Origin of the sequence: Marinomonas sp. NPDC078689, from assembly GCF_044542435.1 — a bacterium.
GTDB lineage: Bacteria > Pseudomonadota > Gammaproteobacteria > Pseudomonadales > Marinomonadaceae > Marinomonas > Marinomonas arenicola.
Genome location: NZ_JBITUJ010000009.1, coordinates 27,140 through 84,810 on the forward strand (window position 1 = coordinate 27,140; position 57,671 = coordinate 84,810).

General features: G+C 47.0%; 49 protein-coding genes and 1 tRNA gene (1 of these 50 cut by a window edge). 21 read left to right on the top strand and 29 right to left on the bottom strand.

Going from position 1 to position 57,671, the window contains the following annotated elements:
- Positions 1-939: 939 nt before the first annotated feature.
- Positions 940-2,430, bottom strand: a complete 1,491-nt coding sequence (locus tag ACIGBN_RS14255; protein WP_396666191.1) for a cobyric acid synthase — start codon at positions 2,428-2,430, stop codon at positions 940-942.
- Positions 2,431-2,515: 85 nt separating this feature from the next.
- Here ACIGBN_RS14255 and cbiB point away from each other — a divergent pair, with 85 nt between their 5' ends.
- The 6 genes from cbiB to ACIGBN_RS14285 all read left to right on the top strand — a co-directional run bounded on the left by cbiB (position 2,516) and on the right by ACIGBN_RS14285 (position 6,714).
- Positions 2,516-3,469 (top strand): adenosylcobinamide-phosphate synthase CbiB, encoded by a 954-nt coding sequence (gene cbiB, locus ACIGBN_RS14260; protein WP_396666193.1) that lies wholly within the window; start codon positions 2,516-2,518, stop codon positions 3,467-3,469.
- Positions 3,454-4,512: an aminotransferase class I/II-fold pyridoxal phosphate-dependent enzyme gene (locus ACIGBN_RS14265; protein ID WP_396666195.1), complete on the top strand. Its 1,059-nt coding sequence runs from the start codon at positions 3,454-3,456 to the stop codon at positions 4,510-4,512. The genes cbiB and ACIGBN_RS14265 overlap by 16 nt, the downstream gene beginning before the upstream one ends.
- The gene (gene cobU, locus ACIGBN_RS14270) at positions 4,509-5,027 is read left to right on the top strand and encodes a bifunctional adenosylcobinamide kinase/adenosylcobinamide-phosphate guanylyltransferase (RefSeq protein ID WP_396666197.1); all 519 of its coding nucleotides are present in this window, start codon (positions 4,509-4,511) and stop codon (positions 5,025-5,027) included. Before ACIGBN_RS14265 ends, cobU begins: the two co-directional genes overlap by 4 nt.
- Before the next feature lie 165 nt (positions 5,028-5,192).
- On the top strand, positions 5,193-5,687 hold the full coding sequence (gpt, locus tag ACIGBN_RS14275) for a xanthine phosphoribosyltransferase (protein ID WP_133002627.1): 495 nt from the start codon (positions 5,193-5,195) through the stop codon (positions 5,685-5,687).
- A gap of 210 nt (positions 5,688-5,897) precedes the next feature.
- Complete coding sequence (locus ACIGBN_RS14280) at positions 5,898-6,371, top strand: DUF2914 domain-containing protein (protein ID WP_396666199.1); 474 nt, start codon at positions 5,898-5,900, stop codon at positions 6,369-6,371.
- A 10-nt stretch (positions 6,372-6,381) separates the two neighbouring features.
- On the top strand, positions 6,382-6,714 hold the full coding sequence (locus ACIGBN_RS14285) for a DUF1904 family protein (RefSeq protein ID WP_396666201.1): 333 nt from the start codon (positions 6,382-6,384) through the stop codon (positions 6,712-6,714).
- Between the two features lie 1,119 nt (positions 6,715-7,833).
- Here the strand turns inward: ACIGBN_RS14285 and astB are convergent.
- From astB to ACIGBN_RS14305, 4 genes are all read right to left on the bottom strand, one after another.
- Positions 7,834-9,180 (bottom strand): N-succinylarginine dihydrolase, encoded by a 1,347-nt coding sequence (gene astB, locus ACIGBN_RS14290; RefSeq protein ID WP_133002632.1) that lies wholly within the window; start codon positions 9,178-9,180, stop codon positions 7,834-7,836.
- A 108-nt stretch (positions 9,181-9,288) separates the two neighbouring features.
- On the bottom strand, positions 9,289-10,761 hold the full coding sequence (gene astD, locus ACIGBN_RS14295; RefSeq protein WP_396666203.1) for a succinylglutamate-semialdehyde dehydrogenase: 1,473 nt from the start codon (positions 10,759-10,761) through the stop codon (positions 9,289-9,291).
- 117 nt (positions 10,762-10,878) lie between these two features.
- The gene (gene astA, locus ACIGBN_RS14300; RefSeq protein WP_341563094.1) at positions 10,879-11,913 is read right to left on the bottom strand and encodes an arginine N-succinyltransferase; all 1,035 of its coding nucleotides are present in this window, start codon (positions 11,911-11,913) and stop codon (positions 10,879-10,881) included.
- 71 nt (positions 11,914-11,984) lie between these two features.
- The gene (locus tag ACIGBN_RS14305) at positions 11,985-12,998 is read right to left on the bottom strand and encodes an arginine N-succinyltransferase (protein WP_396666206.1); all 1,014 of its coding nucleotides are present in this window, start codon (positions 12,996-12,998) and stop codon (positions 11,985-11,987) included.
- A 173-nt stretch (positions 12,999-13,171) separates the two neighbouring features.
- Here ACIGBN_RS14305 and ACIGBN_RS14310 point away from each other — a divergent pair, with 173 nt between their 5' ends.
- Positions 13,172-13,393, top strand: a complete 222-nt coding sequence (locus ACIGBN_RS14310; RefSeq protein WP_396666208.1) for a DUF1653 domain-containing protein — start codon at positions 13,172-13,174, stop codon at positions 13,391-13,393.
- Positions 13,394-13,415: 22 nt separating this feature from the next.
- Here ACIGBN_RS14310 and ACIGBN_RS14315 read toward each other — a convergent pair whose 3' ends face one another.
- The 4 genes from ACIGBN_RS14315 to ACIGBN_RS14330 form a co-directional block, all read right to left on the bottom strand.
- Entirely contained in the window at positions 13,416-14,399 is a 984-nt protein-coding gene (locus ACIGBN_RS14315) for a LysR family transcriptional regulator (RefSeq protein ID WP_396666210.1), read from the bottom strand.
- A 67-nt stretch (positions 14,400-14,466) separates the two neighbouring features.
- Entirely contained in the window at positions 14,467-17,544 is a 3,078-nt protein-coding gene (locus tag ACIGBN_RS14320; RefSeq protein ID WP_396666212.1) for an efflux RND transporter permease subunit, read from the bottom strand.
- Positions 17,545-18,657, bottom strand: a complete 1,113-nt coding sequence (locus ACIGBN_RS14325) for an efflux RND transporter periplasmic adaptor subunit (protein ID WP_396666214.1) — start codon at positions 18,655-18,657, stop codon at positions 17,545-17,547. It lies immediately after the preceding gene.
- A gap of 228 nt (positions 18,658-18,885) precedes the next feature.
- Entirely contained in the window at positions 18,886-19,791 is a 906-nt protein-coding gene (locus ACIGBN_RS14330; RefSeq protein ID WP_396666216.1) for a LysR family transcriptional regulator, read from the bottom strand.
- A 184-nt stretch (positions 19,792-19,975) separates the two neighbouring features.
- Between ACIGBN_RS14330 and ACIGBN_RS14335 the strand changes: the two genes are divergently transcribed.
- Positions 19,976-21,466 carry a CoA-acylating methylmalonate-semialdehyde dehydrogenase gene (locus ACIGBN_RS14335; protein WP_396666218.1) on the top strand — a complete coding sequence of 497 codons (1,491 nt, stop codon included), beginning with the start codon at positions 19,976-19,978 and terminating at the stop codon, positions 21,464-21,466.
- 36 nt (positions 21,467-21,502) lie between these two features.
- Here ACIGBN_RS14335 and ACIGBN_RS14340 read toward each other — a convergent pair whose 3' ends face one another.
- Positions 21,503-22,582 carry a GGDEF domain-containing protein gene (locus ACIGBN_RS14340; protein ID WP_396666220.1) on the bottom strand — a complete coding sequence of 360 codons (1,080 nt, stop codon included), beginning with the start codon at positions 22,580-22,582 and terminating at the stop codon, positions 21,503-21,505.
- 265 nt (positions 22,583-22,847) lie between these two features.
- Between ACIGBN_RS14340 and ACIGBN_RS14345 the strand changes: the two genes are divergently transcribed.
- Together ACIGBN_RS14345 and ACIGBN_RS14350 are read left to right on the top strand one after the other, a co-directional pair.
- Complete coding sequence (locus ACIGBN_RS14345; protein ID WP_396666222.1) at positions 22,848-23,462, top strand: alpha/beta hydrolase; 615 nt, start codon at positions 22,848-22,850, stop codon at positions 23,460-23,462.
- 49 nt (positions 23,463-23,511) lie between these two features.
- On the top strand, positions 23,512-23,847 hold the full coding sequence (locus ACIGBN_RS14350) for a DUF1289 domain-containing protein (RefSeq protein WP_341563082.1): 336 nt from the start codon (positions 23,512-23,514) through the stop codon (positions 23,845-23,847).
- Here the strand turns inward: ACIGBN_RS14350 and radA are convergent.
- From radA to glnK, 4 genes are all read right to left on the bottom strand, one after another.
- Complete coding sequence (radA, locus tag ACIGBN_RS14355; RefSeq protein ID WP_133002645.1) at positions 23,844-25,232, bottom strand: DNA repair protein RadA; 1,389 nt, start codon at positions 25,230-25,232, stop codon at positions 23,844-23,846. The genes ACIGBN_RS14350 and radA overlap by 4 nt on opposite strands.
- Before the next feature lie 81 nt (positions 25,233-25,313).
- A complete protein-coding gene (locus ACIGBN_RS14360) occupies positions 25,314-26,852 on the bottom strand; it encodes a bifunctional GNAT family N-acetyltransferase/carbon-nitrogen hydrolase family protein (protein ID WP_133002646.1) in 1,539 nt (512 codons plus the stop codon).
- 206 nt (positions 26,853-27,058) lie between these two features.
- A complete protein-coding gene (locus ACIGBN_RS14365; RefSeq protein ID WP_133002647.1) occupies positions 27,059-28,324 on the bottom strand; it encodes an ammonium transporter in 1,266 nt (421 codons plus the stop codon).
- Positions 28,325-28,363: 39 nt separating this feature from the next.
- Entirely contained in the window at positions 28,364-28,702 is a 339-nt protein-coding gene (gene glnK / locus ACIGBN_RS14370) for a P-II family nitrogen regulator (protein ID WP_133002648.1), read from the bottom strand.
- Between the two features lie 492 nt (positions 28,703-29,194).
- Between glnK and ACIGBN_RS14375 the strand changes: the two genes are divergently transcribed.
- Complete coding sequence (locus tag ACIGBN_RS14375; RefSeq protein WP_396666226.1) at positions 29,195-29,530, top strand: accessory factor UbiK family protein; 336 nt, start codon at positions 29,195-29,197, stop codon at positions 29,528-29,530.
- 28 nt (positions 29,531-29,558) lie between these two features.
- Here ACIGBN_RS14375 and ACIGBN_RS14380 read toward each other — a convergent pair whose 3' ends face one another.
- A complete protein-coding gene (locus ACIGBN_RS14380) occupies positions 29,559-29,777 on the bottom strand; it encodes a TIGR02450 family Trp-rich protein (protein WP_396666228.1) in 219 nt (72 codons plus the stop codon).
- Positions 29,778-29,923: 146 nt separating this feature from the next.
- Between ACIGBN_RS14380 and ACIGBN_RS14385 the strand changes: the two genes are divergently transcribed.
- The 4 genes from ACIGBN_RS14385 to rep all read left to right on the top strand — a co-directional run bounded on the left by ACIGBN_RS14385 (position 29,924) and on the right by rep (position 35,676).
- Positions 29,924-31,438: a YifB family Mg chelatase-like AAA ATPase gene (locus ACIGBN_RS14385; protein ID WP_396666230.1), complete on the top strand. Its 1,515-nt coding sequence runs from the start codon at positions 29,924-29,926 to the stop codon at positions 31,436-31,438.
- A 123-nt stretch (positions 31,439-31,561) separates the two neighbouring features.
- A complete protein-coding gene (locus tag ACIGBN_RS14390; RefSeq protein WP_396666232.1) occupies positions 31,562-32,344 on the top strand; it encodes an autotransporter outer membrane beta-barrel domain-containing protein in 783 nt (260 codons plus the stop codon).
- Positions 32,345-32,533: 189 nt separating this feature from the next.
- A complete protein-coding gene (locus ACIGBN_RS14395) occupies positions 32,534-33,460 on the top strand; it encodes a bile acid:sodium symporter family protein (protein WP_396666234.1) in 927 nt (308 codons plus the stop codon).
- A 167-nt stretch (positions 33,461-33,627) separates the two neighbouring features.
- On the top strand, positions 33,628-35,676 hold the full coding sequence (gene rep / locus ACIGBN_RS14400; RefSeq protein WP_133002653.1) for a DNA helicase Rep: 2,049 nt from the start codon (positions 33,628-33,630) through the stop codon (positions 35,674-35,676).
- Positions 35,677-35,782: 106 nt separating this feature from the next.
- Here rep and ACIGBN_RS14405 read toward each other — a convergent pair whose 3' ends face one another.
- Positions 35,783-36,238, bottom strand: a complete 456-nt coding sequence (locus tag ACIGBN_RS14405; protein ID WP_396666236.1) for a c-type cytochrome — start codon at positions 36,236-36,238, stop codon at positions 35,783-35,785.
- A 272-nt stretch (positions 36,239-36,510) separates the two neighbouring features.
- Here ACIGBN_RS14405 and ACIGBN_RS14410 point away from each other — a divergent pair.
- Positions 36,511-36,587 (top strand) — tRNA-Arg (locus ACIGBN_RS14410).
- 177 nt (positions 36,588-36,764) lie between these two features.
- On the opposite strand, the gene ACIGBN_RS14415 is transcribed toward ACIGBN_RS14410, so the two are convergent.
- The 8 genes from ACIGBN_RS14415 to manD all read right to left on the bottom strand — a co-directional run bounded on the left by ACIGBN_RS14415 (position 36,765) and on the right by manD (position 45,380).
- Positions 36,765-37,454, bottom strand: coding sequence for a LysR substrate-binding domain-containing protein (locus ACIGBN_RS14415; protein ID WP_396666330.1), 690 nt, complete (start codon positions 37,452-37,454; stop codon positions 36,765-36,767).
- A gap of 112 nt (positions 37,455-37,566) precedes the next feature.
- Positions 37,567-38,748, bottom strand: a complete 1,182-nt coding sequence (uxuA, locus tag ACIGBN_RS14420; protein WP_396666238.1) for a mannonate dehydratase — start codon at positions 38,746-38,748, stop codon at positions 37,567-37,569.
- Between the two features lie 11 nt (positions 38,749-38,759).
- Positions 38,760-40,229: a mannitol dehydrogenase family protein gene (locus ACIGBN_RS14425; RefSeq protein WP_396666240.1), complete on the bottom strand. Its 1,470-nt coding sequence runs from the start codon at positions 40,227-40,229 to the stop codon at positions 38,760-38,762.
- Between the two features lie 25 nt (positions 40,230-40,254).
- A complete protein-coding gene (locus ACIGBN_RS14430; RefSeq protein ID WP_341567522.1) occupies positions 40,255-41,529 on the bottom strand; it encodes a TRAP transporter large permease in 1,275 nt (424 codons plus the stop codon).
- Positions 41,529-42,074, bottom strand: a complete 546-nt coding sequence (locus ACIGBN_RS14435) for a TRAP transporter small permease (RefSeq protein WP_396666243.1) — start codon at positions 42,072-42,074, stop codon at positions 41,529-41,531. The genes ACIGBN_RS14430 and ACIGBN_RS14435 overlap by 1 nt, the downstream gene beginning before the upstream one ends.
- Positions 42,075-42,139: 65 nt before the next feature.
- Complete coding sequence (locus ACIGBN_RS14440) at positions 42,140-43,096, bottom strand: TRAP transporter substrate-binding protein (protein ID WP_396666245.1); 957 nt, start codon at positions 43,094-43,096, stop codon at positions 42,140-42,142.
- Between the two features lie 44 nt (positions 43,097-43,140).
- Entirely contained in the window at positions 43,141-44,163 is a 1,023-nt protein-coding gene (locus tag ACIGBN_RS14445) for a Zn-dependent oxidoreductase (protein WP_396666247.1), read from the bottom strand.
- A 5-nt stretch (positions 44,164-44,168) separates the two neighbouring features.
- Positions 44,169-45,380 carry a D-mannonate dehydratase ManD gene (manD, locus tag ACIGBN_RS14450; RefSeq protein WP_396666249.1) on the bottom strand — a complete coding sequence of 404 codons (1,212 nt, stop codon included), beginning with the start codon at positions 45,378-45,380 and terminating at the stop codon, positions 44,169-44,171.
- Between the two features lie 209 nt (positions 45,381-45,589).
- Here manD and ACIGBN_RS14455 point away from each other — a divergent pair, with 209 nt between their 5' ends.
- A complete protein-coding gene (locus ACIGBN_RS14455) occupies positions 45,590-46,318 on the top strand; it encodes an FCD domain-containing protein (protein WP_133002679.1) in 729 nt (242 codons plus the stop codon).
- Positions 46,319-46,399: 81 nt separating this feature from the next.
- Here ACIGBN_RS14455 and ACIGBN_RS14460 read toward each other — a convergent pair whose 3' ends face one another.
- Complete coding sequence (locus ACIGBN_RS14460) at positions 46,400-49,459, bottom strand: response regulator (protein ID WP_396666252.1); 3,060 nt, start codon at positions 49,457-49,459, stop codon at positions 46,400-46,402.
- A 287-nt stretch (positions 49,460-49,746) separates the two neighbouring features.
- Between ACIGBN_RS14460 and ACIGBN_RS14465 the strand changes: the two genes are divergently transcribed.
- The 3 genes from ACIGBN_RS14465 to ppnN all read left to right on the top strand — a co-directional run bounded on the left by ACIGBN_RS14465 (position 49,747) and on the right by ppnN (position 53,173).
- Positions 49,747-50,412 (top strand): glutathione S-transferase, encoded by a 666-nt coding sequence (locus ACIGBN_RS14465; RefSeq protein ID WP_396666254.1) that lies wholly within the window; start codon positions 49,747-49,749, stop codon positions 50,410-50,412.
- Positions 50,413-50,432: 20 nt separating this feature from the next.
- Entirely contained in the window at positions 50,433-51,698 is a 1,266-nt protein-coding gene (gene zapE, locus ACIGBN_RS14470; protein ID WP_396666256.1) for a cell division protein ZapE, read from the top strand.
- 101 nt (positions 51,699-51,799) lie between these two features.
- The gene (gene ppnN / locus ACIGBN_RS14475; RefSeq protein ID WP_207923344.1) at positions 51,800-53,173 is read left to right on the top strand and encodes a nucleotide 5'-monophosphate nucleosidase PpnN; all 1,374 of its coding nucleotides are present in this window, start codon (positions 51,800-51,802) and stop codon (positions 53,171-53,173) included.
- 80 nt (positions 53,174-53,253) lie between these two features.
- Here the strand turns inward: ppnN and glsB are convergent, their stop codons facing one another.
- The 4 genes from glsB to ACIGBN_RS14495 all read right to left on the bottom strand — a co-directional run bounded on the left by glsB (position 53,254) and on the right by ACIGBN_RS14495 (position 57,408).
- Positions 53,254-54,165, bottom strand: coding sequence for a glutaminase B (gene glsB, locus ACIGBN_RS14480; protein ID WP_133002682.1), 912 nt, complete (start codon positions 54,163-54,165; stop codon positions 53,254-53,256).
- A gap of 112 nt (positions 54,166-54,277) precedes the next feature.
- Complete coding sequence (gene nudC / locus ACIGBN_RS14485) at positions 54,278-55,102, bottom strand: NAD(+) diphosphatase (RefSeq protein WP_133002683.1); 825 nt, start codon at positions 55,100-55,102, stop codon at positions 54,278-54,280.
- A 72-nt stretch (positions 55,103-55,174) separates the two neighbouring features.
- Positions 55,175-56,200 (bottom strand): L-threonine 3-dehydrogenase, encoded by a 1,026-nt coding sequence (tdh, locus tag ACIGBN_RS14490; RefSeq protein WP_133002684.1) that lies wholly within the window; start codon positions 56,198-56,200, stop codon positions 55,175-55,177.
- Between the two features lie 11 nt (positions 56,201-56,211).
- Positions 56,212-57,408 carry a glycine C-acetyltransferase gene (locus ACIGBN_RS14495; protein WP_396666260.1) on the bottom strand — a complete coding sequence of 399 codons (1,197 nt, stop codon included), beginning with the start codon at positions 57,406-57,408 and terminating at the stop codon, positions 56,212-56,214.
- Between the two features lie 175 nt (positions 57,409-57,583).
- Here ACIGBN_RS14495 and ACIGBN_RS14500 point away from each other — a divergent pair, with 175 nt between their 5' ends.
- On the top strand, positions 57,584-57,671 hold the beginning of the coding sequence (locus ACIGBN_RS14500) for a polysaccharide deacetylase family protein (RefSeq protein ID WP_396666262.1). Its footprint extends 983 nt past the window's final position; the window shows 88 of its 1,071 coding nt (coding positions 1-88); it begins with the start codon at positions 57,584-57,586; the stop codon falls past the right edge of the window.

Here is a 57,671-nt window from a genome sequence, read left to right on the forward strand (position 1 = left end):
CAAATCTCCAGTTATTAGCCTAAAGGCTAACCTACAAGACCCGACACTTAGAATTAACGTGACTCAACCAACTTGCGCTCGCACTTGAACTTGAACTGTCACTTGTAGGTCAGTCTTTAGGCTGATGACCACTGTGCCAATAAAGCCAATCATGCGAGACACGTGCGATTAGAGTGATGCTTTTTTACAACCGAGCGTCACCGGTCATTTGGACTTTAAGCTATGGACTGTCACTTGTAGGCCGTGGCTTTAGCCCGGATGCCACGGAGTTTGGGGATCAGAAGAGCGAGACACGTGTGAGTAGAGTAATGCTATTAATTATATTGCATCACCGATCATTTGGACTTTAACCTATGGTTGGTTTCATCTGTTCATGAGTTACCGGCCTGAAGGCCAGCCCACAAGGGCAAGTACAACTCACATTGCATCACCGGCTATTTCGACTTTAACCTATGGTTGAAACACCGAATCTCCAGTTATTAGCCTAAAGGCTAACCTACAAGACCCGACACTTAGAATTAACATAACTCAACCAACTTGCGCTCGCACTTGAACTTGAACTTGTATGTCAGTCTTTAGGCTGATGACCACTGTGCCAATAAAGCCAATCATGCGAGACACGTGTGATTAGAGTGATGCTTTTTCACAACCGAGCGTCACTTGTCATTTAGACTTTGACCTATGGTTGGTTTCATCTGTTCATGAGTTACTGGCCGCTCTTTTCTAGGTATTCCAGCCCACGAGGGCAAGTACAACTCACATTGCATCACCGGTCATTTGGACTTTAACCCTCGGTTGAAACACCGAATCTCCAGTTATTAGCCTAAAGACTAACCTACAAGACCTGAGACAAAGAGCCTGACACCTGTGGTTAGCGTGACTCTTTTTTATGTATTCCAACCCACGAGGGCAAGCGCTAGGGGTTGTTGATTGTTTTACTTAGTGTTTTTTACACTGTTGAATTAGCCTGTCTATATCCATGTGTGCTTCGGTGCTGTCGGCGAGGCGGTCGATTTCTTGGTCGCGTAGGGCTGTGTAGTCAAATGGCGTGGCGTTTTCTACTCCAGCCCATTTTATGAGTGCGGCGAGGGCGTCTGGGTGGTCGAATAGGCCATGGAGGTAGGTGCCTATGATGGCGTTGTCGGCTGAGACGAAGCCTTCTTGCTGGCCGTTTTCTAGTGTCGCCAGTGGTTGTCTGTCCTGTGTGAAATGCGATACGCCACAATGAATTTCATAGCCCGTGAGTTGAGCGTGTGCTGGCAAGTCATTAGCCTTGTCTAACAACAGCGAGCCTTGGCGTTGTTTCAGCTGTTTGTCTTTTTCCAATACGGTTTCCATGGGAATAAAACCAAAGCCGTTTGATTCTGTGTTTTTCTCATGATTTTCTAAACCGTGCGGATCGAGTAGCTTTTCCCCTAACATCTGGTAGCCGCCACAAATGCCGATGACTTTGCCGCCGTATCTTAGGTGTTTTTGTAAGTAGCCTTCCCAACCTTCTTGGCGCAAAAAAGCCAAATCCGATTGCACGCTTTTGCTGCCTGGCAGTATTACTAAATCCGCTGCGGGTATGGTTTCGTTGGCGCCCACTAAGGTGACTTGCACATCAGGGTGTAAGCGCAGCGCGTCCCAGTCGGTGTGGTTGCTGGTACGCGGCATGACAGGAATAACAACCTGTAATTTGGCTTGAAGGCCTGCTTTTTCTGGGCTTTTTGCCACTGCGTCTTCAGATTCTAAATGGAAGCCCTTTAAGTAAGGTAAAACTCCTAGAACCGGTTTGCCGGTGCGTTCTTCAAGCCAGTCCAATCCAGATTGCAGCAAGCTGATGTCGCCACGAAAGCGGTTAATCACAAAGCCAATGACTCTGTCTTGCTCACTTGGACTAAGCAGATCTAGGGTACCAACAAGGTGCGCAAAAACACCGCCTTTGTCTATGTCGGCAATGATGATGACAGGGCTATCGACGGCTTCGGCAAAGCCCATGTTGGCGATGTCGCGGGCGCGTAGATTAATTTCCGCTGGGCTGCCTGCGCCTTCTATTAATACCGCTTGGTACTGGTCGGCAAGGCGATGGTAGGACTCAAGTGCGGCTATTTTGGCGATGCTTTTGTATTCGTGGTAACCCACGGCGTTCATGTTACCGATGGCTTTGCCTTGAATGATAACTTGCGCGCCTGTGTCTGTGTTGGGCTTAAGAAGAATCGGGTTCATGTCGACGTGAGGTTCTAGCCCTGCGGCATAAGCTTGCACGGCTTGAGCTCGGCCAATCTCGTTACCATCGGCGGTTACGGCGCTGTTTAACGCCATATTTTGTGGCTTAAATGGCGCCACACTGATGCCTCGGCGTTGGAATAATCGGCACAGGGCGGTGACTAGGGTGCTTTTCCCAGCATCCGACGTCGTTCCTTGAATCATTAAGTTAAAAGCTGGCATGCAAGTCATCACGTATTTGGTCAATTCGGTGGTAGAATTCTACCCGACATTGATGCTTTTTTAAGTGAAAAAAAGACGCTTAACCATGATTACCTCTATTTTTAATGACTCTTTTGAATTTCTGGGCTCGACGGCCACGATGCTGGTGGCCGCCTTGCTGTTGGATCGGCTGCTCGGCGAGCCAAAAAGCTGGCATCCACTGATTTGGTTTGGCCGCTGGGTGGATTATTGCCGACGGACGTTGCAATTGCCGCTTAGCGCAGACGTGTTCAATCAGCGTTTGTTGGGCGTTGCAGCTTGGTGTGCCGCCGTTTTGCCTTGTTTGTTTGTGCTCTTGCTCTGCTATTGGTTGCTTCCCGATTGGCTAGACAGCTTGCTGTCTGTGCTGATTTTGTACTTCTCCATTGGGTGGCAAAGTTTGCGCGAGCACGCTTTAGCCATCGCGACGCCGTTAAGTCTTGGGCAACTTGATGAAGCGCGATTTGCGGTGAGTCGTATTGTTAGCCGTGACACGCAGAATTTAACCGAGTCCGACGTGGCAAAAGCGGGCATTGAATCCGTGTTAGAAAATGGCAGCGATGCGATTTTTGCGCCGATTTTTTGGTTTCTTATCTTGGGTGCGCCTGGCGCTTTGGTGTATCGCTTGGCGAATACCTTAGATGCCATGTGGGGCTATAAAACTCGCGAACTTTTGTATTTTGGTTGGTTTGCTGCGCGCTTTGACGACGTGTTGAATTATCTTCCCGCGCGCTTGGTGGTTTACACCTATGCGGCTTGTGGCAAGTGGACTCAGGCGTTACGCTCGGCAGGTAAAGAAGAAGTGCGCTGGAAAAGCCCCAATGCCGGCCCTGTTATGGCCGCCGGTGCTGGCGCCTTGAATGTGAAGCTGGGTGGTGAAGCGCCGTATTTTGGAAAAATCGAGACACGTCCTGTGCTGGGCGAGGGCGATGCACCGACGCCTTTGCATTTAGAAAAGGCCATTGGATTAGTCGATAAAAGCGTTTATTTATGGGGATTGCTAATATGCATTTTGATTTAGTGCCGCCAAAACACGGTGGCGACTTGGCCTATTGGCAGCGAAAAGTCGGCGCACAGGCGTTGGCTTGGTTAGATCTTTCTTCGGCTTGCAATAGAGAGCCTTGGCCGATTCCTGCTATTGATCCGGCGTTATGGAATGAATTACCAGACCAAGCGGTTTTGATGGCGCAAGCGACCCGTTATTATGGCATGCGCCCTAGTGCGATTGGCGCGGGTTCTCAGCATATTATTGAGTCTTTGCCGGCTTTATTGAGTGAAAAACTGAAGCAGAAAGTCGTTATGGTGCCTCGTATTGGTTATCAGGAACATGCGTTTGCGTGGCAAAAGTGGGGCTATGAAATAGCCTACTACCAGGAGCTAGATGAGCTTTTAGAGCAGACTTGGCAAGTCGCTGTGGTGATACAGCCGAATAATCCGAGTGGCCGCTTGTCTTCTTTGGCGCAATTGCAGGCGGTGTTGAGTAAAGCAGAATCCATGGATGCTTACCTTGTCGTCGATGAAGCCTTTATTGATCCTATGCCTGAAAACAGCTTGTTGACGACTCAGGTGCCTGAATATTGGTCTCCTTCTTTGTTCGTGATGCGCTCAGTAGGTAAGTTTTTTGGCTTGGCTGGCGCGCGCGTTGGCTTTGCATTTTGTGCGACTCGTTGGCAAATTGCGTTGCAAAACCTAATGGGGCCGTGGCCGGTGGCAACACCGAGCTTGTTTTTAGTGGGCGCGGCTTTTGATGATGTCGTCTGGCAAGCGCAAGCGAAGCAAAGTTTAGCCGAGCGACAAGCCCTGTTTATTAACAGGGTCATGCCAAAGCTCAATACGATTTTTGACTCCCAAGACAGCGTGGTTAGTCCTTTGTTTGTGACCTGGCGTTTGGCGAATGCCGCGTATGCGGAGCACGTTTTTGACATGTTGCATTCGGTCGGCGTACATACTCGTCTGGGAGATGGCTGGATTCGAGTGGCGCTGCCTGCAACCGAGGAAATCCCTCGTTTAGACAGAGCCTTAATGGGCTTGTTAAAAACGGCGGGAGGGCGAGAGTTAGCATGAAGCATTTGGTGTTAGGCGGTGTGCGCAGCGGCAAGAGTGCATTTGCAGAAGCGCAAATTGCCGCGCTGGATAAGCCGGTACATTATGTGGCGACGTCTCAGGTTTGGGACGACGAGATGGCGAGTCGAGTAGCCAAACATCAGCAGCGCCGCCCTGATCAATGGCAGTTAATCGAAGAGCCGATTGCCTTGGCCGACACCTTAATACGCTTAAACCACCCTGATCACGCTGTGATTATTGAGTGCGTCTCTTTGTGGATAAGTAATTTATTATGCTTAGAAGACGAGGCTGTTTTTGAGCAAGAAACCCACGCCTTTTTAGACGCCGCTAAAGACTTTTCAGGTGAATTGGTTATTGTGTCAAGCGAGGTCGGGTTGGGCATTATGCCGATGAATAAGCTGGCTAGACGATTTGGTGACGAAATCGGCACAATGAATCAAAAATTAGCAAACTTGACCGAACGGGTAACTTTTGTTGCAGCGGGACTACCAATGCCGCTAAAATCCCCCCTTTAAAATCTGCCTTTGTGTTTTTTGCGTCATTTTCGACTAAAATGCGCGAATATCCCGACACAAGCAAACCTTTCTAGATGCTGCTGAAATGTAAGACGCTGTGATTATCATGGCGGCTTTGAGTATTTAGACCCCCGTTGCGACCGACTATGAGCATAGGAGCTTATGATGACCCCTTATTCGAAAGACTTTCCCGTTTCTTGGGAAGAGCTACACCGAAATGCACGTGCATTGTCTTGGCGTTTGTTAGAACAAGGACCATGGAAAGGCATTATTGCGATTACCCGTGGTGGTTTGGTTCCTGCGGCTATTTTGTGTCGTGAAATGGACATTCGCTTGATCGATACTATTTGTATCGTCAGCTACAGTGGCGATGCCGGTGAAGCCGCGATGAAGCAAGGCGAGTTGAGCGTGCTAAAAGGCGTTGAAGGGGATGGCGAAGGTTTTATTTTGATCGATGATCTGGTGGATACGGGGCGTACGGCGCAAAAAGTACGCGATATGTTGCCAAAAGCGCATTTTGCGACGATTTACGCCAAACCAGCCGGCAAACCGCTGGTGGATACTTTTGTTACCGAAGTGAGCCAAGACACCTGGATTCGCTTTCCGTGGGATATGGAATACACCTTCTCGACACCACTTGCAGATCGTCACGCAAAGTAAGCGATAAGTAAATAATCTAAAACGCTTTGTTCCTATCTGGCGGCTTGCGTAAAATGCCCTTCTAATACAGCGAGACATGTTGCAAATTTATACAAAAGTCTCGCTGTCATTCTTCTCTTAATACGCTATTTTTAAGATAGACATTTCAGTTTGCATAGCGGGTCTTAAAGCCGCTGCGCTTTTCTTTAAAACGCTTTATAGGATTTCACTATGCGCCAACATTTTTTTCGATTTGCTTTAGCGAGCTTATTATCACTTTGCATTGCGGTTCCTGCTTGGGCAGAAGGAACCGTGGCTCGGGCTGTTTTTTCTAACGATGTTATTGACCGTGAACCGATTGACGATATTGGTCAGGTTGTTTATGTAAAATATGGCGAGATACAAAGAGTGTATTTCTTTACCGATTTACGTGGCATGGCGGGTAGCCAAGTGACCCATCGTTGGAAATTAGACGGTGACGTGATGGCGGATATTTCGTTTGATATCGGTGGCGATCGCTGGCGTGTTTGGTCAAGCAAACGTTTAATGCCAGGGTTTGATGGAACTTGGACCGCAGAAGTCGTGCAAAATGGTAAGGTGATTGACTCTCGCTCGTTTCGTTATATAGACGAAGACGATGACAGCAGCAGCTCTGCTATGGAAACACCTGATCCCGCTATTAACACAACAGAGACAACGCAGTAGGTTTGTAATTATGCCGCATATACGAGTACGTGGGCTGCCATTTGAAGACCTTGAATCCATCGGAGACATTCTGGTGGAAAACTTGGCAGAGATCACAGACACACCAAACTCACATTTTACCCTTGAGTTTCAAGCAACGACCTATCTAGTTGTAGGAGGCGCTTCTCCGGCGTATCCATTTTTTGAAGTCTTGTGGTTTGACCGTGGCGACGAAGTGAAAGCGAAAGTCGCCCGCGCAATTGAAGATCTAACAAGACCACTGGTAGAAAGCGGCCAAGACATTACCGTATTGTTCCGCGATTTACAGGGCAAAGACTACTACGAAAACGGCGAGCATTTTTAGCAAATAACAGTCCGCGTAAGCCAGATTCCCGTCGTGCCTCCCTCCATGCCGGCCTACGATTATTTAGACTTTAACTGATAGGCTAGGTCTTGTGGGCCGTGGCTTTAGCTCGATTGCCACTGTGCTAATAAAGCCAATCATACGAGACACCTGTGATTAACATGACTCTTTTTCACAACCGAGCGTCACTTGTCATTTCGACTTTAACCTATGGTTGAAACACCAAATCTCCAGTTACCGGCCTGAAGGCCAGCCCACAAGGGCTTGGTGGCATCAAATGGTCTTGTACTTGTAGGCCGTGGCTTTAGCCCGGATGCCACTGTGCTAATAAAATCAATCATACGAGACACCTGTGACTAGAGTGATGCCAGATCTTGTAGGTCAGTCTTTAGGCTGATGACCACTGTGGTAATAAAGCCAATCATGCGAGACACCTGTGACTAGAGTGATTTCTTTTGGTCAGATAACATCACCGATCATTTGGACTTTAAGCTATGGTTGAAACACCGAATCTCCAGTTATTAGCCTAAAGACTAACCTACAAGACCTGAGGTAAAGTGCCAGACACCTGTGATTTATATGACTCTTTTTTAACAAAAAAACATCATCAACTATTTCGACTTTAACCCTCGGTTGAAACACCAAATCTCCAGTTACCGGCCTGAAGGCCAGCCCACAAGGGCTTGGTGGAACCAAATGGTCTTTCACTTGTAGGTCAGCCTTTAGGCTGATGACCACTGTGCCAATAAAGCCAATCAGACGAGACACGTGCGATTAGAGTGATGCTTTTTTACAACCGAGCGTCACCGATCATTTGGACTTTAAGCTATGGTTGAAACACCAAATCTCCAGTTATTAGCCTAAAGACTAACCTACAAAATCTGAGATAAAGTGCCAGACACGTGTGATTTATACGACTCTTTTTTAACAAACAAAACATCACCGGCCATTTCGACTTTAACCCTCGGTTGAAACACCGAATCTCCAGTTATTAGTCTAAAGACTAACCTACAAGACCTGAGATAAAGTGCCTGATATGTGTGATTAGGGGGGGGGGGGGCAAAAAAAGGCTACCCCAAAAAGGGCAGCCTAAGGTTGGTATATCTGGTTCGGTTTTGTTTACTTCTGAAACTCGTAGACTGATCCCAAGTCTAAGATCTTAGTCAGTTCATCCAGTGCGGTGCGGCTTTCGATGAGCAGTTGTGGGTCGGCGAGGTCTGCTTCGTGCAATGTGTCGCGGTAGTGTGCGTCTACCCAGGTGTTCAATCGGCCGAACAGTGTGTCGTTCATCAAGGTGGCTGGGTTGAGTGCGGCTTTTTCGGCTTGTGTCAGCGCGACACGAAGACGCAAGCAAGCGGGTCCACCACCGTTGCTCATGCTTTGTTTTAGGTCGAATACTTTGACTTCTGTGATCGGCGAATGACCTGCCACTAGACTATTCAAATACGCCCACACGGCTGGGTTGTTCTCACATTCCCCTGGTACGACCAGTACCATGTCGTTGTCGCCACGGCTTAATAGTTGGCTGTTAAACAAGTAGGATTGAATACAATCTTGCACAGAGACAGCGTCAGTTGGCACTTCAATCAGGTGAAACTGTGACGCACGATCGCCCCACGCAGCCAACAAGTCTTGTTTCATTTTGGCGGTATCGAGAAAGGCTTCTTGATGGTAAAAATGCGCATTGCGGTTGCCAACGGCGATGACGTCGTTGTGGAATACGCCAGCGTCTATCACGTCAGGGTTTTGTTGCGCATAGACCACTTGTGATGGGGTTAAACCATGGCTGCGCGCCACAGCTTGAGACGCTTCTAAGGTATGACGCGCTGGAAATTTCGCAGGACGTGGCGATGACATATCAAACGCCGACATGCCATAGACGAAAAATTCGATGCCTTGTTCGTTGTATTGGTCACAGAAGCGAGTGTGATTGGCGGCGCCTTCGTCTCCAAAATGATCGACACTTGGCAATGCTGAATGATGGGCAAAGTGTTTTTCGTCTTTGAAAGTCGCTTTTAAAATCGCGCCTGTGGTTTCGTGTTCGATCGAGCGATGAAACTTATTCACCAAATTAGCGGGGGTAAAATGCACGCGGCCATCTTGAGTGTCGCCACTTGGGGATACAGTGGCGGCGTTGGCCGTCCACATGCAAGACGCAGAGCTAACGGCGGCAAGTATTTTGGGGGCTTGTTTGGCTGCTTGTGCCAAAATGTCAGCATCTGAGCCAGAAAATCCAAGGCGACGTAAACTTGGGATATGTGGTCGCTCATGAGGCGCTAGTACCCCTTGAACGAAGCCCAGATCCGCCAAGGCTTTCATTTTTACCAAGCCTTGTTTGGCCGCGGCTTTCGGATTGGAAGGGCGCGCTGAGTTGTTTAAAGACGCGACATTACCAAAAGAAAGGCCGCTGTAGTTATGGGTCGGTCCCACTAAGCCATCAAAATTGGCTTCTGTCGCATTGTTCATGATTACCTCGATGTTCTGAATTCTGTATGGTTATCTTATTGCTAAGCGCTGCTGTCGCGCTCTTTGTGAATAGAGCGCGACTTGAAAGGCCGCTGGTTTATTGATCGTTTACAGCGTTAAGCCTGGGCCTAACTTTTCTGGCATGCATAGGCTGTCCGCTTCGATGCTCGCAACAGGGTAAGCACAGTAGTCAGCCGCGTAGTAAGCGCTCGCTCTGTGGTTGCCGCTGGCGCCAGTACCACCAAAAGGTGCCGCACTAGAGGCGCCGGTTGTTTGGCGGTTCCAGTTAATGATGCCGGCACGACTGTGTTGTAAGAACCACTCATACTCGCTTTTCTCATCAGACAAGATGCCTGCCGATAAACCGAAGCTGGTGTTGTTGGCCACTTGCATGGCTTGGTCTAATGAGTCGTAGCGCACAACGGTCAGCAGTGGGCCAAAGTACTCTTGGTCTGGCAAAGCATCTAGCATGTCAGTGGCATCGACAATGCCTGGTGTGACAAAGCCTGTGTTAGCGTCGCCGCGAGTCATTTCAAGCAGCGGTTTGGCGCCGAGTCCAACAAGTTTGTTGTAAGCTTGCAGCAAGCCATCGGCCGCTTGAGCGGAGACGATTGGTCCCATGAATGGAGCCTCTTCTGCGTCAAAACGATCAATGCGTAGGGCTTTGGTCGCAACGATAAGCTTTTCTAGAATCGCATCGCCGACGCGGCCTTTTGGTAACAATAAACGACGTGCACAGGTGCAACGTTGTCCGGCTGAAATAAACGCAGATTGGATGATTTCATGCACAGCCGCGCGTTGATCTGCGATGTTTTCTGAGACCAATAACGGGTTGTTACCCCCCATTTCTAACGCAAGAATTTTACCTGGATGGCCGGCAAAATCTTTGTGCAGTATATGGCCGACTTGTGGACTACCAGTGAAGAATAGGCCATTGATACCTTGATGATTGGCCAGCGCCACGCCAGTGGCGCGTTCACCTTGAACCATATTGACCACACCAGCAGGAAGACCGGCTTTTTCCCACAATTGAATGATTAAATCCGACGTGGCAGGGGCTTGTTCGCTTGGTTTAAAAACCAAGGTGTTACCCGCGATAAGCGCAGGTACTATGTGGCCGTTTGGCAAATGACCTGGGAAGTTGTAAGGCCCAAACACCGCCACAACGCCGTGTGGACGATGGCGTAAACGAGCTGTTGCGCCTGGCATTGGTGAGCTTTTTTCACCAGTGCGCTCGTCGTAGGCTTTTTGAGAGATGGCTACTTTACCGACCATAGCGGCGGCTTCGGTGCGAGTTTCCCAAATAGGCTTGCCAGTTTCGCGGCTGATCACGGTGGCAATGGCTTCGCTGTTTTCTTTTACCAGCGCGGCAAAGGCTTCAATGATGGCAATGCGTTCTGCTCGAGGGCGATTTGCCCAAGCAGGAAAAGCGTTGCGTGCCGCAGTAATGGCTTGATCCACTTGGCTTTCGCTGGCGCTGTTGGCTTCCCAAACTAGGCTAGCATCGGCAGGGTCGATAGAGCGAGACAGCGGGCCTTCGCCTTGAATCCATTGTCCATTGATGTAATGAGCTTGTTTCATGTGTGCTCCTCTTATTGAGTAGACTGTGTCTTTGCCATCATGGTCCGATGGCCTAGTGTGTTTGTGGTCGCTTTTGCATTGTCTTTTGTTAAGCGGTTTGTCGCGCCATTCTGCGTTTTAGTGAGGCGACAATTCGACAACGCGCACGGGTTCTTTATTAGAAACCGCAAGATGCTCAGCTTCTTCCTGAGTCAGCGTCATAGCGCTGCCAGGTGGGGTTGAGCGTTGAATCATGATGCAGCGGAAATCTTTCACCTTGGCATTTGAAACCAAATAATGAACGCCTTCCCCTGCGCCTTTTGGCTCGCCAATACTGGCAAGACAGAGACGACTGTCGCGAACCGCTCGAATGTCTTGTACGCGGGCTTCAATGGTCGGTCCGCCGTCGAAAATATCGACGTAATTTTCATAGCGGAAGCCTTCTTGCTCTAGCAAACGACGCGCTGGAACCGTGTTTTTATGAACTTGACCCAGCACGTCGCGGGCTTCTTGGCTGAGCAAGTTGACGTAAACAGGGTTGTTCGGCATCAATTCAGCAATAAACTGTTTACTGCCAAGGCTGGTTAGCTCGTCGGCACGATCAAAGTCGATGGAGAAAAAGTGACGACCTAGGCTTTCCCAGAAAGGTGACACGCCGTTTTCATCGCTGACGCCACGCATTTCTGCGAAAATTTTGTCGGTAAAACGCTCAGGGAATTGTGCCAAAAACATAAAACGCGACTTAGACAAAAGTTGTCCGTTTTTAGAGTGTCGGTAGCCTTCTTCTAAAAACAAGGTGCAGACTTCACTGCAGCCGGTGTAGTCATTGTTTAGTACTAGGGTTGGCATGATGTTGTGCACGCCAAGCTCACGAGAAGAATGTGTGATGGTACCCACGTGGTAACTGTAGAAGGGTTCATCTAAGCCCACGGCTGCTAGCAAACCGGTCGTGCCTACGATATCCCCTGTATCCGTGTCTTCCAACACCATTAGGTAATCTTCAAGGCCAGGTTTTTCGACGGTTTCTTTAGCAAAAGAGCGCGTTGCCGAGTCTATTTTGCGTTGTAAAATAGCTTCGTCGGCCACTAAAGAGGTAAAGCCAACCCCGGTTTTTTCTGCAAGCCGATAGAGGGATGCATGATCCTCTTGGCGAATTGGGCGGATGACCATCATGATAAAAATCCTCTTAAAAATATCTTCATACCAGCTCAGGCATTACTGCATGTCGTTGAAGTAAGTTGTTATTAAAGTAAAACCCACTGAATGCGGCTGCCAGAAGAGATCTGTAAGCGTTCTTGGGTGTCTTTTTCTATGGCGAGCCCCGCAACTTGCGGCTCAGCCGTGGCGGTCGTCACTCGAAAATCTTCTAAATGACCGGCCGAAATAAGGTGCGTTTTACCGGTTAGCGTGTCCGGTTGAATCAAGGCTTTGCCAATACGCTGTTGGCTCACTGTGGTTAAGTTTTCTGAGCGCGCTTCAAGCGTTGGCCCAGCGTCAAAAATATCCACGTAACCACGGAACTCGAAGCCTTCTTCAAGCAAGATGTCGGTGCTTTTTTCAGAGTCTTCATGGAGCACACCAATTACTTCTTGCGCCGCTTCTGGCAAGGTAGGAACGTAAATTGGGTAGCGTGGCATCAAGTCGGCAATGAAGTGCTTGTTACTGACGCCTGACAAGTAGTCTGCTTTTTTGAAATCCATGGTAAAAAAGTGTTTACCCAGAGCGTCCCAAAAAGGCGAATAACCATGACGATCGCTTTCGCCTCTTAGTTCCACGAACAGACGCTTGGTAAAGCGCTCAGGATGGCGAGCGATAAAGAGCAGTCTGGCACGAGACAACAGAGCGAGCGCCGTGGCATTTTGATGGGCTTTGTCGACCACGAGAGACATTAGTCGGCTGGTGCCGCTGTAGTCGTGGCAAAGAAATAAAGCAGAAATACGGTTATGGATTTGTAATTGAGGGGATGCGTGAACGACCTCATCAATACGATAACTGTAAAAAGGCGTGTCGATACCGACCATGGCTTCTAAACCGCAGGTTCCGACTATACTGTTTGTGCTGGTATCCACTAAGACAAATAAGTAGGATTCATCACCGGGTTGCACCACATCGGTTTGTAGAGAGCGGCGTGACGAGGCTATTTTGTCATTCAGTCTCTCACGGTTCGCAGGAAAATTTGTCATGCCGATACCCGCTTCCTGAGCTAAGCGCTCTAAAGCAGGAAGGTCACCAAAATCTACGGGGCGTACGAGATACATAAACAAACCTTGTAATATCGATGAGTGACGTGTGGTCTATCACTGGGAATACACATTAGGGGGTTATTATTCCCTAAGTCTAGTTACTTAAATAGAGGCTAAGTTTTCAAATAGCGACCAAGTATTCTGGTTTTTGGTAAAAATAGGTCGATTTTTAATAAAAGGGCTGGTTTATGAAGATGGGAGTCTATCGCCATTATAAAGGGGCGAAGTATTGGGTTGAGCGTGTAGTGACTCACAGCGAGACAGAAGAAAAACTGGTTATTTACCAAGCTTTGTACGGTGAATTCGGCTGGTGGGCACGCCCACTGAGTATGTTTTCCGAGCAGGTAGAAATAGGAGGAGAAAGTATTCCGCGTTTTGAATGGCTAAGAGCAGAGAAAAACGCAGAATAATCGTTAAGATGCATTCGCCTATTTATTCAGGCGTGTGCATCCAAGGGGACTCTCGCATAAAACGAATAATATTCTCACGTAACCAGCGATGGGCGAGGTCGTTGTGTGAACGTTCATGCCAAAAAATATGAATCGGGTGGCGGCCCTTGTATTCATCGACCTCAATGACTTCTTTAGGGATAGGCAAGACTTTTACCGTACAGAAGTTTTCTTTTTCACACATCATAGTCGAAAACAAATCACCAATAGAGCGAGAAGCCACTAAGGCCATGCCACGTTTGATGGCTTGCATGGTGACCATAAGGCTGTCTGTTTCTAAGGCTGGTTCTATGTCGTAGCCCAGCTTTTTGAGCTTATTAGCGGTGTTTTGAAAGCTCGAATCTTGATGATTACGTAAGTGATGGGTGACGGTTTTATGGGCTAGCAACTCTTCAAGAGAAATGTCGTCTTGATGAAACAATGGGTGCGCTTCGCTTAATACGATGCAAGCTTCCATATAGCCAATGAGTTTGCTGCGAATGTTGCCCGGTGTTTGATTGATCCGCATGATGCCAAGGTCGGCGTTGCCAGACATTAAATCTTCGAATTGGGATTCTTCCCCCCAGCCACTGATCGACAAGCGTGAATCAGGTGCTTCTTTGTGTACTGAGGCCAATAATGGGTCGATAAAACTTTCTAAATCCCCTTCGTCAACGCGTATGCGAAAGCGGCGTTGGAGGTTTTTTAAGTCCAAGACACTGGGTGCCATCAACTCAGATAAAGAGCTTAAAATAGGCTGAATCTGGTTGTTGAGTTCGGTGGCTTTAGCGGTTGGGCTTAAACCATAGGCTTGGCGGGTAAAGAGAGCATCCTTAAATAAGTCGCGTAATTTCTGCAGACTTTTACTTAAGGCAGGCTGTGTGACACCAAGGCGATCGGCTGCGCGCGATACGCTGCCTTCTTCCATGATGGTGACAAAGGCCACCAAGACTTTGATGTCGAGCTTTAGGACGTCATTTAGCTGCATAGTGTTCTCAATCCATTAGAATACGACGTGTGGCAGGCGGTTCGCCCACCACACATAAAGCAGTGCTCTATGATTCGAAATCCGAGCGTTTGCGATATTTTACACGGAACAAAAGCGCATAAAACACAGGAACCGCGATTAAAGTAAGGATTGTGGCAAAGCCCAAACCAAACGAAATCACCACGGCCATGCCTTCGAAAAACGCATCATAGAGCAATGGAATCATGCCTAAAATGGTCGTGATTGCGGCCATGCAAACCGGTCTAACGCGACTGACTGACGAAATAAAGATGGCTTCATAGAGTTCTGTGCCTTGCTCTATTTCCACGTTAATCTGATCCGCCAAAACAATGCCGTTTTTGACCACCATGCCGGACAAACTTAAGAAGCCCAGTAAGGCCATAAAGCCAAAGGCGGCATTCATCGCCAACAGTCCCGTAGACACCCCGATCAGTGCCAAGGGCACACAGAACCAGATGGTGAGCGGCACGCGTATCGAATTGAATAGCAGCACAGTGATGATAAACATAAACAAATACCCCATTGGCAAGGCCTTAAAGATATTGGCTTGAGCATCGGTACTGCTTTCGTATTCACCCCCCCATTCTAAGGCGTAGCCCGGTGGCAATTTAATCGCTTCTACTGCGCCACGTATGCGTCCGAAAACAGCCATGGCGGTTTCGTCATTCAAAATATTTGGGTCAGCCATCACTGTGATGGTGCGTTTTCGATCACGGCGTTCGATGATTGGGTTTTCCCAAACGGTTTCAAAGCCAGACACCAAGGTCGACAAGGTGACATAGGAACCAGACGCTGGGCTGTAAATTTGCAGATCACGGATCTGATCAATCGACACGCGCTCGCTTAGTGGCGCGCGTTGCACAATCGGTAAAAGGTCTGTGCCTTCGCGGTACAAGCCGATTTGTGATCCACTGAAATTAGTGAGCAGCACGTCATCTAGATCGGTTTTACTGATCCCTAAGCGTCGTGCTTGGGCGTCGTTAAACAGCGGGCGCAATACTTTTACCGGTTGGCGCCAATCGTCTTTGATGTTTTCTAAACCACCATCTTGACGATAGATTTCTTTGATCTGGGCGCTGTACTGACGCAACAAGACAGGGTCTGGTCCACTGATACGAGCTTCAACTTTAGCGCCACTGGATGGCCCAAGCTGCAAGCGTTCTAGTTTCACTTCGAGTCCAGGGTATTGCTCTTTCATCTGGTAATACAGATCTTTGAGTAAGCCTGGAATGTCTTCTTTGCTCTTAGTGCGGATAATAAACTGAGCGTAACTGGAGTTAGCCTGTTCAGCGGTATACGTCAGCATAAAGCGCAACATGCCTTGCCCAGTGGACGATGCAACATACTCAATACGCTTGTCTTTTAGTAACTTGCCTTCAATGGATCGAACCGTTTTATAGGTGTCGTCAATGTGCGTTCCTTCTGGCATCTGTATGTCCATATAGAACATAGGCGTAGACGACGGCGGAAAGAAGGATTGTTTAACAAACTGAAAAGCCCAACCTGCGGTCAATAAACCGACGATTAAGAGCGCCACAGTAATCCAGCGAAAATGCAGGGCTTTGTCGAGCAGCCATTTGTAGCCAGCAAACAAAAAGCCTTTATACGGATCTTCACCGGCGTCGTCTGTGCCCGCGGTAATGCTTTCCTTAAAGAATAAGTCACAAAAGAAAGGTGTTAGGGTAATGGCGGTAATCCAGCTTAGAAGTAGGGAAATCATCAGCACATAAAACAATGAACCCACAAATTCACCCACCGCATCCGGCGATAGGCCGATTGGCGCAAAGGCGGTAACGGCAATGACAGTGGCGCCGAGTAATGGCCATTTTGTTTGTTTGACAACAGCGCTGGCGGCGTCGAGCTTTGTCATGCCTCGCTTGAGGCCGATTAAGACGCCTTCGGTAACCACGATGGCGTTATCTACCAGCATGCCGAGGGCGATGATCAAGCCCCCCAAGGAAATACGCTGCAAGTTGATGCTGAAGTAATCCATGACAATAAAGGTGCCGAGGATGGTCAGCAGCAAAATTAGGCCGATCAGCAAACCTGAGCGAATGCCCATAAAGATCAAGAGCACAAGAATAACGATACCGACCGCTTCCGCTAGGTTCAGCAAGAAGTTGGAAACCGAGCGCTCTACTTCTTTTGATTGGAAGTAAATTGGGTCCATGCTGATGCCGACCGGCTGTTGATAGGTCAACTCATTAATGCGTTTTTCGAGTGTTTCCCCAACCTTGACCACGTTTACGTTGGCGGAGAAGGAGATGCCCAAAAGCAGAGATTTTGCCCCATTGAAGTCCACTATGTGGGTTTCAGGGTCCACGTATTCACGCTTGATGGTGGCCACGTCTTTTAGGCGAATAAGCTTGCCATTGATCGGCGTACCAACGATGAGGTTTTCCAATTCAGAGATGTCTTTGAATTCCCCCGTTGGGTTGATGCGAATGTATTCGCTGCCCACCTTAACCTTGCCCGCGTTAGACACATTGTTCTGGTTTTGCAGGAGCGATTGCAGTTGGCTTGGCGCTATGCCCATATTGGCTAATTTGGCGCGCGAGATCTCAATGGTGACCTGCTCATCTTGCTCCGCTGCTACGGTGACTTTGGCGATGCCATCGACCAGAACCAGCTCTCGTTTTACGTAGTCTACGTAGTTTTTCAGGTCTTTATAGCGATAGCCATCACCATGAACCGCCAGCATGACGCCGTATACATCACCGTAGTCGTCTAGGATGATTGGGCTGCCGACGCCGGTCGGAAAGCTGCCCGCCATGTCGTTGACTTTTTTACGCACTTCGTCCCAAATTTGCTTGAGCTCTTTGGCGCGATATTGGTCTTTAATGGTCAGCGTGATCTGTGAATAGCCCGCCTTTGATAAAGACTTTATTTCGTCCACATAGGGGAGATTTTGTAACTCTTGTTCAATCGGGTAGGTTACTTCCTCTTCGACTTGTTCAGGAGACGCGCCAGGGTAATTGGTGATGATGAGCGCATCTTTAATGGTGAACTCAGGGTCTTCTAGCTGACCAAGGTTGGTGAAAGCAATGGCACCACCGATCAATAGAATCAGTGTGACCATCCAGCTGGTGACTTTTTTCTCAATAAAATAAGCTGCAATATTCACTTATAAGCCCCGCTCACGAGTCCATGGGCGAACTTTTATTGATGTGGTTAAGCCATCCACACCGGCGGCCACAATTTGCTCACCGGATGATAATCCAGAGCGGATTTCAATCATCGAATCCTTCAATGTACCGAGCGTTACCACTCTTTTTGTCACGGTTTGAGTGTCAGGTTGAAAGACCCATACGGTACTTTCCGCTTTGCCTGTTTGGGTGTTTTCGCTTTGTACCACGGCTTCTACTGGCACAATGATGTGCTTGGTAATGCCCAATAATTTACTCAGGTCCATGTCGACATTGGCGGTCATGCCTGGCAACAAGGTGTGCTGGTTGGCGTCGTTACGAATCAGATGAAGCGTTACGTCATAGGCCATAGTGGATGGGTCTGGGGTGGTTTTGTGTTCTTTATAGGTGCCGTGAAAGACTTCATTTGGTGCCACATCAATGACCACATTCGGCTGATAATCCGTCTGTGTGGACTTAATGCTGACCACTAGGCTTTCTGGTACTTGAAACTCAACCTCAAGATTGTCGAGGTCCTGAATATGCATCAAGGTCTGTGTTGCACTGACGTATTGAAAGTTTTCTGTGCTAGTAGAGGAAATAACACCGTCAAAAGGCGCATACAGCTTGGTGTACTTCAGCTGGTTTTTAGCGCTTTCTAATGCATTGTCCGCTTGCGCTAAGGTGGCTTTCGCCTCATCAAATTGCGACTTGCTGGTGGCATTGCGTTTTAGCATGATTTGGATGCGATCAAACTGTGCTTTGGCTAAATCTTGATTGGCTTGTGCCAATTCGACTTGCAGCTTGTAGTCGGTCGGGTCCAGCGCAGCAAGCAATTCGCCTTTTTTCACTCGTTGGCCGTCGACCACATTGAGCTTCATAAGCTGACCGCCAACACGCAGGGCAAGATCGGCGTCTTCACTGGCTTTTAGCTCCGCAGGAAAGCGGCGAATATTGATGGCTTCAGTCGACCCAATGGTGATCAATTTAACAGGTCGAACAACCTCTTTTACCGCGCTTGTGTCCTCATTATCAGCAGAACAGGCGGTTAACAAAAGAGACAACATTAGTATGGCAAGTGTGCCACATTGTTTACGTTTAAAGCGCTTCATTCATTGCTCCGTAAAAACCAAGTAAATATTTCAGATAACTTTATTTTATATCTCTATGGCGCAAGTATAAATTTTCAATTGCATATTAAAGATATGACAAAAAGTGATATCTTGCCGTTAAATTGAGATGGAAAAGTTATGCTTGGAAGAGAGGAGAAAATTGCAGTGTGCTGAACACCAGGTTTTACGGGGCGGTTATCCGTAAAACCTGGTGGTTACTGAGCAAGATTAGGTTTTATCGAGTTGTTCTAAAAAGGTTTCTAGCACTAAGTTTGCCCGTGCGCCTTTTCGGGTAATGGCAGAAAACTGAGTAATGTAGTGGCATTCATCGGGCAAGATGGCGCGCATACGGCCATCCCTTACCCAAAGATCCGCCACATGATCGGGTAAAAAGCCAATATAGCGGCCCGTTAAAATAAGGAAGGAAATGCCTTCGCGGTCGGTGGCGGTCGCACTTGAGGTCAGTGGTTGATGCTGGGCTTTGGTGTCAGGTGTTTGCGCGTAAGCAGGTAATACCGCATCAAAGTCTTTTAATGCGGCTTTACTCAGCTTTTTATCCGCGACATTAAACAGCGGGTGAGAATCGCTGCAATAGAGTTGTGAGCGCTCTTCGTATAACGGACGATATTCCAAACCGCTGAGTATTTTTAAGTCCGGCACGATACCAATATGCAAACGGCCATCGAGTACGCCACGTTCCACATCGGTTGGTGGAATCATGCGGATATTAATGGTGACTTGTGGGCCCTTGTCTTTTAATGAGGCAAGGGCTCGGGTGATTCGGGTGTGAGGCAAGGTGACGAGATTATCGGTGATACCGATATTGAGCTCGCCTTTTAAATGCTGATGAAGCGCATTGATCTGGGTGCGAAAATCTTCCAAAGAAGAGAGCAGTTGCAAGGTGTATTCGTATACTTGGCTGCCTTCGTTGGTTAATGAAAACCCCGATCGCCCCCGCTGGCACAAACGAAATCCCAAGCGTACTTCTAAGTCTGACATGGCGATACTGATGGCGGCGCGGCTAATGTTAAGATCGACTTCTGCCGCAGAGAAACCGCCGCATTCAACCACGGTTTTGAATATTCGTAAAATACGTAAATCGGTATCGCTGACTCGTCCTTGGAACTTGTTCATGGCCGTGCTCTTCTTTAGTAATGCTTATTTTTTTAATGACTCACTTAACTAATCACTTAACTAAAAGTTAATGAAATTGACTTTTATTAATCTATTCTGGTTGGCATAGTGGTGTCAATCTAGCGTGTCGCAAAACGAATAGAGAGACCCAAACACGACTTTAAACTAACTTCACGGAGTGCTCATGGAAACGATCGGACATTTAATCGGTGGTCAACCATCCCACGAAGCGTCACGTACCCAAGACGTATTTAATCCTGCTACTGGTGACGTTGCCAAAAAAGTAGCGATCGCCTCGAAAGCCACGGTTGAAGAGGCGATTGCGGCGGCTAAAGCGGCTTACCCTGCTTGGCGTGAGACGCCACCATTAAAGCGGGCGCGGGTGATGTTTAAATATAAGGCGTTGCTTGAGCAACATGCGGATAAGATCGCGGCTATGATCGGCGCTGAGCATGGCAAGATTTGCCATGATGCCGCTGGTGAACTGCAACGTGGTATCGAAAACGTAGAATACGCGTGTGGTGCTCCTGAGTTACTAAAAGGCGAGTTTTCGAAAAACGTCGGTCCAAACATCGACTCTTGGAGTGAGTTTCAGCCTTTGGGTGTGGTAGCTGGTATTACGCCATTTAACTTCCCTGCGATGGTGCCTTTGTGGATGTTCCCTATGGCCATTGTGTGTGGCAATACCTTTGTGCTTAAACCGTCAGAACGAGACCCAAGCACAGCGCTATTTATCGCCGAGTTATTGCATGAAGCAGGCCTGCCTGCTGGCGTAATGAACGTGGTGAACGGCGATAAAGTGGCCGTGGATACCCTATTGACGTCGAAAGACGTGAAAGCGGTTAGCTTTGTCGGCTCCACACCAATCGCCGAATACATTTATGCCACCGCCAGTGCCAATGGCAAACGTTGTCAAGCGTTAGGGGGCGCGAAAAATCACGCGATTGTGATGCCAGATGCGGACATGGACAACACAGTAAACCAACTGTTGGGCGCTGCGTTTGGTTCTTCTGGTGAGCGTTGTATGGCGCTTTCTGTGGCAGTAGCCGTAGGTAAGGAAGCGGGTGATACCTTGGTCGCCAAAATGAAAGAAGCCATGGCGCCGCTAAAAATTGGTGAATGTTCTGATAAGAGCAATGATTTTGGTCCAGTCATCACTCAAGAGCACAAAGACAAGGTTGTGGGCTTTATTGACAGTGCAGAAGCGCAAGGCGCGACTGTCGTTGTGGATGGCCGTAACCCAGTTGTTGAAGGCTATGAAGGTGGCTTCTTTGTGGGAGCGACCTTGATTGATGGCGTTACTAAGGAAATGGACAGCTATCAGCAGGAAATTTTCGGCCCTGTTTTACAAGTCGTGCGTGTCGATACCATGGAAGAAGCCATGCAATTGATCAATGACCATGAGTATGGCAATGGTACCTGTATCTTTACTCGTGATGGCGAAGCGGCACGTTATTTCTCGGATCATATTGAAGTCGGCATGGTGGGGATCAATGTGCCATTACCTGTGCCTGTGGCCTACCATAGTTTTGGTGGCTGGAAGCGTTCTTTGTTTGGGGATTTACACGCTTATGGCCCAGACGCGGTACGTTTTTACACCAAACGTAAAACCATTACGCAGCGCTGGCCATCGGCTGGTGTGCGCGAAGGTAAGAGCTTTGCTTTTCCTTCTTAATGACTCCCAGGTCTCTTTAGAAGTGGGCAAAAATCGTTAGCAATAGGACAGATTTTTTGCCTTTACTGAGTCCTTTGAATGGTCGCTCACCACCTGGTGGCGGCCATTATTTTTAGCCTGATACAGTAGGCCATCCGTGCGCTTAAACGTTTCTTCTAGAGATTCCCCCTGTTTGGCTTGAACCAACCCAATGCTGCAACTAATCGGAGCGTCCCAATTGGGAATCTGCACGGCTTCTGGCATTTTTGCGCACATGTCTTCTAATCGTTTCTGAATGCTTTCTATGTGGGTGTTTGGCAGAATAAAGAGAAACTCTTCTCCTCCCCAACGACTGCAAATGTCGCTTTCTCGTAAGCTGTTAGACAGGTATTGAGCAATCTTTACGAGTGCTTCATCTCCAGCGTCGTGACCGAGTTCATCATTGATTTGTTTGAAGTTATCCACATCGACCAAGGCAATACAGAATGGGGTAGTGTTGAACTTTTGGCGAGAAAAATAATATTGCAGCATACGCTGTGCAAAGCGACGGTTGAAAAGTTGGGTTAATTCGTCGTGTTCAGCAAGCTGCGAAATTTTTAAAAACTGATTTTCAAATAAGCAGCGCGCAATGGCCGCAATGAGAATAAAAGGGATACTGGCGAAGGTAATATTAAAAATATAAAGCGCTTGATAATGGGGAATGAGCTCAGGCAACTGCACCTTAAAAAGGACAGAAAAAACGCCAAATGCCAGCATATTGAGAATGCCAAGTATGGTTGAGCTAACCACGGGCAATACAGGAACGGCCACAATCAGTAAAGCCATAGGCCACAGGTAATATTGAAAGCCGGCTTCTGCGCCCAATAGTTTGGTGGCTAAAAACGCATGAACAATAATTTCACCACACATGATCGCAGCGGACAAACCATGTTGATGATGTTTGTTAGACCAGAGGGTCGAGAGCCATAGAAAGACACTGAGAACATTAAACCAAGCCAAAATAGGCTGCTCTAAATACGCAAAAAGAGCAATAAATAGGGTATGAACCAAGGTGCCAATGACGGAGGCAGTATTAAAGATAAAAGCTTTTTGCTTTAGGTTATTAGCGAAACTGGTTGAAGCTGGGTGTGTTTTCATTATTTTCCACAGGGCAGCACTGGGGTGACCAAGCACGACCGCTCCTCGCTTTATTTCTAATTACATTGCTAGTAGGGTTTGTTTTAATTTGTAATTGTATGTTAATCAGGCATCAAATAGCCAAATAAAAATCCGTTCCTCAATATTATTTTGAACACTTAATGTACTATTTTGCATTGTTTGCAATGAATTTTTATTCTGGCTGCGTATTTGTTGGCTTGGCTGGTTTTGTAAAATCGGCGTTATTTTATGCATGGGATGTAAGATGAATCATATAAAGCTCAGTATTAACAAGTGGTTAACTCTATCACCTGTACTGCTTGCTCTTTTTTTAGTTGCGTGTTCTGGTCAAGTAACCAAGCCTGAGCCCGTTTCTGCAGAGAACAAGCTGACCCTTTATGTGAAAAATAACACGGCGTATTTATCGGGCATTTTAGAAGCCGATTTGCCGAGTAAGCTAACCAAAATGATTCGTCAGCACCCCAATGTGACCGATATTGTACTGGTGGATGTGCCCGGAACCGATGATCAGCAAGCCACGATGGAAGGAGCGCGGTTAATCCGACGCCTTGGTTTGAACACACATATTGCGGCCACTGGTTATGTATTGTCTGGCGGCGTTGATCTATTCTTAGGGGGGGTGAAGAGAAGCATAGGCGCAGGCGCAGGTGTTGGCGTGCACGCTTGGTCGGATAACGTAGGAACGGTGGCGAATAAGCTCAATAAAATGAACCCAGTGCACGCCACCTATGTGAACTTTTATCTTGAAATGGGCGTTCCTGAGCGTTTCTATTGGTTCTCTATTCAAGCGGCGCCAGCGAGTCGAGTGTATTTTTTATCACCCGAAGAAATGTATGATTATCAGTTAGTGACGGAATAAAATGCTTTAAAACTGGCTATGTTAATGACGCCTTGGCGAAGGAGGGGGTATGGAGCAAATTGAACTGTTCACCATTGAAAACCCTTGTCGCGGCGTGTGTGAAAACAGCGTTAAAGGTTTCTGCAAAGGTTGCTTGCGCAGTCGCGAAGAGCGCTTCCATTGGCATACCTTGTCGAACGAAAGCCGACATCAGGTATTGGAGTTGTGTAAGCAGCGCCGTCAGCGATTATTAAAAGCCCGCCAAGATAGGTTAACACTCGCTTCTTCCAAAGCGCTTCCTTACGGCATGGAAGAAGGCGGCGATCTCGTGCCCAACACAGTGTTAGACGACGAGACGTTTGAGTTAACCAGTGAGCCTTTTTACCCTGACGCTAATGAGTATTAGCGATCAAAAATAGCGTCCAGTGCTTCTGATAAACGTTCTACGCCAATCACTTCCATTCCCGCGATCGGCTTTTTCGGACAATTGGCTTTTGGCACGACGGCCTTGGTAAAGCCATGTTTTGCGGCTTCACTAATGCGTTCTTGCCCAGACGGCACCGGACGAATTTCCCCAGATAACCCCACTTCACCGAGCACCACCAAATTGTGTGGTAAGACTTGGTCCCGAAAGCTTGAAACCACCGCGGCAATGGCGGCTAAATCGGCACTGGTTTCCAGTACTTTCACACCGCCTACTACGTTTAAATACACATCTTGGTCGGACGTTAATAAACCGCCGTGTTTGTGCAACACCGCCAGCAACATGGCAAGTCGATTGTGATCAAAGCCAACGGTGACGCGTCTTGGGTTGCCAAGTGCGGAGTCGTCTACCAGCGCTTGCAGCTCCACCAATAAGGGGCGAGTGCCTTCCCAAACCACCATCACCAAACTGCCAGCAGCAGGATGATTGCTTCGGTTTAAGAAAATAGAACTGGGGTTTTTGACTTCTCTTAAGCCGTTTTCCAGCATGGCAAACACGCCCAGTTCATTGATCGCGCCAAAGCGGTTTTTCATGCCGCGTAAGGTACGAAAGCGCGAGTCTTCAGAGCCTTCGAGCAACACCGAGCAATCCACCATGTGTTCGAGGACTTTAGGCCCTGCCAGCGAACCGTCTTTGGTGACGTGACCAACCAGCAAGACGGCGGTTTGAGTTTGCTTAGCAAAACGCGTTAACACCGCGGCGCTTTCCCTGACTTGAGAGACGCTGCCGGGGGCCGATTCAATGCCATCTAAGTGCATGACCTGAATCGAGTCGATTACCATGACCTTTGGTTTGACTTGTTGCGCAATGGTGAGAATGCTTTCAACATTGGTTTCCGACAGCATTTTTAAGTTTTTTGTCGGCAAACCCAATCGTTGAGCACGCATGGCCACTTGCTGTAGAGACTCTTCACCGGTGACATAAAGCGCGTCTTGCTGTTGAGCAAGCCAGCACATGGTTTGTAATAACAGGGTACTTTTCCCGGCACCTGGATGGCCGCCAATCAGGACCACGCCGCCGGGCACCAAACCACCGCCTAACACGCGGTCAAACTCGTTGGTGCCGGAACTAAAACGTGGCACATCACCAAGGTCGACGTCAGACAGGTCTTGAATCCCCGTCACTGCGCCAGCGTACCCTTGATAACGTGGGTCTTGGTTTGCGGCAACGCGGGCCGACGTTTTGCTTGAGGTTAGGCGGATTTCAGACAGTGAGTTCCACGCACCACAGGCTTGGCATTGGCCTTGCCATTTGGCGTAGTCGGAGCCACATTCATTGCATACAAACGCTGTTTTTGCTTTAGCCATAGGAGTCTTATCTATTCGTAAAGCCCGCCTAATGAGCGGGCTTTGATGTGTTCAAGTATAAAGTGAGAATACCATAAAGGGTTATTTAGTGATGATTTCGCTGGTCCAATTCACTGAGTACAAATCGGTGCGACGGTCTTTTAGGTTATTCACAGAACCTTCACTACGGGTTTGTTTTAGCTTATCCAAATCCAAGTCTGAGAACATGATCATTTCTGTATTTGGCGTTGTCTCAGCCATAATCGCATCGTGAGGGTAGGAGAAATCGGAAGGCGAAAATACCGCGCTTTGCGCGTATTGAATGTCTAGATTCTCCACTTGCGGCAAGTTGCCACAGCTACCACAGATAACCACATAGCATTCGTTTTCGATGGCGCGTGCTTGGGCGCAATTACGCACTCGCAGATAGCCATTTTTGGTGTCTGTCCAGAAGGGCACAAACAGCATATCCATGTCTTGAGTGGCGAGTAAGCGGCCTAGCTCAGGGAATTCCACATCGTAACAAATCAAGATCCCAACGCGGCCTGCATCGGTATCAAAGACGCGTAATTCATTGCCGCCTTGGATAACCCAGTCACGGCGTTCGTGTGGGGTGATGTGGATTTTCTTCTGTTCTTCAACGGTGCCATCACGACGACATAAAAAGCTTATGTTATACGCTGTTTCGTCTTCCATAATCGGCATTGAGCCGGTGATGATGTTGATGTTGTAACTGACGGCCATTTGCGACATTTCGGTTTTAAAGCGTTCGGTGAAGCTGGCTAAAAAGCGAATGGCTTCTGTCTGGTTGCTTTGATCTGGGCTTAATCCCATGAGTGGCGCGTTGAAGAATTCCGGCAAAATGGCAAAGTCACTTTTGTAATCGGACACCGCATCAACAAAGTATTCCACTTGTTTGAGCAGCTCATCGACACTTTCTACTTCGCGCATTTGCCACTGGATCGCACCGATACGGACTTGGGTTTTGCGCGATTCAATTACCGTGGTTTCCGGCTCGAAAAAGATGTTTTTCCATTCTAGTAAGGTGGCATAACCTTCTGATTTTTCGTCTTCAGGTAGGTAGCTTTTTAGTAGGCGTGTGACTTGGAAATCATTGGACAATTGAAACGACAAAATAGGGTCGTATATTTTGCGCTCACGAACGGCTTCTAGGTATTCCGCTGGTGACAATTCGTCTGAATGCTCGTGGTAACTAGGGATGCGTCCGCCTGCCAAAATAGCGCGTAAGTTATGTTGGCGACACAGTTCTTTACGGGCTTCGTATAAGCGTCGACCAAGGCGATAGCCACGGTACTCAGGGTGAATCAAGACATCCAGACCGTACATGGCGTCGCCATTGCGGTCATTAAGAATGGTTTCTTTTTGGCCGATCAAATCATCGTAAGTATGGGGGTTACTGAAACGCTGATAGCTCACTTGTACCGAGAGGGCAATGCCGACGATTTTTTCGTGGTCTTCTAGGCAAATCTGACCTTCTGGAAAGTCGGTGATCAATTTGTCGATAGTAAACTTAGGCCATGCACCGCCAATGTCATCGTAGACGCCATCCATCAGCTCTTTGACTTGATCGTAATCGCTTTTGGTTAAATTACGGATCTTTAAGTGCATATCTTCAGACATGGTAACTCCTTATTAGTGCTGCAGAGCGTCGTATTTGAGGACGGGGAAATGCGGCCGATTTGAAAGTGTTTGAAAGTGAGAAATAGCTTACCAGAAAAAAGAAAACCCCGCCGTGTGGCGAGGTTTTATTTTAGCAAGAAAATGTGCTTAACAAAGAGTCTGAGTAGCGCGTCTGCGTTGTGCGAGATAGCGCGCTACCAGAATGCTTAGCTTTTGTTGAATTCAGGGTACGCTTCCATACCACATTCAGAAAGGTCAACACCTTCGTATTCTTCTTCTTCGCTAACACGTACACCCATGATGGCTTTGATGATCAACCATACGATTAGGCTGGCAAAGAATACCCAAACAAAGATGGTAAGCGCGCCGGCGATTTGGCCGAAGAAAGAAGCGCCATCGTTAGTTAGAGGAACCGCTAATAGACCCCAAATACCAACCACACCGTGAACGGAAATCGCACCCACTGGATCATCGATTTTCAGTTTGTCTAGGGTCAGGATAGAAACCACAACGATCAGACCACCCACCGCACCAATTAGGGTTGCACCCAATGCAGATGGCGTAGAAGGTTCCGCCGTGATAGCGACAAGGCCTGCCAATGCGCCGTTTAATAGCATGGTCAAATCGGCTTTACCGAATAGGATACGACCAAGTAGCAAGGCAGCAACCGCACCACCAGCCGCCGCAGCGTTGGTATTCAAGAACACCATAGCGACAGAGTTTGCGCTGGCGATATCGCCAAGTTTAAGAACCGAACCACCGTTGAAACCGAACCAACCTAACCAAAGGATGAAGGTACCAAGTGTCGCCAATGGTAAGTTAGCACCAGGGATGGCACGTACTTCACCGTTAGGACCGTATTTACCTTTACGAGCGCCTAGTACTAATACACCTGCAAGTGCAGCAGCTGCGCCGGCCAAGTGAACAATACCGGAACCTGCAAAGTCAGAGAAACCAATGTCGCCAAGGCTGTACATACCGAAGACAGCGTTGCCGCCCCAAGTCCAAGAACCTTCCATTGGGTAGATGAAGCCTGTCATCACGACTGCAAACACAAGGAATGACCAAAGTTTCATACGCTCAGCAACGGCGCCAGATACGATCGACATAGCGGTTGCAACGAACACCACTTGGAAGAAGAAGTCAGAGGCTGTTGAGTAGATAGAACCGCCTTCAAAACCGCCTTCGCGAGCAGCGAAATCTGCTAGAGTAGCCGCAGTATCAACATCTTGAATACCCGTTAGGAACCAAGTGCCGCCATACATGATGGAGTAACCACAAACAAAGTACATGATGCAGGCAATCGCAAACAATGCGACGTTCTTAGTCAGAATTTCTGTTGTATTTTTAGAGCGGACTAGACCCGCTTCTAGCATGGCAAACCCAGCTGCCATCCACATAACTAATGCGCCGCACACCAAGAAGTAAAAGGTATCCATTGCGTATTGTAATTGAAAAATTTGATCTTGCATGTTTCGCCCCCCTAAAGGCTAATAAGATTCGAACGTGTGTTAAACCGCGTCTTCGCCAGTTTCACCGGTACGAATACGAACCGCTTGTTCAAGGTTAACGATAAAGATTTTACCGTCGCCGATTTTGCCGGTATTGGCGGCTCCCGAAATGGCTTCGACCACTTGGTCGGTCATGTCGTCAGCTATGGCAAGTTCAATTTTTACTTTAGGCAGAAAATCCACAACGTATTCTGCACCGCGGTAAAGTTCTGTGTGACCTTTTTGACGTCCGAACCCTTTCACTTCTGTTACGGTAATACCTTGTACACCGATTTCAGAAAGCGCTTCTCGAACATCATCGAGTTTAAATGGCTTGATGATGGCAGTTATAAGCTTCATACCCACAGTCTCCTTTAAAAGTCTGTCTTATTGTCTGTATCGCAGGTATCAAAGCTTATTCAATATGCGTGCCATAACGCCGATGTGCCTATGTTATAAGGGCTTTGCCAGTAAAGTGTTGAAAATGAGGAAGCAAAAAGATTCACCTTCGATCTTTTTTGGTGCATCTAGTTGGGGTGGTGCGCTGTTATTTTGCATTTATTTGGTGCGATTTATTTTCGCGTTGGCATGTTGTCGTGGGGAATTTTGGCTTATCTGTTTGCTCTTGCACTGAAAAGTCTCTGAGAGGAAGCCCGTCACTTGCGGTGACGCGCGCTATATCATGGGGAGAAAAGAGCGATTCTTGGTTTTTACTGCACGAAAACCAAGCATAACGACCAAATGAGTCAGTCTAGTGGCGATATTTAATCGTAACATTGCATGGATTACCCAAGACAGACATAGTGCAGGCTTCTATACTATGGCGTAAATAGCATGACGTAAGAGGGTCACATGATCGATCAATTTATTAAGCAATTGGGCTCAGGGTTAGAGCAAACTGCCGACATACTAGGCAAGTTGCCAAAAGAAGAAATTCAAGCGCAATTACATCAGGTTGCCAAAAATACGCTGACTAAAATGGATTTAGTAACGCGCGATGAGTTCGAGCTGCAAGCTGCGATGTTGGTTAAATATCGTGAGCGCTTAGGGCTTTTAGAAGCGCGCATTGAAGAATTAGAGCAAGCGGCGGCAGAGTCAGTTGCGAAAAAGGCGCCAGCGAAAAAAGCCCCTGCTAAGAAAGCAGCGCCCAAAGACGACATAAGCAAAACAGCGTCGGACGAAAAATAAACACAACCGTGTCTGGCGAGCCTTTATATTAGGGTTGCCAGCCTTGTTTCCAGTGTTCGGGTGAGGTCAGATTACGCCAAGGAATGGTGTACTCTTGACGGCTTAACACCGCCTCAATGGTGCATTCGATGACGGTGTCTTGCTCATCTCTAATGAGCTTGGTGACAATGAAGTGTTTTTCTTTTTGTTTGGGTGAAGTCGATGTCCATTTAGACAGTAGCAATTTGTTGGGGTTAATTTGATGCATATAAATTCCCTTATTAAGCGCTCAGAATGGAAGGTTCGCGCAGACATAATGTATTTCTAAAACTAGAAATAAGACGTGAGTTATTGGTTATACGTCGCCATCGTCGAGCTGGATTGCTCGATGTTATACAAGATCAAGGAGTGATCGTGAGCTTAGCAACTATCTATGGCCGCGCCCGAGTTGGTGTGGCATCACCGTTGGTGACAGTGGAAACCCATATCTCGAATGGCCTTCCTTCCCTCAATATAGTGGGCTTGCCCGAAGCCGCCGTGCGAGAATCAAAAGACCGCGTACGCAGCGCCATCATTAACAGCCGTTTTGAGTTTCCTACCCGCCGTATCACCATTAATTTAGCCCCAGCAGACCTGCCCAAAGAGGGTGGCCGCTATGATTTGGCGATCGCCATCAGTATATTGGCGGCTTCAGGACAGTTAGGCGAAGTGAACTTACGGGCTTTTGAATTTATTGGTGAACTGGCTTTGTCTGGCGATATTCGTGGCGTGCCTGGTTTACTGCCTTCTGTTATTGCTTGTCAGCAAGCGGGTCGACAGCTTATTTTGCCTGAAGACAACCAATCTGAAGCGGCCTTAGTGGACGGGGATTCTGTGTTTGCTTCCCGCTTAACGCAAGTCACCGCACACCTTCTTAAACTCACGCCTTTATCCCCTTGTGCCCACAACCTCAATGAAGCGGACCATTTCGTGGAGCATAGGGACATGCGAGATGTAAAAGGCCAATACCAAGCGCGCCGAGCGTTAGAAGTGGCCGCCGCAGGCGGTCATAATCTGTTATTTATCGGACCAGCAGGCACTGGCAAGACCATGTTGGCGTCTCGGTTGCCGAGCATTATGCCGGCCATGACAGAAGCCGAAGCGCTGGCCGTGGCGTCGGTACAATCGGTGGCGGGGCGCAAAATGGGAACAGATTGGCATTGGTCTGAGCGTCCTTTTCGCTCACCGCACCATTCTTGTTCGGCCGCCGCGCTGGTAGGTGGGGGCTCGATACCCAAACCGGGTGAAGCCTCATTAGCGCATTGCGGCGTACTGTTTTTAGATGAGCTACCCGAATTTGATCGTAAGGTATTGGAAGTATTACGTGAGCCGTTAGAAAACGGTGAGGTGCACATCTCCAGAGCCCGTGGGCAAGTGACATTTCCGGCTCGCTTTCAGCTGGTGGCAGCAATGAATGCAAGCAATGAAGCCTATACGGGTGAGCAGGATTATTACCAATCCAGTGCCAGCCAAAAATACCTAAAGAAACTCTCCGCGCCTTTTTTAGACCGCATTGATTTACACGTAGAAGTGCCGCCTTTGCCCTCTAGTGTGTTGGTAAATGCTCAAGAAGAAGGAGAAGACAGTTACGCTATTCGTCAGCGTGTCGAACTTGCCGTAGCAAGACAAAGGCTACGCCAAGGGATGCAGAATTCACAATTGTCTGGCCGTCAGCTAGAGGCCATTTGCGCGCTGAATGAAGACGATAAACTCTTTATGCAGCAAGCCTTGGAAGCGCTAAAACTCTCCGCTCGGGCTTATCACAGAGTGCTTAAAGTGGCGCTGACGCTTGCCGATCTCAGTGGCTCAAAGGTGACGCGTTCGCATTTAATGGAATCGCTCAGTTATCGTAAAATGGAGAAAACGTTGGCTGGCGCAGCAGCGAATTAACGTAAATATCAGGATAGATAGGATTTTTAGTCAGTCTTGTGTCAGCCTTTGCTTTTGTATATTGGCGGAACACTGGTCGCTTAATAGAATGCAAGATCACTTTTCCTATTTAGAGGTATTGGCATGGTTAGCCCTAAAGTTTTGATTTTAGCGCTGATGGGCGTGAGCTCTGGAGTATTTGCGTTCGGGGTGGAAGGAAATACGTTTCAATTAGGATTGTATGCTTCTTCTATTACCTATAAAGAACCGAGTGTCATGACGGAAGAGGGTTATTTAACCGGAATTTTAGGTCGCTTTTCTGTTCATAGAAATGGTCAGGCTTTGTTGTTTGATATTAATTACTCCAGTGGCGACATGGATTACGACGGCTCGGGAACGATAAATAATATACCGGATAGCATGCTAGAGGTTCGCGGCATGTTGGGTCAGGATTTTTATCTTAGAAGAGGGGCGCGTATTACGCCTTATATTGGTTTGGGGTATCGTAACCTCAACGACGATTCCAGTTATATGACAAGCAGTACGGGAGCGCTCGGTTATGAACGAGATGAGACCTATTGGTATGCTCCGCTTGGCATCGAGGTGTTGGGAAGCCCTATGCATAATGGCTGGAGCATAGGAGGAAGGGTCGAATACGATTACCTTATAAAGGGCATTAACCATACGTATTTGAGCTCTATTCCTGGTTACAGTGATATTACCCTTAAGCAAAATAGCGGTTCTGGTTATAAAGTGAGCGCAGAGTTTTCTCGACCATTGAATGGTTTAGTGGTGTTTAATGTAGAACCGTTTTATGCCTATTGGCATATTGACGAATCTGAGATCACCAGCAGTGATGGTTCTGATTATATTGAGCCTGATAATAATTCACGGGAGTGGGGCGTAGCGCTTTCTGTTGCTTTTTAGTTCTGAATCTTTGTCTTTGTATATTTGATCCCTTTAACCTATCCGGTACAATCCATCTCCTTCAAAAGACAGGCCGTTGTTTTGGCGAAGCCTGTCTTTTGTTTTCTTATAATAATGACATCAAAGTGTTGCTGATTTTGAGCGTTTTAACGTGAGAAACAGACAACACTACTAGCGGAGTAGTGGGTTATGGTTATCCAGTTGTTTCCTTTGTGGGCAGTATTGTTATCCGCGTTGGCATATTTTCAGCCCGCGTTATTTGTGGATCTTAAATCGCAAATCATTCCCTTATTAATCGTGATCATGGTTGCTATGGGACTAACATTGAGTCCAAAAGACTTTAAACAGGTACTGGCAAACCGTAAGGCGGTTATTGTTGGTGTCTTGTTGCAATTCCTTGTGATGCCGATCGCCGCTTTAATTGTCGCCTTTAGCTTTGGTTTTAGCACTGAGCTTACTGTGGGTATGTTGCTTGTGGGCAGCGTGGCGGGTGGTACGTCTTCGAACGTGATGTGTTATTTGGCAAAAGGCGATACTGCCTTGTCGATTTCCATGACCGCGATCTCTACTTTACTGGGTGTGGTATTAACGCCCTTCCTTGTGTCCTTGATGATTGGTCAAAGCGTGGATGTGCCAGCCATGTCCATGTTGATGAGCCTAGTAAAAATCGTCTTGGTGCCTGTGGCAGTGGGTGTGTTGATGAACGTATTGTTCTCTGACTTGGTGCGCAAGGCGGAAGTGATTTTGCCTTATGTTTCCATGTTTGCGATCGTTCTGATCATTGCCATTGTGGTGGCGTTAAGCGCTTCTCGCTTAGCTGAAGTGGGCTTAATTGTGGCGGCCGCGGTGATTATCCATAACGCGATTGGTTTAACTCTAGGTTATTGGGTGACGAGTTTATTAGGCTTTGATAAGCGTGTTTGTCGCACCATTGCGTTTGAAGTCGGTTTGCAGAACTCTGGTTTGGCAGCGGCTTTGGCGATTAAGTTCTTTAGCCCTGTGGCGGCTTTGCCTGGTACTTTATTCAGCGTTTGGCACAATATTTCCGGCTCGTTATTGGCGAGTTACTGGAGCCGACGCCCTGTTGAAGACACAAAGTCAGACGCGGACGCTTAGTGTTTAGTTAACTGACTGATGTGTAAAATAATAAAAAAGGAGTGGTGAAAACCACTCCTTTTTTTGTGCTGGTTTATTTGCATTAAGCGTCACGAAGCTTGTGCGAGCATGGACAGAGTCAGGTACACTAGGCGCTGATTTTTAGAGTGGTAAAACCAGAGTGTGTCATGAGTGAATCCCTGCCTTCCATATCCCAGCGTTTACGTAACCTCAATGAGCGTCAGCTTGATGCCGTGAAGAAAATTGACGGGCCCTTATTGGTGCTGGCTGGGGCAGGCTCAGGAAAAACCAGTGTAATTACCACAAAAATAGCCTATTTGATTCAAACGTGTGGTTTCAAAGCCAATAGTATTATTGCGGTAACCTTTACCAATAAGGCCGCTCGCGAGATGAAAGAGCGGGTTTTGGGCATGTTGTCGAAGCAAGAAAGTCGAGGCTTGAGCATTTCGACATTCCATACCTTAGGGCTAAATATTCTTCGTAAGGAATACCGAAAAGCGGGGCTTAAAGACGGCTTTACCTTGTTTGATTCACAAGACTCTTTGTCCTTGATTAAAGAGATTTTAGACAAGGAATTCAACGAACAAACCGACGCGGCGGCGTTCTGTCAGAACACCATCTCGAACTGGAAAAATGATTTAACCACACCGCAAGAAGCCACCATGAACGCGGACACCGAAGAGTTTCTGTTGGCGTCGCAAGTGTATGTGCAATATCAGCGTTATTTGCGCGCTTACAACGCGGTGGATTTTGATGATTTGATTTTATTGCCAGTGAGTTTGTTGATGGCCGACGAGCCATTGCGTGATAAATGGCAGAAAAAAGTGCGCTACTTGCTGGTGGATGAGTGCCAAGACACCAATGCCAGCCAGTACGAATTGATTCGCTTATTAGCGGGTTATCGTCGTTGCTTTACCTTAGTAGGGGACGATGACCAATCCATCTACGCGTGGCGTGGCGCACGTCCTGAAAACCTAGAACGTTTATCGGTCGATTACCCGAATTTGAAACTGGTTAAGCTTGAGCAAAACTATCGCTCAACGAAAATTATTTTGAAGGCAGCCAACACCCTCATTGCCAATAACCCACACGTCTACGATAAAGCCTTGTGGAGTGATTTGGGAGAAGGTGACCCTATTCGTGTCATGGTAACGCGCAATGAAGACGCGGAAGCTGAGCGAGTCGCCGCAGAAATACAGTCGCGGCATTTGCGACATGATATTCCTTACCGAGACTTTGCGATTTTATACCGCGGGAATCATCAGGCTCGATTGATAGAGATTAAACTTCAGGCCTATCGTATCCCTTATAAAATGAACGGCGGCACTTCCTTTTTCTCTCGCGCTGAGATCAAAGATCTGATGGGCTATTTGCGTTTGCTGGTGAACCCAGCGGACGATAACGCCTTCTTGCGCGTGGTGAATTTACCGCGTCGCGAAATTGGCCCAGCCACACTGGAAAAGGTGGGGCATTTGGCCACCGAACGCAATGTGAGTTTATTTGAAGCCGCAGGGTACAAAGCGTTAGAAGAGACCGTTAGCGGACGGCCGTTAAAAAGTTTGCATGAATTTGAACATTGGATGTCGACCTTGCGTCAGCGCTTAGAAGGCGCCTCTCCGGTGCCCATCATTGAGCAAATGATTTTTGATATGGATTATTACGGCTGGATTCAAGATCAATCCAGCTCGCCAAAAATGGCAGAACGTCGCATTGAAAACGTTCGTTTTTTACTGGAATCTATCCAACGAATGATGGAATCAGCGTGGGAAGAAGACGAAACCGCAGGCTTAGACCAAGCCATTAGTAAGCTCTTGTTGATCGATATGTTAGAACGACAAGAAGAAGAGGAAGACGAAGATAAGGTGCAGCTTTTAACCCTGCATGCCTCGAAAGGTCTGGAATATCCCCATGTGTTTTTGATCGGTTGTGAAGAAGAGCTGTTGCCGCACCGCAACAGCATCGAAAACGACGACATCGAAGAGGAACGTCGTTTAGCGTATGTGGGCATTACGCGAGCTAAGCGCACCTTATGCATTACCTTGGCTGCCAAACGTCGCCAATACGGTGAAGAAATTGATTGTTTGCCGAGCCGCTTCTTAGACGAGCTGCCAGAAGAGGACTTGGTCTGGGAAGGGCGCAGCGATGAGTCCGATACGGTGAAGAAAGAACGTGGACAAGCCTCGTTATCGGCGCTCAAAGCCATGTTGAACTCATAACTGAAAAGGCCAGTTAGGCTGCATCAAAGCGCGTTAGAAAAGACTTTTTGAAGGAACCCCCAAGCGTTGGACTGCCAAGGTTGGGGGTTCTTTTTTATGTGTGCTGTTATTTACTTTTGTCGACCATATACTGAGTCGTTTGAGCGAGCTCTTCATCGCTACAGTCAGCACAAAACCCTTTTGGCGGCATAGCGCCAAGGCCATTAATGGCATGCTTCACCAAGGTATCCATGCCTTTTGCAATATGCGGTTGCCACTCTCTAACATTACCAAGACGAGGCGCACCGGCTGCGCCGCTAGAATGACAAGCAATGCAGTAAGTGTGGTAAATTTTTTCAGGTGCACGACCTGTGTATTCTTTGCTGTCTGAGGTGGCAGCGACCTGGGTAGCTGCCGCTGCTTTTTGGCAGTCTTGCCCTTCTACGCACACTTTACCGACGGGCGTGATACGAGCGGCAATCTCATTGGTATCTTGATTGCTGGCGATCGCGTAATTGGCCAACAAGGCGCTACTGCCAATCAGCAATAAGCGGCGAAAATAGAATGAAGAGAAAAAGGTCACAAGCAGTCCTTACATCATAAAAAAGCGAGCGATAAGTATACCGTTAAACATTCCCTCGTCTGCAACAAAATGTCTGTCCTTAGACCTTGGGTGAGAGCGCTAACGTGGCGGCGGCAGAAGCGATTTCACGGGCTCTTCGCTGAGCAAGCAGCAACCACCAAAAAATAAATGGAGAATATTCCTGCTTTCTTACGTTTAAGACTAGAATCCTCAGTGTTTTCCTTTAGAATATGCAACTCGAAATTCACTTCTAAGAATTTCTACCCTGTAATGCACCCGTAGCTCAGCTGGATAGAGCGTCGCCCTCCGGAGGCGAAGGCCGGAGGTTCGAACCCTCTCGGGTGTACCATTTCAATAATGGCCACTAACTCTGTAATCATCGTATTTACTGACTTTTAGAGAGTTTCTACTTCGAATTTCTTTTGGTCGATACAACATATTTTTTCTTATAGGACAAAATTGTAACATCTCCTAAAAAGCTTTTTATGAGGGCTCTTCGGCTTGTTTTTGATTCTAATTATTTGTTCTATTTGAGTGCATAAGATATTTTTTTAATTTTTCGTTTTGCGCAAATCGAAAACTCTCTTGATAGCTTACTACGAATGTGGTCCGCAGAATAATACATGGTGTAGCGATATTTTAATTGTGGTTTAAAAGGCCGAGTGACGACATTTCGCCCTAACCACATGTTAGCGTTAAAGGGTTCTAAGAGTGCGATACAGAGCCCAGCGGCCACCATCCCATAGCCTGAAAGTGAGCGTTGAGTAGAAAATTGTGAGCGAATTTTAATATTATGTTCTTTCAACAAACTTTTATGGCTGTGCCACTCCATACCATCTTCATCAATCAACTTCAGGAGATTCTCATTATTTAAATCTGTAGGCGTTATCACATCTTTTTTTGCCAAAGGATGGCTTTCTGGTAGAACACATACCCAATCAACATCGATTAATGGTTCTTCAATAAAACCCGAATGGTAGTTAACATGATTCGTAAGAATTAGATCATACTTGGCCTGTCTTAACCCTCTCATTAATTGATCAACGCTGTCTGTTAATAAACTGATGTGAACATCTGGATTTTCGTCGACGAAATGGCGTATTAAAGTCGGAGTTAACTGAGCTGCTAATGCGGGAGTTGAGCCAATTGTAAGGCTTCCATGAGTCGACTGCTTTAAATCTTCTGCAAAGTTTTCTAAATGATGAATGCCATGAATAACCCCTTGGGTTAAAAAATGACCCTAAATGATGATGTTAATACACCATGATTTAGGGTCTTTTTGTGCGCTTAGCGGTGCTTGTTATTCTAAAAGCCTTATTCTAAAGGCATTATTTTAGTACGTATTTTTTCAGGGTAAATTCCACACCACGAATTTCGGCTAAGCCCTTCATTCGGCCAAGGGCAGAATAGCCAGGTTTCGAGTCTCGGCGCAAATCGTCCATGATTTGATGGCCGTGATCTGGGCGCAGTGGAATAGCGCTGCCTTCCCCTGTTTCTTGGCGACGTTTTTCTTCTTTCAATAACACTAAAATCACGTCTGAAATGTCGGCATTGCCTTCCAAATGGGCGGCTTCGTGGAAGCTTCCCCGAGTTTCTTCCCGTTGTGTAGAGCGCAAATGAGTGAAGTAAATGCGGTCAGCAAAGCGGGTAGCCATGGCGCATAAATCATTGTCTTCACGAACACCATAAGAGCCAGTGCAAAAAGTGATGCCATTGGTTTTTGACGGCACTCGATTGATCAACCACTGGATGTCTTCTTTGGTCGAAACGATCCGTGGCAAACCTAAAATAGGGCGTGGTGGATCGTCTGGATGCACCGCAAGAGACACACCACAGGCTTCGGCAACGGGCACAATATGATCTAAGAAGTGAGCGAAGTTTTCTCTCAAGGTGTCTTTGTCTATGTGGTCGTAGGCGGCCAGAGCTGTACGAAAGTTCTCTAATGTGTAGCTTTCTTCTGCGCCGGGCAGGCCTGCCAAAATGGTGCCGATTAATTGCTCTCTGCCAGTGTCATCTAAGGCCGCTAAATGGCTTTTCGCAGCGTTAATTTCAGCTTCGCTGTACTCGGCTTCGGCGCCTTCTCTTTGTAAAATAAACAAATCAAACGCCGCAAATGCCGTTTGATCAAAGCGCAGCGCACGGGAGCCATCGGCCAAGGTGTAGCTCAAATCCGTACGGGTCCAATCCAATACTGGCATAAAGTTATAGCAGACGATGGAAATGCCACATTGAGCTAGGTTACGGATGCTTTGTGCGTAGTTTTCAACGTATTTTTGGTAGTTGCCGGTACGCTGTTTGATGTCTTCATGAACAGGAATGCTTTCTACTACGGACCAGCGCATGCCTGCCGCTTCAATGGTGGCTTTAACTTCTTGAATTCGCTCAATAGGCCAAACCTCACCATTGGGCAAATCATGCAAGGCGGTGACTATGCCGGTTGCGCCAGCTTGTCGAATGTCTTGCAAACTAATCGGATCTTGGGTTCCGAACCAACGCCAAGTATGTTCCATAAAATACGCTCCTAATGGTTATTGTTTGTTGATCGACATGCGCTTTGCATCAAGTCCAAGAGGCTTTCTTTGCGCTGCAAAGCGTCGAATAATGAGGCCAAACGCGTTATCAGCGAGCGGTTGGTCATCATGATGGGTGGGAAAACGTCTTGTTGTGCTAAACACGCCGAGACCAATTCAAACGAGTTGGAATATTGCGCCAATACAAGCGCGAACAACTCGGCTTCTAGGGGATCATTGATCGATGTTTTTTGTTGAGCGGCTTGTTGAATGTAAAATAGCCAGCCTGCAATCCCCAGCTCCGTCGCCGCAGACGAGGCCTGTTTTTGCTGCTGTTCTATTAACCCACTAAGCCAGCGTTGAGGCAGCTTTTGGCTCCCATCCATGGCGATCTGAGAGAGTTGATGCTGCAAACTGTCGTTCTCAAAGCGAGTTAGCAATTGCTGACTGTATGCCATTAACTCTTGTGGTTTGCATGTGGGTAACGTGGGGGCCACTTCCTGTTGCATATAATGCTCAAGAAACGCTCGGACCGTGGTGTTTTCCATGGCGTGAGCAACGGTCTGATAGCCCGCCAGTTGCCCTAAATAGGCCAATAAAGAATGGCTGCCATTGAGCATTCTGAGCTTCATGGTTTCGTAAATGGAGACGTCCTGAACCATTTGCACCCCCGCGCTTTCCCATTGAGGGCGCCCGAGGGGAAAGTTGTCTTCGACCACCCATTGGCAAAAGGCTTCACATTTCACCACAGTGGGGGTGGTAATGCCGGTGTCAGCTTCTATTTTCTGTAGATCGTCTGCAGAAAGCGCAGGAACAATGCGATCGACCATCGAGCTTGGAAAAGCAACTTCTGCTTCTATCCAGGTGGCCAATGACGAGTCTTGTGCGCTGGCCATGCCGAGTACGGCGTTTTTGGTTCTGATGCCGTTGTGGGGCATGTTGTCGCAAGACAAAACGGCGAAGGCTGGTAGGCCTTGCGCACGTCGCTGTTTGAGCGCATTAACGATCAGCCCTAGCGCTGTTTTTGGGTCGTCTGGGTGTTGGATATCATGCAGGACCGCTGGGTTTTCCAGTAGCAAATCTCCGCTTGAAGGTGACAAATAATAGCCTTTCTCTGTCACGGTTAAGGTGACTATCTTGGTGGAGGCGGCGCTCATTTGTGCTAATAATCGCTGGCGCTCTTGCTGATCTTTGGCAAAAAAAGCCTGCTTAATGGCTTTTATTTCACGCACCACTAGATGCTGACTGTCGGTGTACTCGACCACTGGGTAGCTGTAATTAGCCGCTTTGAGTTGCTCAACCAACTGATAGTTAGAACGAATATTCGCACTGGCTATCATCCAATCGCCACCATGTTGAGCGAGTGTCTTTTCTAGGTACACCGCTTGATGAGCGCGGTGAAAAGCCCCCAGACCGATGTGCACCAGACCCACTTGATGCTGGCTTGGGTCGATTGCACTGGGAATCTGTTGAATGTCCATTTTATACCCTCTGCCCACAGGCTGATTAATCTAATAAAGACGGAAGCCACAGTGAAATAGCCGGAATATAAGAAACCAGTAAAAGCACTATGATGTTACAGATTAAGAACGGCCAAATAGCGCGCACAATGCGAGTCATCGGCAGATCACTGATACCTGCAGCGACAAATAGACATACCCCAACCGGTGGTGTGGTTAAACCAATGATGAGATTCAGCACCGCCATAACGCCAAAATGGATTGGGTCCATGCCGATGCCTTCCGCGACTTTTAACAGCGTCGGGAAAAGAATGATCAGCGCGGCGATGGTTTCCATAAAACCGCCGACAATCAAGAGCACAATGTTGATGATCAAGATCACCACAATTGGGTTTTCGCTGATGTCAAAAATTGCGTTGGCGAGCATTTGTGGTATTTGTTCGCTGGTGAGTATCCAGCCAAATAAGTTCGCCATGCCCACTAAGAGTAATAGGCTGGTGGAGCTTAATACCGTGCTAACTAAAAGCTTCGGAAGGTTCTGCCAAGTAAGGCCTTTATAGACAAACATCCCAACGACAAAGGCATACAGGCTTGCCATGATGGAGGCTTCTGTTGGTGTGAAAAGCCCGCCAATGATGCCGTAGAGGATAATAAAGGTCATTAATAAGGCCCAAAAAGCCCCTTTGCCAACCGTATAAATCTCTTTTAATGTGGCACGTTTTTCACGAGGATATTGGCGTTTTACGGCAATAATATACGCCGTTATCATCATAGCTAAACCTAGCATGATGCCTGGTACAACTCCGGCTAAAAACATTTTGCCCACAGAAATACCGCTTAATGATCCGACGATAATCATAGGAACACTAGGTGGAATAATAGGGCCTATTGTCGAAGACGCGGCGGTTACAGCAGCGGCGAAGGGTTTGTCATAGCCACTTTTGGCCATGCCAGGAATCATCACAGCACCAATGCTGGCGGTGTCGGCAACAGCGGTGCCAGAAATACCACCAAAAATCATAGAGCCACCAACGTTAGCAAGTCCTAGCCCACCACGAATATGGCCTAATAGCGCATTACTAAAGCGAATGATGTAATCGGTTATGTTGCCAACATTCATCAGATTGCCAGCGAGAATAAAGCCTGGGATACAGAGTAAAACAAAGGAATCCATCCCGGCATAAAGGCGTTGTGGAACAATGGTTAACGGAATGCCAGCGAGTGTTAAATAGGTGAGTGACGCAACCCCAAGGCAAAAAACAATAGGCACGCCGATGAGAAGAAGGGCGAAGAAAACAGCAAAAAGAATAATGACGTCCATTATGGAGACACTCCTTGGTCATCGCGCTCAAGCAACACAAGCAAGGCACTCATCAGGCTATAAAAAGCGGTTAAGGCGAAGAAAAAACTGACCGATAAAAAAGCCCAATACATAGGAACTTCTAGGGCGGGGGAGGTTTGCCAGCGACCTATTTGAGCGTATTTATAAGCATAAGGCAGGATATAGATAGAAAACCCTCCCGCTAATAGGTGACAAAATACGTGGTAGACCTTAGTCCAGATCACGTTTAAGCCAGATTGAAAGAGTTCTAAGCGAACATGTTGGTTTTTGCTAATGACCAATCCTGAGCCCATGACAATTAGGTAAACAAACAAATAGCGCGACAGTTCTTCAGTCCAAATAGGAGAACTTGGTAGCAAAAAGCGTGAAAATACCTGCAAGATGACGACAGCAACAATGGCCAATAGTGCCAGGACAGACAACAAAGCAAACAAGCGGTCTGTCATGCGCAGTATGAGTTTTATTGCGCGTTCTAATTTGCCCGTGCATTGGGCAATAAACGTGTTTTGAGATGAGTGACTCATCGCCTTTACTCCAGCGGCATCTACCTTTGCCTAACCTAAGGCAAAGGTAGATGAATTAACCTAATTTAGATCTTTTTGAATAGCTCAAGTTGCTCATCGGTTAGCGCTGCTTGAACGGCTTCTTTTGCTTTCGCTTTAAAAGCTTCTAGGTCTGGTGTGACAAACTCCATACCGTGAGACTCCAGTGTTGTTCTTAGCTGGGCTTCATCGCTGGCGAACATCTTATGCTCGTAAGTTTGCATTTGTTTACCCGCATCTAAGACTATTGCTTGCAGATCCGCTGGCATGCTGTTCAATTTGTCTTGTCCGATAACAACATAGATCCAACTGCGTACGTGGCCAGTCAAATTGACGTATTTTTGCACTTCGTAGAAGCTGGCACTGTTGATTAAACTGAGTGGATTCTCTTGTCCATCAATGGTGTTTTGTTGCAACGAGGTAAATACTTCGCTAAAAGCCATCGGGATTGGTTTGGCACCCAGTGCTTGCCATGTTTTAACGAACAGAGGCACGTTAGGAACCCGTAACTTCAGACCATTTAGATCATCGGGTGTCATAATTTTGCGATTAGACGTTAAATGACGAGGGCCACGCTCAAACCAAGCAATCGGCTTCAAACCGGTGCGTTGTGTGATTTGCTCACTGATTTCTTTACCCACTTCGCCATTGACCGCTTTGGTCAGTTGCTCGGAACTGGTAAATGCATAAGGCACGGCCATTAAGGCGGCTTTTGGTGCCCAGTTTTGCAATGATTCGCCGGTGATTGTCATATCGGCAGTGCCTAATTGAATGCTGTTGATTACATCCATTTCTTTACCAAGTTGCTCACTTGGGTAAAGTTTCACTTCGATACGGCCATTGGACTCAGTTTCAGCGACTTCTTTGAATTTCATCGCGGCTTTGTGCCAAATATTCTCTTCATTAGCTGGGTGGCCAAATTTCAATGTAACTTCGGCGGCTTGAGACAATCCTGCTAGTAGAACTGAGGATATTAAAGCGAGTTTGAACATAGGTTTGATCATAAATAACTCCGTTTTTTTATTGTTAGATTTAAGGGGTTTTACTGTTACTCGCTCATCTCTACAAGCACTTTACGAGTGAGTTCTGGGTGGTTCTCCATTAGCTGGATTCCCTCGGATATTTCATTCAACGAGATTCGATGGCTGATCATAGCCAGCGGATCAAGACGACCTGACGCAATCATTTCTAATACTTGTGGAAAGCGGCGGTTGTTCAATCGAGAGCCGACAATCGTCAACTCTTTTTTGATGACTTCTATCTGTGCTAAATCACTGGGTACTGAGTTAAACCCCAGTAAACCAATACGACCTGCAGGGCAGGCAATGCGTAGAATTTCTGGCAGTAACGAAGGGATGCAAGCCGCGTCAGCAATAAGTGGTACGCCTTCTCCTTTCGTCAGTTCTTGAATGCGTTCTTCAACATTGTCGTGACGGCTGTTAATAATGTCGGTTGCTCCGAGTGCTAAAGCATTCTCTAGACGCTCCTCAACAATGTCGGTGACAATGATGCGCTCGATCCCCATAGCTTTAGCGACCTGAACTATGGTCAAGCCAATCACACCTGCGCCATAAACCAATAAGCTGTCACCTGGCAGTGGCCCCATCCTGGTCAGTACATTGGTTGCGATAGAATAGGGTTCAACCAAAGCGGCTTGCTCTAATGTGACGGTATCCGGTAACACCACAACGTTGCTAGCGGGGGCGCTGGTGAATTCCCCAAATCCCCCATTGCGATGCACGCCAAGCACCTGAAGGTTTGCACAGACATTGACGCGGCCGATTCGGCAGGGGTAACACTCTCCACAACTGATGACAGGGTCCACGCAGACTCTATCGCCTGGTTTAAGGTTTTCTACTCCCTCCCCAACTGCGACTATGACGCCAGAGAACTCATGACCTGTAATGCGAGGGAATTGCACAAATGGGTTTTGACCATGAATGATGTGGAGATCTGACCCGCATATGCCGGCAAATGAGGTTTTGATCAAGACTTCTCCCGGTTCGGCTTGGGGGGATTGAACCTCAATCAGAGCATAGTCATTGATGTTTGCTACTTGGAACGCTTTCATTGTTTTCACCAATTCCATAAGGTGCCGTCTTCCAGTCTATTAACGGGAAGGTAAGCAGGTTTATAGGGGTAATTTGCGGCTAATTCTTCGTTGATATCCACGCCATGACCTGGGGCTTCTCCAGGTGTAAAGAAGCCCTCTTTAAATTGGTAGGCATGGGGGAAAACCGCCTCTGTTTCTGGGCTGTGAGGCATGTGCTCTTGAATGCCAAAATTAGGGACCCAAGTATCAAAATGCAAAGCGCTTCCCATGCAAACAGGCGACAAGTCAGTCGCTCCATGGAAACCTGTTTTGACTTGGTAGAGCGCTGCAAAGTCGGCAATTCTACGTACATTCGTAATCCCGCCTGCGTGTGTAATAGGCGCGCGAATATAATCAATTAATTGATTTTGAATGAGTTCTTGGCAGTCATGTAAGCTGTTAAAAACTTCGCCTACCGCCAATGGCGTAGTGGTGTGTTTGCGTATTAATTCAAACGCAGCTTGGTTTTCTGCTGGCGTGCAGTCTTCTAACCAAAATAAGTGATAAGGCTCAACTTCTTTGCCTAATCTGGCCGCTTGAATGGGGGTTAACCTATGGTGTACATCGTGCAAAATATGCAGTTCTTCACCGAACCTTTCACGCACCGCTTTAAATAGAGACGGCACGTGGTTTAAGTATTTTTCAGTCGACCATACATGTTCAGAAGGCAAGCAGGCATCGGCTGGTTCGTAAGGCTTTCCTGCTTCTTTAGCCACACCGTAAGTCGTTGCTATGCCTGGAATGCCGCATTGTACGCGTACCGCTTTGTAGCCTAGTTCAATATGGCGTTCCACTTCAGTTAAGCAACTTTCGATGTCTAAGCCTGTGGCGTGCCCGTAAACCATGACTTTGTCACGGCTTTTTCCGCCGAGTAATTGATAAAGAGGTAGCTCTGCAATTTTTGCTTTGATGTCCCATAGTGCGACATCGACAGCGGCAATTGCCGTCATACTAATAGGACCACGGCGCCAGTAAGCTCCACGGTATAAATACTGCCAAATATCTTCGATTCGATGGGGGTCTTTGCCAATTAAGGTGGGAATGACATGGTCTTGTAAATAGGATACAACGGCTAATTCACGGCCATTGAGAGTCGCATCGCCAATACCATAGACGCCAGAATCTGTTTCTATTTTCAGTGTAACGAGGTTGCGGCCTGGGCAAGTGACTATTACTTTGGCTGATATGATTTTCATGAAATGACACCTAGTTATTATTTTTTTGGCATACCAAATTCAATCTGTTGGCTAAAAGTAGCGTGAAAAAAAGACAAAAACAAGGCCTCAGTTAAAATTGGCATACCAAATTTAGGTTTAAAATGAGTTTTTTGATTAAATAATCGACTTCTATGAGTGCTTCGGTAAAAATGGCATACCAGATTGTTTGATACTTTTAAGAAAATATTATGGCTGAACGACTGTATAGAGAGATTGGGCAAAAGATTAGGCTCGAAATAGAAAAATCCGCGTTACAGGTGGGAGATAAACTGCCGACGGAGCGTGTTTATGCAGAGCTTTTTGGGGTCAGTCGAACCTTGGTTCGAGAAGCCTTCATCATGCTCGAAATCGAAGACTTGATTGAAGTGAGAAAAGGCTCAGGCAGCTACTTAAAAAATACACTTTCTTCACAAACGTCACTGCCAGAGATATCCGATGTAGGGCCGTTTGAAATGCTGCAAGCTCGACAAGTTCTCGAAAGTGCGATTGCAGCGCAAGCGGCGCTGTCTATTACAAAAGCGGACATTCAGAAACTGCAAGAAACTTTGGCGTTGGAAGGGGCTGAACTGAACTCTGTCGAGAAAGCCAATTCGGCAGACAGAGAGTTTCACTTGTTAATCGCAAAAGCGACGCAAAACACCTTGCTGTTAGACACGGCGACTCGATTGTGGGAAATGCGCGACAGTAATCCTATGTGGCACCAGCTGCACGCACGGATCAAAGACTCTTCCTACCATGGTCAGTGGATTGATGATCATAAGGACATTTTGACGCAATTGAAAAAGCGCAGTGAAAGTGGCGCAAGACAAGCCATGTGGCAGCATTTAGAGAATGTAAAACAAACCTTGTTTGCTTTATCAGATACCGAAGCGCCAGATTTTGACGGCTATATATTTGCCCAACCTAATAAAAGTTAAGCAGTCTAGGAAAGGTGCGAATCAGTCGTCTAAGCCTCAGGCCTTAAGAGAAATCGTCAATTAAGGCGCGACGCTGACGCCTTATTGCTTGGTGCGTTTCAATGTTTCAATGTCCTCCATGAGTTCTGTGAGTAGGGGAGTGATTGAAATGTCTTTTTCATTCAATTGCGCTTCAAACTCTGCACAGCTTGCAAACAACGACATGGCACCTATGTTGCCACTGACGCCTTTTAACTTGTGTACGTAGGCTGTTTTTTCCGCATAGGTTAATGTTTCATTGCTGACATTAAGTTCTGCATAGTCGGCTAGGAAAGAGTCTAATACTGTGTAATAGGCATCACTGCCGATCCATTTGAATATAGTGTTTGATAGATCAAAGCGGTCCATTTGATTGAGCTCGTCTAAGCTTATCTCACTTGTTTTGGGGATGACGATTGGGGCGCTATCTACGGATTTCTCTTTGTCTATCACGGTTTGCTCTGGCCAATAGTCGATGATGGCTTGCATCAACTTGTTCATATCTATTGGTTTTGGAACATGGCTATTCATACCCACTTCTTTGGACGTATGAAACTCTTGCTCTGTGACGCCTGCTGATAATGCAATGATAGGGAGTTCGTCTAAGGAGAAGCTATGTCGAATGATCTTGGTGGCTTCTAATCCATCCATCACGGGCATTTGAACGTCCATAAAGACGATATCAAAATCATTGTTGTGCACGCTATCAACCGCTTCTTGGCCATTGTTGGCAAGCACGACATTGATGTTAACGCTTTTAAAAATCTCCGAAATAATACTTTGGTTGGTTAAATTATCTTCCACCAGCAGTATTTTTGGCGCCCCGATGCGAGCAACTCGATCAATAATCTTAGCCTCTAATGTTTTGACTAGGTTGCTACTGTCATCTTCGACAAGCTGAATGTTAGGCACTAATTCTAGGTTTTGCAGCAGCTCTAGAAAGTTAGAGACAGTAACGGGCTTCTTAATAAAATACACTTCGATAGCCGTGTCTTTGTAGGTTCTCGCGTTTTGCTCGTTAGATGACATTAACACCAGCTTGGTTAGGCCGAGCTGCTTAGTAGAAAAACGGTCGATAACAGTTTGCACATCGTCTAGGGAAACAGGGTTCTCGATGTCGAAGATGATGAAATCGAGCGGGTTATCGCTTGTTGAAAGTGACTGAATGGCATTCTCTAGCTCATCTTGAGTGGAGATGGCGGTGGCATTACAGCCCCAATGGCGAAAGAGCTTATTAATAAAGTCTGAGCTTTTGTTTATTTTGTTGATGACCCATACGTTGAGTGCGTAGATGTTGATTTTTTCACGATCGATCACGCTCTCTTCTTTCACCACGTCTAGCTCTAGAGTGAAGCCGAACTCTGACCCTTTACCCAGTTCGCTTTTGATTTCTAAGTCAGATCCCATAGAGCGTAATAGTTCTTTGGAGATCGATAACCCTAAGCCTGTGCCGCCATTCTCTTTTGATACCGTGTTGTCGGCTTGGGTGAATTTTTCACCTAATGTCGCAACCAGAGAGTCGGACATGCCAACGCCTTGGTCTATGACGGCACAAGACAGTGTTAATGTCTTCTTACTGTTCGTGGTGTAGCTCACGGCAAGCGTAATGGGTTTGCCACCACTGAATTTAATGGCATTGCTGAGTAAGTTGTTAATGACTTGTTCAATTCGATATTCATCCCCTAAGCAATAGTAGAAGAATAAGCTAGGTTCCATATCCAGTAATAATTCAGAGCCGTTTAAATTAGCGGAGCCATTGAAGGTTGATATGCTGCGCTCTATGGTAAGGGATGGCCTAAATTCCGATTTGGAAAGAACAGACTTTCCGCTTTCTATTTTGCTCAGGTCTAAAATGTCATTGATGATTCTTCGTAAACCATCGGAAGAATCTTTGATGATTTTCAGGCGTTTGAGTATTTTCTCATCTAGGTCTTCCTTGAGCAGTAACTCTAGCAACCCAGATATTGCGGTCATTGGGGTGCGTATTTCATGACTCATATTGGCGAGGAATTGAGATTTAAACGCTCTGGAGTTTTCAGATATTTTGAGTTGCTTGTTCAGTTCACTGTTTAATCGGATGACTTTTTTATCATACCTGTGAATTAAGATTAAAAGTAAGATCCCAGATATTAATGCAATAAGCCCAATGATGGATGACTCAAGGAGATTGTCTTTAAATAGTCGATCCAAATAGGTTTGTTTGGTTGAAACAAGTAGATAAATGCTCTCTTCTGCTCTTACTTGTGGGGCGTAATCGACGCCACCAAGGGTGTGGTAAGGTAGATTTTTAGCGCCTGATTTGATGGCTTCGAACTCATCTCTCTTCTGGTAGAAACCTTCTAACGTCTGCTTATTTCCATTCAAAACGCCATTGTTGAGTATGTCTAGGAAAGAGGAATCAGAGAACGAGTTAGAATAACGCAAGCTGCCTTGCTCGTTAAATAAATCAACATCGATGCCCGGTGAGCTTAGCTGATTCAGTTTCTGGAAAAGGTCATTTAAATTGAAGTTGATGACGATAATGCCTTGGAACTGATTTTCAGCGTCTTTAATCGGTGTGGCCAGTCTTATCGTTGGCTGATAAGGCGTTACTATGACGTTGTTTTCTATATTCAAATCCAGTTTAGACAAATAGATGTAGCCACTGCTTAACTCCTTCGCTTCGGTGAAGTAGTAGCGCCCGGATTTGTTTTGTAATTGGTCTTTGTCTACGACGCTAATCTCGTCTTTTTTACCCTTTTCCAAGGTTCGATTCATGCGGTAGCGTTCCAGGCCATTTTTATCAATCCATCGTACTTGAGTGACGGACTTATTCATCAAGAATGAATTTCTAAAGATGGTATCAAGGTCGTTATAGGCGCCTTTGGTTGAATCTTTTATTTTAAATATATCCTGCTGAACGCCTTGAAAGGTAACGTGAATGGTGGTGTCTACGCTGTCCCAATAGAATTTATTTAAGATGCTGTCTGCGTTGCTATAAACACGATTCACTTCAGAAACCACATGGGAGTTGGAAAAACTTTCCCTGCGCTCAAAATCCAAATAGACAAGCACAATGGAAACCGCCAGCACGAAAGGCAAAATGAGAATGGCAATGAATCTTGGCTTCAGTATGTTATTCATAATAGGGGTATCAGCCTAAGCAAATGCATGAGCATTTGTATTAGAGGGTTATAAAAATGTGAGAAACGGTATGGTTAATAACGATAGGGATAATGCATCGTCTTCTATATAAAGAGCCGAAGCGTAGCCAATCTCATTCAGATCTCTACTCTATCGTTTAGCGTGAAGGTGAACAAGTATTCCTGCGCCAAGCGCTGAGAAACTGGTCAGATAAGTCATCCAATAAGAGGTCTTACTCGTATAGGGTTAAAGGTACTCATAATTCCTCTGACTCATAAGGAGATAACATGATAACGCTTCACCATTTGGAACAATCTCGCTCACAGCGAGTGTTGTGGTTACTGGAAGAATTAGGGCTGGCTTACGAGGTGATTCAATATCAGCGGGACCCTGTCACCCTGGCCGCACCAGAGTCGCTTTTCAGTATACACCCTCTTGGCAAAGCGCCGATTTTGAGTGACGGCGAGCTGGTGATTGCAGAGTCTGGTGCGATTATCGAATACTTGATTGAGCGGTACGATCTGGATGAGCGTTTCAGACCGACTGCAGGGCAGGCTTTATTAGATTATCGTTATTGGCTGCATTTTGCGGAAGGCTCCTTAATGCCACTATTGGTGATGAAGCTAGTGTTTACCAAGATAACGACCAGTCCAATGCCTTTTTTTGCCAAGCCGATTGCCAAATCGATTGGTCAAAAAGTTCACTCGAGTTTCTTAATCCCTAGATTGATGCCTCAGCTGGCGTTTATTGAGCGTACTTTAGCAGAACGTACTTGGTTTGCTGGTGATCGTGTCTCTGGGGCAGACATTCAAATGAGTTTTCCCTTAATCGCAGCAAGCGCTCGTCTTGACCTGTCTGCTTACCCTAATATTGGCCGCTTTATAAAACAGGTCGAAGCCATGCCTCATTACCAAAAAGCGATAAAGAGAGTGACAACCGGCGAGGCTGCGTAAGCGTCTAATTTGGTGATTATGTGGAGGAAATAGACACTTTGCTTGATGATCGACAAACAAAGTGTCTTGAGAAACCTTTAGCCAGCGGCGACAATATTGCTTTATTCATCAGCGCTTATCTTTTTATGTCCTCACCGATCACTGTGTACGAAGAGAAACTACGACATCAAGACATTCGTTTTGACGAACATCAGCAGGCGGCGCTGTTGGCGTTAGATGGTGTCTACACAAACCTTATGGCGGCTCGCTCACAGAGCCGCGTTGTCGCCTCCTCTGACCTTCCATCTAATCCGGTGAAAGGGGTGTATCTATGGGGAGATGTGGGCCGTGGAAAGACCTTTTTAATGGATCTCTTTTACGAGTGTTTGCCAGAGGGGATGGGGTTAAGGCTGCATTTCCATCATTTTATGGCACGTTTGCACCGTGAACTTAATTTGGCGTTCGGTCAAAAGAACCCATTAGAAGGCATTGCTAAGCGCTTAGCGACAGAGTGCAAGGTGTTGTGTTTCGATGAATTTTTCGTCTCCGACATTGGCGATGCCATGTTGTTAGGCGGGTTGGTCGAGTCGCTCTTTAAAGAGGGTGTCTTACTGGTTGCAACCTCTAATATTCCCGTAGAAGGCCTGTTCCAGAGCCAATTGCAAAAACAACGCTTTGAACCGTCGATTGCGTTATTGCAGCGCAACTTAGAGAGTATTCATCTGCATGGTGAAGAAGATCACAGGATGCGTCACAAGGGAACGGACCCTGTGTATTTTGTGCAAGATGAAAATGCCTTAGAGCTGGCTTTTTTAACCTTGTCTCATGGGCGGGTATCTTCGGCACCGCTTAGCGTATGCCGCCGGGCCATTGCCGTTAGAAAGGCGTCTGACAATGTTGCTTGGTTTGATTTTTTTGACCTGTGTGATGGGCCGCGATCTTCTTTAGACTACATCGAACTGGCGCAGCGTTTTCCTTGTATTTTTGTGTCTGGTATTCCTGTATTAAGCAACGAACCCTACGAGCGGATAAAAGCGCGAGGTACGGAAGATGGTGCCATTGGGTCGGGGCAAACTGGTGAGCGGGTGGTGTCTTTGGGCATTAATGACGACGCAGTACGACGTTTTATTAGTTTGGTCGACGAATGCTATGACCATCAAGTGGTGCTGTATTTAAGTGCGGATGTGCCATTGGCCTCTCTTTATCAAAATGGCGCCTTGTTGTTCGAATTTCGGCGAACTTACAGCCGTTTAACCGAAATGCAGTCCCTTCATTACCAATCGATTCGAGGTTATTTGGCTAAATAGCGCGCGTTTGTCGCTTTTCTCCATTTTTTATGGCTTGATAAATAGGCTATCCGTAACCAAGATAGCGACTAAGACAATAACATATGAAAAGGAGAGCGATCATGTTGTACGAAGATCGCGTTGATGCGCTAGTCGCACCGAAAGGGGCATTGGAGATGTTATCGCAAGATGAGATATCTCGCATGTCCGATGATTCTGGTTCACTTCATTCTTTATTCCGCAGCTGCGCATTGGCCATTTTAAACTGCGGCAGTGACTCCGATGACGCGAACGCCGTCATGGAAGAGTTCAAAGATTTTGATGTCCGTATTATTCAACAAGAGCGTGGCGTCAAACTGCAATTAAAAAATGCCCCAGCAAGCGCCTTTGTGGACGGCAAAATGATCAGTAGCGTGCGCGAAATGTTGTTTAGCGTGCTGCGTGACATTATTTTTACTTATCACGAATACAATTTAGCGCGCGGCCTAGACTCGGCAAGCTCTGATAAAATCACCAATGTGGTATTTGAATTGCTGCGCAATGCCAATGTGTTTCGCCGCATTCAAAGCCCAGACATGGTGGTCTGTTGGGGAGGGCACTCGATTGCTCGTAACGAATACGATTACACCAAGCGAGTAGGTCATCAACTTGGATTGCGTGAGTTAAATATCTGTACCGGCTGTGGGCCTGGCGCGATGAAAGGGCCGATGAAGGGCGCGGCCATAGCGCACGCGAAACAGCGAATTCATACCGGTGTTTACTTGGGGTTAACCGAGCCTGGCATCATAGCAGCAGAGTCACCTAACCCGATTGTGAACAAGCTGGTGATCATGCCAGACATTGAGAAGCGCCTAGAGGCCTTTGTTCGTACTGGACATGGCATCATTGTGTTTCCTGGTGGAGCGGGTACTGCTGAAGAAATTCTGTATATTTTAGGTATTTTGCTGCATCCCAAAAATGCCAATGTGCCTTTCCCATTGATCTTCACTGGACCAAAAGAAAGTGCGGATTACTTTGAGCAGATCCACGCTTTTATTGGTGATGTGTTAGGGAAAGAGGCACAAGAGAAATACCAAATCATTATAGAAGATGAAGTGGCTGTGGCGCGTGCGATGAAGCAAGGCCTAGAAGACGTACGTCATTATCGTAAAGCGCACCAAGATGCCTTTTATTATAATTGGAAGCTGTACATTCCAGAAGAATTTCAGCATCCGTTTGAACCGACTCATGACAAAGTACGTGGCTTGAATTTGCACTTTGGTCAGGAAACGCATTTATTGGCGGCGGATTTACGTCGTGCTTTCTCGTCTATCGTCGCTGGTAACGTTAAGGCGCAAGGCGTAGCTTATATCAAAGAGTTTGGCCCTTTTGAAATCCACGGTGATAAATTGCTGTTGGAAAAATTAGACGCGTTATTGCAGGCTTTCGTTACTCAGCAGCGCATGAAGTTGCCAGGCAGTGAATACATTCCTTGTTATAAGGTCGTGACTGGTTGAGTCGCTAGATTAAGTAACACGCGCAACAAAAAAAAGGCCCAGTGCCTTTTTTTTTATTGCGCGATTAAGGTGGCTAAAGATTAGCCAAAAACAGACCAGCCGATACTGTCTGAAAGGGCTTCTAAAGCCGCAATGCCTGCCAAGGAGTTGCCTGATGTATTTAATTCTGGCGACCAGACACACACCGAAAAGCGGTTTGGTACTATGGCAACAATGCCGCCTCCAACACCACTTTTACCTGGTAATCCAACACGATAGGCAAAGTTTCCGGCTTCGTCGTATAAGCCGCTGGTGGCTAATAGTCCATTGACCTGTTTGGCTTCGCGAGCGCTAATAACTTGTTCGCCACTGTGCTGGCAATAGCCCTTGTTGGCTAAGAAGCTAAACGCTTTCGCAAGATCAATGCAGCTCATGCGCATGGCACAGTTATCAAAATAATTGTGCAGCACGTCTTCTACGTCATTATGAAAGTTGCCAAAGGCTTTCATTAAATACGCCATGGAGGCATTGCGCGCACGAAACTCGTACTCTGAATTTGAGACGGTTTTATCGGAGGTTAACCCCTGGTTCCCCGATAAGCGGCGTATGTATTCACGCATGGCGTAGTGCGGCGAGGCAAAACGGGACTGATTCATGTCACTCACCACCAATGCGCCCGCATTGATGAAAGGGTTACGGGGAATGCCCGCCTCATACTCTAGTTGAACAAGAGAGTTGAATGGGTTGCCGGATGGCTCACGACCCACTCGTTGCCACATGTCTTCACCATAATGTTTCATAGCAAGCGTTAAGCTGAAGACCTTGGAAATACTCTGTATCGAAAACTCAGTGTCCGCTTGTCCAGTGTGAAAAAGTTCACCACTGTTGCTATAGATGGCAATGCCAAATTGATTTGGGTCCACGTTGGCGAGCGCCGGGATGTAGTCAGCGACTTTACCGGCACCGATTAACGGGCGAACTTTTTGTTCTATGCTGTGTAGCAATTCATCCACAGGTGGTTACCTATTTAATGCTTATCGAAAGGCGGGTTTATACAGAAAAATGATGCGTCACGATAGCGCTTGTCGGCGGGTGATGCCAACAAGCGTTTTCGTGTTCGAATGTTTACTTATCTGGGTTTTGTTGTATCCATAGGGCGTGTTGTCTAATGATTTGCCCTGAGATAGTCACAGGGCTAGGAATATTCGGCAGATTATCGATATCCCACCACGCGGCTTCTTCTATTTCGCCTGGCGCCGGTGTCAGTTCGCCGCCATCGTAATCGGCAAAGAAGCCGACCATTAACTGATGGGGAAAAGACCAAGGTTGGCTGCTGGCATAGCGAATGTTTTTAACCTGTATGCCCACTTCTTCTTGGACTTCGCGGGCGACCGCTTGCTCTAACGTTTCACCGGCTTCAACAAAGCCTGCAATGTTGCTTTGCATGTCTGTTTGCATCTGTGTGCCTCTGGCGAGCAGTAGCTTATTGCCTTTTTTGACCGAGACTATGATGCAAGGTGAAATCCTAGGATAGTGGCGTAGATTACAGGTTGGGCAGATTTTAGTGTGTTCTGTGGTATGCCTGTTGCGCATTTCTGTGCCGCAGCGACCGCAGAATCTGTGGTCTCTATCCCAGGTTGAAAGCTGGTGGGCGCGGCTCAGTAGAAGATAGTTGGCTTCGTTTTGTAAGAAGAGTAATTCACGCAAGCCCATCTCGCGAAAGCCTCTGGGCATGTTTTCAAAACGGCACACAAACACATCTTGTCGTGAATCGTCTGCAGAAAGCCACTGACCGCAATACACAGCACGCATATTCGCGTCAGGCTGAAAAGCCGTAAAAGGAATAAGGAAACGTTCTTCTGATTCGATTAAAACTTGGTTTTTATGCAATAAAATATAAAGCGCATCCTGATGAGGAGTAGGGTGCGCATGGGTACCGATTTCTAACATGAGAAGGCTCTGTTGAGTGCAAAAAGATTACGCTAACGCGAAGCTCAGTTTGACGCAACAGAGTCGGTAGGATTAATCCCAATTAAGGATAACTTTCCCTGATTGGCCAGATGCCATCGCCTCAAATCCTTCCTGAAACTGCGAAATAGGGAAGTGATGTGTCACAATCGGGCTAATATCGAGACCAGATTGCAGCATGGCCACCATCTTATACCAGGTCTCATACATTTCTCGGCCATAGATACCTTTAATGATAAGCCCTTTGAAAATAACTTGGTTCCAATCAATGGTGGTTTCTTTGCCAGGAATGCCGAGCATGGCAATTTTGCCACCGTGATTCATGCATTCCAGCATGGATGAAAATGCAGCCCCATTGCCTGACATTTCTAGGCCCACATCAAAGCCTTCTGTCATGCCGACTTCTTTCATGACGTCTTTTAATGACTCTTGGCTAACATTGACGGTGCGAGTCGCGCCCATTTTCTTTGCCAGCTCTAAACGGAAGTCATTGACGTCGGTAATCACCACATTTCTTGCGCCAACGTGTTTGGCGATCGCGGCAGCCATGGCGCCGATTGGACCTGCGCCGGTAATCAATACATCTTCGCCCGTAAGGTCAAAAGACAAGGCCGTGTGTGTGGCATTACCAAATGGGTCGAAAATGGCTGCCATGTCATCGCTGATGTCGTCAGGGATTTTAAAAGCGTTACTGGCAGGGATCACTAAATACTCACCAAACGCGCCAGTTCGGTTAACCCCAACGCCTAATGTCTCACGGCATAAATGGCGTCGGCCTGCTCGACAGTTACGGCAATGACCACAAGTGATGTGACCTTCACCAGACACTCGATCGCCGATATGAAAGCCGTTTACTTCGGCGCCGATTTCAGCGATCTCGCCGACAAATTCGTGACCAACGGTCATTGGCACAGGAATGGTGTTCTGCGCCCACTCATCCCAATGGTAAATGTGCATGTCAGTACCGCAAATGGCGGTTTTATGTATTTTAATAACGACGTCGTTATGGCCGCATTCTGGGTATGGTGCGTCAGTCATCCAGATGCCTTTTTCTGCGTGTAGCTTGGCAAGCGTTTTCATGGTGTGACTCCTTAAATAATGTTCAGAGAACGGCCAATTTTGGCGAAAGCATCAATCGCGTGATCAAGCTGCTCTTTGGTTAATGAGGCTGACATTTGAGTGCGGATTCTGGCTTTTCCCATAGGCACCACAGGGTAGGAAAAACCGGTGACATAAATCCCTTCTTGATAAAGTGCGTTGGCCATTTCCTTGGCTAATTTGGCGTCGCCAAGAATAACGGGAATGATAGGGTGGTCGCCGGGCACTAGGTTGAACCCTAATTGGCTCATCTTTTCTCTAAAATAAGCGCTGTTCGCTTTAAGTTGCAAGCGAGCGTCGTTGCCTTTTTTGATGAGCTCTAAAATTTCCAATGTGGTGGCGGTAATGACTGGCGCCAATGAGTTGGAAAATAAATAAGGGCGTGAACGTTGGCGCAACCATTCAACAATGGGTTTTGAGGCGCTGGTGTAGCCGCCCGATGCGCCGCCTAAAGCCTTACCTAAAGTGCCGGTAATAATGTCTACTCGACCCATGACGTCGCAGTACTCATGGCTGCCGCGACCATTTTCACCTAAAAAGCCAACGGCATGAGAATCGTCAACCATCACGAGAGCGTCGTATTGGTCGGCTAAATCACAAATGGATTTAAGGTCAGCAATAATGCCGTCCATGGAAAACACACCGTCGGTGACGATCAGTTTTGTTTTAGCCCCATCGGCGTCTGCTTGTTGTAGTTGCGCTTCTAGTTCTTGCATATTGTTGTTGGCGTAGCGGTAGCGTTTGGCTTTGCATAAACGAATCCCGTCAATGATGCTGGCATGGTTAAGAGCATCACTGATAATCGCGTCTTCACTATTCAGCAAGGTTTCAAATAAACCACCATTAGCATCAAAACAAGACGAGTAGAGTATGGTGTCTTCCATTTGTAAAAACTGGCTAATTTGGGCTTCTAATGTGGTGTGAATATTTTGTGTGCCACAGATAAAGCGCACAGACGCCATACCATAGCCAAAAGTATCTAGCGCTTCATGGGCTGCTTGTGTGACATCTTTATTGTTGGCGAGACCTAGATAGTTGTTAGCGCAAAGGTTGATCAAGCTAGCATTGTCGGCGGTGGTTACTTGGCTAGATTGCGGAGACGCTAACGCTCTTTCTTCTTTATAAAGGCCTTGTTCTTTTAGCTCTTCTAGCTGGCGCTCGAGGTTTTGAAAAAATGTAGATCGGTTCATGCTAATTCTCTCTTTAATGCTGCGATATGATGAAATTAAGTGTAGAAGGCTTGTTGGGTCTCGTGTAGATGCAGTGAAGTATCAAAATGACCGTAACAGTTTGTTTTCGATGGCTGGCTTTTTGTTAAAGCTGTCGCGTAGAATGAGCACAAATTTTAAGCAGAGAGACGATTGAATGTTATCTAAAGTACGTAGCAGTGTGCTGATCAGCACCATGATGATGAGTGTTGGGGTCAGTGCTCAGGATTATTTGCCGATTCTTC

Coding starts and splice junctions, on each gene's coding strand:
- ACIGBN_RS14285 (WP_396666201.1), top strand. CDS start 6,382: ATGCCGCATATACGAGTACGTGGGCTGCCATTTGAAGACCTTGAATCC.
- glnK (WP_133002648.1), bottom strand. CDS start 28,702: ATGAAGCTTATAACTGCCATCATCAAGCCATTTAAACTCGATGATGTT.
- tdh (WP_133002684.1), bottom strand. CDS start 56,200: ATGAAAACGCTTGCCAAGCTACACGCAGAAAAAGGCATCTGGATGACT.
- ACIGBN_RS14375 (WP_396666226.1), top strand. CDS start 29,195: ATGATCGATCAATTTATTAAGCAATTGGGCTCAGGGTTAGAGCAAACT.
- ACIGBN_RS14380 (WP_396666228.1), bottom strand. CDS start 29,777: ATGCATCAAATTAACCCCAACAAATTGCTACTGTCTAAATGGACATCG.
- ACIGBN_RS14430 (WP_341567522.1), bottom strand. CDS start 41,529: ATGGACGTCATTATTCTTTTTGCTGTTTTCTTCGCCCTTCTTCTCATC.
- ACIGBN_RS14350 (WP_341563082.1), top strand. CDS start 23,512: ATGGAGCAAATTGAACTGTTCACCATTGAAAACCCTTGTCGCGGCGTG.
- ACIGBN_RS14335 (WP_396666218.1), top strand. CDS start 19,976: ATGGAAACGATCGGACATTTAATCGGTGGTCAACCATCCCACGAAGCG.
- ACIGBN_RS14460 (WP_396666252.1), bottom strand. CDS start 49,459: ATGAATAACATACTGAAGCCAAGATTCATTGCCATTCTCATTTTGCCT.
- gpt (WP_133002627.1), top strand. CDS start 5,193: ATGACCCCTTATTCGAAAGACTTTCCCGTTTCTTGGGAAGAGCTACAC.
- ACIGBN_RS14345 (WP_396666222.1), top strand. CDS start 22,848: ATGAATCATATAAAGCTCAGTATTAACAAGTGGTTAACTCTATCACCT.
- manD (WP_396666249.1), bottom strand. CDS start 45,380: ATGAAAATCATATCAGCCAAAGTAATAGTCACTTGCCCAGGCCGCAAC.
- nudC (WP_133002683.1), bottom strand. CDS start 55,102: ATGTTAGAAATCGGTACCCATGCGCACCCTACTCCTCATCAGGATGCG.
- ACIGBN_RS14265 (WP_396666195.1), top strand. CDS start 3,454: ATGCATTTTGATTTAGTGCCGCCAAAACACGGTGGCGACTTGGCCTAT.
- ACIGBN_RS14445 (WP_396666247.1), bottom strand. CDS start 44,163: ATGAAAGCGTTCCAAGTAGCAAACATCAATGACTATGCTCTGATTGAG.
- ACIGBN_RS14455 (WP_133002679.1), top strand. CDS start 45,590: ATGGCTGAACGACTGTATAGAGAGATTGGGCAAAAGATTAGGCTCGAA.
- ACIGBN_RS14435 (WP_396666243.1), bottom strand. CDS start 42,074: ATGAGTCACTCATCTCAAAACACGTTTATTGCCCAATGCACGGGCAAA.
- rep (WP_133002653.1), top strand. CDS start 33,628: ATGAGTGAATCCCTGCCTTCCATATCCCAGCGTTTACGTAACCTCAAT.
- ACIGBN_RS14280 (WP_396666199.1), top strand. CDS start 5,898: ATGCGCCAACATTTTTTTCGATTTGCTTTAGCGAGCTTATTATCACTT.
- ACIGBN_RS14360 (WP_133002646.1), bottom strand. CDS start 26,852: ATGTCTGAAGATATGCACTTAAAGATCCGTAATTTAACCAAAAGCGAT.
- ACIGBN_RS14255 (WP_396666191.1), bottom strand. CDS start 2,430: ATGCCAGCTTTTAACTTAATGATTCAAGGAACGACGTCGGATGCTGGG.
- cobU (WP_396666197.1), top strand. CDS start 4,509: ATGAAGCATTTGGTGTTAGGCGGTGTGCGCAGCGGCAAGAGTGCATTT.
- ACIGBN_RS14325 (WP_396666214.1), bottom strand. CDS start 18,657: ATGAAGCGCTTTAAACGTAAACAATGTGGCACACTTGCCATACTAATG.
- ppnN (WP_207923344.1), top strand. CDS start 51,800: ATGTTGTACGAAGATCGCGTTGATGCGCTAGTCGCACCGAAAGGGGCA.
- ACIGBN_RS14365 (WP_133002647.1), bottom strand. CDS start 28,324: ATGCAAGATCAAATTTTTCAATTACAATACGCAATGGATACCTTTTAC.
- ACIGBN_RS14315 (WP_396666210.1), bottom strand. CDS start 14,399: ATGCAGCTAAATGACGTCCTAAAGCTCGACATCAAAGTCTTGGTGGCC.
- cbiB (WP_396666193.1), top strand. CDS start 2,516: ATGATTACCTCTATTTTTAATGACTCTTTTGAATTTCTGGGCTCGACG.
- ACIGBN_RS14465 (WP_396666254.1), top strand. CDS start 49,747: ATGATAACGCTTCACCATTTGGAACAATCTCGCTCACAGCGAGTGTTG.
- ACIGBN_RS14390 (WP_396666232.1), top strand. CDS start 31,562: ATGGTTAGCCCTAAAGTTTTGATTTTAGCGCTGATGGGCGTGAGCTCT.
- ACIGBN_RS14425 (WP_396666240.1), bottom strand. CDS start 40,229: ATGGACATTCAACAGATTCCCAGTGCAATCGACCCAAGCCAGCATCAA.
- ACIGBN_RS14310 (WP_396666208.1), top strand. CDS start 13,172: ATGAAGATGGGAGTCTATCGCCATTATAAAGGGGCGAAGTATTGGGTT.
- ACIGBN_RS14395 (WP_396666234.1), top strand. CDS start 32,534: ATGGTTATCCAGTTGTTTCCTTTGTGGGCAGTATTGTTATCCGCGTTG.
- ACIGBN_RS14440 (WP_396666245.1), bottom strand. CDS start 43,096: ATGATCAAACCTATGTTCAAACTCGCTTTAATATCCTCAGTTCTACTA.
- astB (WP_133002632.1), bottom strand. CDS start 9,180: ATGAACAATGCGACAGAAGCCAATTTTGATGGCTTAGTGGGACCGACC.
- radA (WP_133002645.1), bottom strand. CDS start 25,232: ATGGCTAAAGCAAAAACAGCGTTTGTATGCAATGAATGTGGCTCCGAC.
- ACIGBN_RS14330 (WP_396666216.1), bottom strand. CDS start 19,791: ATGAACAAGTTCCAAGGACGAGTCAGCGATACCGATTTACGTATTTTA.
- astD (WP_396666203.1), bottom strand. CDS start 10,761: ATGAAACAAGCTCATTACATCAATGGACAATGGATTCAAGGCGAAGGC.
- ACIGBN_RS14495 (WP_396666260.1), bottom strand. CDS start 57,408: ATGAACCGATCTACATTTTTTCAAAACCTCGAGCGCCAGCTAGAAGAG.
- ACIGBN_RS14340 (WP_396666220.1), bottom strand. CDS start 22,582: ATGAAAACACACCCAGCTTCAACCAGTTTCGCTAATAACCTAAAGCAA.
- ACIGBN_RS14305 (WP_396666206.1), bottom strand. CDS start 12,998: ATGTATCTCGTACGCCCCGTAGATTTTGGTGACCTTCCTGCTTTAGAG.
- uxuA (WP_396666238.1), bottom strand. CDS start 38,748: ATGGAACATACTTGGCGTTGGTTCGGAACCCAAGATCCGATTAGTTTG.
- astA (WP_341563094.1), bottom strand. CDS start 11,913: ATGATGGTCATCCGCCCAATTCGCCAAGAGGATCATGCATCCCTCTAT.